Genomic DNA, 56,991 nt, shown 5'->3' on the forward strand with positions numbered 1-56,991 from the left:
CGCGCAGCCGGGCCCGGTCGGCGCCGGCGTGGTCCGAGGTGGGGACGAGGCTCTGCAGGCCGGGCCAGTAGCGGGCCATGACCTGGGTGGGCATCATCCGGCCGTTGCGCACGTCCCGGCTGCCGGCCGCCGCCGTGACCATGCCGACGACCTCGCCGGTCTCGGCCAGGGTGACGGCCGCCCCGCTGAAGCCGGGGGCCAGGGTCTGGCCTCCCTGGTACCAGGCCTCCAGCTGGAGCCACTCCCGTTTGATCAACTGCGGTGCGGTGACGCGGTACTCGGCGAGGGTGCCCTCGTCGAAGCCGACCGGGAAGCCGTAGACGACCAGCTTGCGGGGGCTCGTGCCGTGCGCGGCGTCGACGGGCGCCAGCGCGGCCGGGGCGATGGGCATCTCCCGGTCCAGTTCCAGCACGGCCAGGTCACCGAGGTCGGTGCCGGCGCCGGTCCAGCCGCCGTGCGCGACGACCCGGGCGGGCACGGCGGGGGAGCCGGGCAGCTCCGTGAAGGTCACCGTCAGGCCGTCGCCGTCCCGCACGACATGGGCGCAGGTCAGCACCGTGCTGGGGGTGACAAGAAAGCCCGCTCCGGCCACCTGGCCGCGTAATTCGATCCGGGCGTGCCACTCGGCGCTGTTCACCACACTGTTCATGAGGTGGCGCCGGCCTCCCGAGCGCCGGCCTCCCGAGCGCCGGCCTCCGGAGCGGACGGGGACCAGGACAGCTTCACCACCAGATGGCCCTCGGCGGTCCCCTTGGCGATGAACGCGCCCGCCTCGGCGGACAGTTTCACCCCGAACTCGATCTCCACACCGTCGGGCTTCAGCGAGCCGTCCCGGAAGACGCGCAGCGCGGACTCGGCGGCGGCGCGCACCCCGTCCAGGGCGCCCTCGAAGGTACGGGTCGCCTGGACCGCACCGTCGCCGCGGGAGACCAGGCGGGAGCCGGACGGCTCCTCCAGCCCCTCGACCGCGACCACGGCACCGTCACCGGTCCTGAATTCGACCAACCCGTCCACGGAACCCCCGTCGTCCCACTGCACTGAGCATTTCCATTGTTACGGAAGGTACTTGATGTCGCGTGGGGGCATCCACCGGACTCACGGACCCACCGCGCGCCTACGGACCCACCGTCCCCCGGATCACCCCCAGCTCCACCAGATCCTGCGGCCGGATGCGGAGCCGGTCCGCCGTCGGCTCCACCTCGCGCGGCGGCCGCTTGAGGATGGCCGCGGCCAGCTCCGGGGCGATCACCGAGAAGTAACTGTCAGGCGTGGCCCAGGTGTTGCCGGGCGCGGCCAGGGCCAGCGCACCGCCGGAGCCGCCCTCGCCGATCACCAGCGTCGTCACCGGCGTACGGGCGCCCGCCACCGCCACGAACAGGTCGGCGATCGCCGCGCCCGCGCCCTGCCGCTCCGCCTCCGCGTCGTTGGCGGCGCCCGGAGTGTCGACGAGGGTCAGCACCGGGATGCCGAGCCGGTCCGCGAGCCGGATCAGCCGGGCGGCGGTGCGATAGCCGGCGGGACGGGTCGCGGACCCGGTCTGCGCCGCGTACGCGACCGTACGGCCCTGGTGTTCACCGAACCCGCACAGCATGCCGTCCGGGTCGGTGCCGCCGCAGCGGTCGCCGCTGATCGCGACCCGGTGGGTGAAGTAGGCGTCCAGATAGGCGGCGGCGCGCGGGCGCCGCGGCGAGCGGGCCCGCCGTACGGCGTCCCAGCCGGTGCCGGGCAGGCCCGCGCTGTCGCCGAGCGGTTCCGGCGGCGGGGCGGGCGTGCCGGACGGGGACGTCAGCAGCGGCAGCCACCGCCCCAGCGCCTCGCGCAGTTCCTCCGGCCGTACGACCGCGTCCACCGCCCCCGCCGCGAACTGCGCCTCGGCCGTGTACGCCGCCGGGTCCGCGTCCGCCGGCCGCACCCGGGAGCCGGCGAAGCCGATCTGCGCCCCGGGCAGCGCGAGGACCACGTCCGCGCCCGCGCCGAGGGTGGCCCAGCCGCCCCCGGTCGTCGGGTCGCGCACCACGGCGACCTGGGCCAGCCCGGCCTCCCTGGTGAGCGCCGACTGGCGGGCCACCCGCTGGAGCTGGGTCAGCGCGAGCATGCCCTCCTGCATCCGGCTGCCGCCGGTCGCGACCAGCGGCACGACCGGGAGACGGTGCTCACGGGCGTACACGTACGCCGCCTCCAGCAGGTCGCCGGTGCGCTGCCCCAGGGAGCCGCCGAGGAAGCCGAACTCGAAGGCGATCAGCACGGCCCGGGCACCGCCGATCCGGGCGGTGCCGCAGACCACGGACTCCCGCTCGCCGGTGCGTTCGGCGGCACGGGCGCGCAAGGCGTCGTAGCCCGGCCACGCGAGCGGACCGTCGGGCCTGGGGTCCCTTATGGAGGCGGGGAGTTCGGCGAAGGTGGAGTCGTCGGCGACCAGGGCGACGATCTCGCGAGCCGAGTGCCGGTCACTCATGGGTCAGCGCCCGCTTCATGATCTTCCCCATGTCGTTGCGGGGCAGCGCGTTCAGGTGGTGGACGACCCGAGGGCGCTTGTGCGGTGCGAGACGCCGGGCCACGTGATCGGCCAACTCCGCCAGTGCGGGCGGTGACTGGGGATCCGCGGGCACGATCCACGCCACGATCCGCTCGCCCAGGTCGGGGTCCGGCTCCCCGGTCACCGCGGCCTCCCGCACCCCGGGGTGTTCGAGGAGCGCGTTCTCGATCTCGCCGGCCCCGATCTTGTAACCGCCGCTCTTGATCAGGTCGGTGGCCTTGCGGCCGACGATCCGCACATAGCCGTCGGGGTCGCGCACCGCCATGTCGCCGGTGCGGAACCAGCCGTCGGCGGTGAAGGCGGCGGCGGTGGCGTCGGGCCGGTTGAGGTACTCGGTGAACAGGTTCGGGCCGCGCACCTGGATCTCGCCGACGGTCTCCCCGTCGTACGCGCCGACCTCCGAGCCGTCCTCCTCGACCAGCCGCAGCTCCACGCCCGGCAGCGGCACGCCGACCGTGCCGGGGCGGGCCTCGCCGTCGGCGCGGACGCTGGTGTTCATCAGCGTCTCCGTCATGCCGTAGCGCTCGATCACCCGCCGCCCCGTCGCCGTCGCGATCCGCCCGTGGTCGTGCACGGGCAGCGCGGCCGAACCGGAGACCAGCAGCCGCGCCCCCGTCAGCGCCTTCACCAGATCCGGGTCACTGGTCACCGCCTCGGCGATCCGGTGGTACATCGTCGGCACGCCGAACAGCATGGTCGCGCCGCCGGCCAGCTCGCGGGCCACACCCTGGGTGCTGAACCGGCCCAGGTGCCGGACCGACCCGCCGCGCCGCAGCGGGCCGAGCGTGCCCAGGACCAGGCCGTGTACGTGGAACAGCGGCAGTCCGTGGACGAGGACGTCGTCGCCGCTCCACTGCCAGGCGTCGGCCAGCGCGTCCAGCGTCGAGGAGATCGCCCGGCGCGGGATGACGGCGCCCTTGGGCGGGCCGGTGGTGCCGGAGGTGTAGACGATCAGGGCCGGGGCGGTGTCGTCGGCGTGCTCCTCGGGGGCGGCGGGGCCGGTGCCGTGTGCGTCGACGTCGAGGCGGGGCAGATCCCGTACCGGGGAGGGGAGCTGGTCCTCGGGGGACGTGAGTACCAGGTCGGGGGCGCTGTCCGACAGGATGTGGCCGAGTTCCTTCTCGCCCGACTTGGGGTTGAGCGGTACGGCGGGGATGCCGGCCAGCAGGGCGGCGACGACGGCGACGGCGGTCTCCATCGTGGGCGTCGCCCAGACGGCGACCCGCCTGGCCTCGGCGATCCGTCCGGCGAGGGCGCCGGCCGCGGCGGCGAGTTCTCCGTACGTCAGCGAGCGCTCGCCGAACCGGAGAGCGGGCCGGTCGGCCGGGGCTTCGGTCAGGGCCGGGAAGAGAGGGGTCACGCGTCCGTCTCCTTAGGTGTTGTGCCTGGCTGTTCTGTGCGTTCTGCCTGTTCGACGGGGAATCGGCCGGTCATCCCCAGCCGGGGACGACCATCACCAGCCATGCCGCCGCCGGTACCACCGCAACCACGATTCCTCCGTACACCATCAGCTGCCGGAAGAAACGCTCGCGGTCGACGTCCGGCGCGGCGGCCAGGACCAGGGCGCCGTTCGTGGAGAACGGGCTGACGTCCACGACCGTCGCCGATACGGCCAGTGCGGCGACCATGCCGATCGCGCCGATCTCGCCCTGTTCCAGGAAGGGGACGGCCAGAGGGATCAGTGCGCCCATGATTCCCACGGAGGAGGCGAAGGCGGAGACCAGTGCGCCGATGTAGCAGAGCAGAAGGGCGGCGAGGAGGGGGATGCCGATGCCGCCCACGCCCTCGCCGGCCCAGGTGATGGTGCCCATCTCCTCGAGGACGCCTACGTAGGTGAGGACGCCGCAGATGAGGAGGACGGTGGGCCAGGCGATCTCGCCCACTGCCTTGCGGCTGTCTTCGGGCCACAGCGTGCTGAGGACCACGGCGAGGGTGATGGCCGTGAGGCCTGCGTCGAGGTCGAAGACGAGGACGGCGACGACCAGGGCGAGGAGGGAGGTGAGGGTGGCTGTGCGGGGTGGGGTGAGGGTGGTTTCTTCCGGGCTCAAGGTGGGAGTGGCTTCGGCGGGATCGCCGGATTCGTCCACCGCGCCCTGGGCCCACAGCTTGAGGCCCCCGCAGACGACGAACACCACACCGGCGATCACGAGGTTCGCCGTCAGGGAGGCCAGGAAGAGGACGAGTTCGTTGCCGGGGAGGTTCTCGCGTTCCACGAGGCCGTTGACGATCGAGCCGTAGATGCTGATCGGGGAGAAGCCGCCGGCCTGGGCGCCGTGTACGACCATCGCGCCCATCAGGAGCGGGCTGATCCCGTGGCGCGTGGCGAAGCTCAGGGCGATCGGGGCGACGATCGCGACCGCGGCCGGGCTGACCGCGCCGATCGCCGTGAGCGCGCCGGTCAGCGCGAACATCACCCAGGGGATGAGCGCCACCCGCCCCCGCACGAGCCGCACGGCGGCGTGCACCAGCCAGTCGGTGGTGCCGTTGGCGCGGGCGATCGCGAAGAGGTACGTGACGCCGACCAGGACGACGAACAGGTCACCGGGGAAGCCGGCGAAGATGCCGTCCGCGTCGAGGTCGGCGACGAGCCCGCCGACCCCGAAGGCCGCGGCGAAGGCGAGCGCGCCCATGTTGACGGAACGGGTGGTGGCGATGACGAACACCACGACGAGGACGAGGATCGAGATGAGTTCGGGGGACATACGGGCTCCCGTCGTTGGGCCCCGGAGCGGCTGGAAGCACCTGGGAGTGGCCGAGTGGCTGAGCCACTTGGGGTGCGTTGGCTGAAAGCGTGGGTGCGGCCCGGGCGCCCGTCAAGGGGTCGCGCGAGAATTGGTTCAGCCACTTGGCCACTGGGCGGGCGAATGGGACACGGCCCGGTGCTACGCTCCCGGCGAGAGGGGGACTCCGTGACCGACGCCCTGCGCCCCATGATGAAACAGCGCCTCTACGAGCAGGTGCTGGAGCGGCTGCGCCAGTACGTCGCCGAGGGCGGGCTGCGCGCCGGCGACCGGCTGCCGCCCGAGCGTGATCTCGCCCAGCGGCTCGGAGTCAGCCGGGCCTCGGTGAAGCAGGCGATCGTGGTGCTGGAGGTCCAGGGCCTGGTGGAAGCCCGGCACGGGGGCGGTACGTACCTCGTGCGGGACAGTCTCGACACCGAGCCCGTGGAGCGGATGGTCGAACGCCGCAGGCGCCTCCCGGATGTCCTGGAGGCCCGGGAGGCGCTGGAGACGAAGCTCGCCGAACTGGCCGCCGAGCGGCGCACGGAGGACGACCTGGCGGCGATGCGCTCGGCGCTCTCGCACATGACGGAGGAGATCGAGGCGGACGGTCACGGCGTGGAGGGCGACCGCCTGTTCCACGCGGCCGTGACGGCGGCGGCCCACAGCAGTCTGCTCGCCGAATTCATGCGCTCCATCGCCGAGCAGATCGCCGAGAGCCGCACCGAGTCGCTGCGCCAGCCCGGCCGCCCGTCCCGTTCCCTCTCCCAGCACCAGGCCATCCTCGACGCGATCGCCGACGGGGAACCCCGCCGGGCGGCCACGGCCATGCGCCGCCATGTCCGCACGGTGGCGAAGGTGCGGCTGCTGGACTGGGAGCCGGGAGAAGAGGAGTAGCAGCCCGGGGCCAGGTGGCCGGCCGCTCCACCACGTCCGCCACCACACAGCTGACGTTGTAGCCTGCGCCGGAATGGGTTTCGATCGTCCGTACGAAAATGGAGTCGCCGTGGCCGGCACCCCGCGCATCGCGCTCGTCACCTACGACCCCGGCGGCGAGGTGAGCAAGGACCAGGACCTGCCGGTGCTGGCGGCCGCGCTGCGGGAGGCCGGGGCCGAGCCCGCCGTCGTCTTCTGGGACGACCCCGACGTCGACTGGGCCGGGTTCGACCTCGTCGTCATACGGTCCACCTGGGACTACAGCTGGCGGGCCGAGGAGTTCACGGCGTGGGCCGAGCGGTGCGGGAAGGTGACGCGGCTCGCCAACCCGGTGGACATCGTGCGGTGGAACGCCGACAAGAGGTACCTGGGCATGCTCGCGGAGGCCGGGGTGCCCGCCGTGCCCACCCGCTACTTCGCGCCCGGCGACCCCGTCGACCTGCCCGACGACCACGAGTACGTCGTGAAGCCCACCTCCGGCGCCGGCGCCCGGTACGCCGCCCGCTACCCGGCCGGAGAGCGGGACGCCGCCCTGAGCCAGGTCGAGCGGATGCACGCCGAGGGCTTCACCGTCATGCTCCAGCCCTATCTGACCAGCATCGACACCCACGGCGAGCGGGCCCTGCAGTTCTACGGCGGCCGTCTGCTGCACGCCAGCCGCAAGGGCGCCGTCCTCGCGCCGGGCACCCCGTACGACGCCGACAAGATCGCCCACCCGGATCCTCGGCCCTGGGAGCCGACCCCCGCCGAACTGGCCGTCGCCGAGCGGGCCCTGGCCGCCGTGCCCGGTGATCAGGAGCTGCTGTACGCGCGCGTGGACCTCGTCACCGGGCCGGACGGGGAGCCGTGCGTGATGGAACTGGAGCTGATCGAGCCGAATCTGTTCCTGTTCCTGCACCCGGATTCCGTGCCGAGGGTGGTGGAGGCGGTTCTCGCCGCCGCCGGCTGACCGCAGCGCGTGGGGCATGCGTCCCTTTGTGAGGCTTTTGGTGTACCTGTAGGGCCATGCCCTCCGAGCGACGGTCCTGGGCACCGCTGCTGGCGGTGTGTGCCGGGTACTTCATGGTGATCCTGGACGTGACGGTCATCAACGTCGCCGTGCCGGTGATCGGGCGGGAGCTGTCGGCCTCGCTGACCGGCATCCAGTGGATCACCGACGGATACACCCTGGTCTTCGCCGGGTTCCTGCTGACCGGCGGTGCGCTGGGGGACCGGCTGGGCAACCGGCGGGTGTTCTGCACGGGCGTGGCGGTGTTCACCGTGTCCTCGGCCGCGTGCGCGCTGGCGCCGAGCGCCCCGTTCCTGGTGGTGGCCCGGCTGGTGGAGGGGCTCGGGGCGGCGCTGATCGTGCCCGGGTCTCTGGCCCTGCTCCAGCAGGCCTATCCGGAGAAGGCCGTACGCGCGCGGGCCTTCGGGCTGTGGGGTTCGATGGCGGGCATCGCGGCCTCCGCCGGGCCGCTGCTGGGCGGGCTGCTCGTCTCCACGGTGGGCTGGCGCTGGGTGTTCCTCATCAACCTGCCCGTCGGCGTGGCCTGCGTGGCGCTGACCCTGCGGCACGTCGGCCGCTCGCCCCGGCGCGCCGACCGGGCCCTGGACTGGCCGGCTCAGGTCGCGGTCGTGGCGGCGGTGGCGCTGCTGACGGCGGCCCTCAACGAGGCCGGACGGCGTGGCTGGTCCGACCCGGCCGTGCTCGCCGGGCTCGGCCTGGCCGTACTGGCCGCCGCGGCCTTCGCGCTGCGCGAGCGGCTGGCCCGCTCCCCGGTGCTGCCGCTGGGCCTGCTGCGCTCCCGCGCCATGAGCGGCGGGGCGGTCATCGGCCTGCTGTTCAACTTCGGCTTCTACGGCATGGTGTTCACCGCCAGCCTGGAGTTTCAGCACCAGCGCGGCTACAGCGCCCTCGGCACCGGTCTCGCGCTGTTCCCGGCGGTGGCGATGACCATGTTCGCCTCCGTCCTGTCGGGCCGGCTGTCCCGCCGCACCGGCGATCGTCCGCTGGTGGTCTCCGGGATGCTCCTGGCCGCACTCGGGCTGGCCGGCTGGGCCGCGGCGGGCGCCGACCCCGCCTACGCGCTGCTGGTGCTCCCGATGATGGCCGCCGGATTCGGTACGTCCTTCGCCCTCACCGGCTCGACCGCCACCGTGATGGGCGCCGCCCCCGAGGCGTACTCGGGGGCCGCCTCCGCCCTGTTCAACACCACCCGCCAGGTCGGCAGCGCCACCGGCGTGGCACTGGGCGGCAGCCTGCTCGCCTCGGCCGGCGACTACGGCACCGGGATCCGGACCAGCATGTTCATCGGCGCGCTGGCCTATCTGGCCGCGGCGGCCCTCGCGTGGCGGTGCGTGCCCGCGAAAGGTGCCTCCCCGTCCTCGACCGGCCCGGAGCCCCTCAGTCCTGACGGCCGGTGACGGCCACCCGCTGCAGCAGCCCCCAGGTGAACTCCGCGACGACCTCCCACCGCGCCCCCGCCCCGTCCGGGGCCGTGAACGCCAGCCCCCACCGGGTCGGTGCAGTGCCCTCCAGGGGACGGGCCGGGGCGAAGGCCCGGGCCGCCTCGTCCACCGTGCAGGACCAGGGGGCGAGATCGTCGAGGGTGCGCAGCCCGGGGCCCTCGGCGCCCGGGGCGCGGACCAGCCACTCGTTCCACACGGCGCCGTTCGGAGCGGTGAGGACCTCGAAGCGCAGGGCGGGCCAGAGCGGGACGGGCCACAGCCACGCCTCGCAGTCGAGGTCGCCGATGCGGCGGGGCGTACGGGACTCCGGGGCGCCGAGGACCGAGCGATAGCGGGACAGGGCCGGGCGCGGGGAGCGGATCATCGCCTGCCAGCGCTTGTTCGCCTCGCGCATGTCCGCGAGGGAGACTCCCAGCTCGTGCCGGGCGTCCTCCACCGGGCCGGGATTGTGGTCGGCCATGCGGCGCAGCAGCACCAGCTGGAAATCGAGCGGGGTGAAGGGGCTAGCGGGGCGCTTTCCGGAAGGCATGGGAACCATCGTCGCCCACCGGGGCCCGGCCGGGGCGCCGGCCGTCGGGCAGGAACAGCACCGAGTTGACGTAGCGCGGGCCCCTGAGCAGGGGGGAGGGCAGGACGCGGCGGAGCAGGCCGTGGGAGACGACGTAGGAGGCGTCGGCCTGATGGTCCTCCAGCGGGAACTCGGCCAGTGGCACCCAGGTGTCGCCCGGCAGCACCCAGCCGTCGTAGCCCAGCAGGGCCAGATAGGTCACCACCGGGGCGATCGGCTGGATGCGGGACTCCAGCTCCACGAACAGGGCCGGGCGGTCGCGGGCCAGCAGACCCGTCGCCCCGCGCAGGACCGCCGGCTCGTTGCCGTCCACGTCGATCTTGATGAAGCCGACGTCGCGCAGCCCCAGATCGTCCAGCGTGACGCAGGGGACGTCCAGCGCACGGCCGTGGATGTCACGGCGGACCAGCGAGGACACGCCCCGGTCGCCCGAGTCGTCCGACGGCAGCCACAGGCGGGCGAGGCCCGGGCGGTCCGAGGCCGCCGCCCGGACCACCCGGACGTTCGGCGGGACCGCGGCGGCCAGCAGCCGGGCCAGATGCGGCACCGGCTCGATCGTCACCACCTGCTCGGCGCGGCCGGACAGGCGGTGCGTCCAGGGGCCGTACCAGCCGCCGACGTCCACCGCCGTACCGCAGCCCGGCGGGCACAGCTCGGCGAGCCGGGCCAGCTCCGGTTCGAACCGGGGATACAGGGCCCGGGCCGTCGCGGCCACCAGTCGGGTGGGCAGAAGGGGAGCGACACGGGCGGCCAGGCTGGTCACGGCGACATCCTCTTCAGGAGTTCCTCGTGCTCGTCGTCCGGCACCTGCTCGCCCGAGGACGGCAGCAGTTGCGGAATGCCGTCGAGGATCGGATAGCGGCGGCGCAGCCGTGGGTTGTACAGGGCCTCCTCCTGCTCGGCCTCCTCGGCCAGCAGATGCAGCGGGCCCTTGTCGAGCGGGCACGCCAGGATCTTCAGCAGCGGGTCGTCGGGCTTCACGGTGATGCCAACTCCTTGGCTGGGGCGGGCTCCTGGGGAGCGGAGTCGTGTTTGGGCATGGTCAGCAGTACGGCGACGGCCAGGGTCGTGCCCGCCACCCGCAGCGCGAGCCGCAGCGGATCGTCCGGCAGCGCCTCGCCGAACGACAGCGTGCCGAGCACCGCGGTGAACAGGCAGGTCACGGTCGTGCACACCGGCACGATCAGCGAGGCCCGGCAGCGCTGCAGCGCGGCCTGCGACATCACCAGGCCGAACACGCCGGTGAACAGCAGCAGATACGGATACGGGGAGGCCAGCAGATCCAGGACGGCGCCGCCGATCCCGCTGGTCGTCAGCCGGCTCGACACCCCCTTGATGGCCAGCGAGCTGACGCCGTACAGCAGGCCGACGGCCACGCCGTACTCGACGCCGGTCGTCGGGCGCCGGTGCCGGTTGCGGGCGCGGCGCTCGGCGGAGCCGTACAGCCACACCCCGGCTGCCAGCGACGGCACGCAGACCAGCAGGATCAGCGGGTAGGGCGCGTCCTGGCTGACGGAGTCCGAGCCTTCGCGCAAAGACAGCACCACCATCAGCAGCGCGAGCAGGATCGCGCCCAGGGCGTACCGCTCCCGGCCGGTCGTCTCCTCGCCGAGCAGCCGGGCCGACAGCAGCACGAGCAGCACCAGGCCGGAGACGAAGATGCCCTGCGCGGCGGCGATCGGCAGCGTCCGGTACACGGCGAGCTGGGCGGCGAACCCGGCCGCGAGCGAGAGCGAACCGCCGATCCACAGCGGGCTGCCGAGCACCAGGCGCAGCAGCCGGGCGGGCTGCCGGATCGTCACTTCGGGCAGGGCGGCGAGCGCGCGTTTCTCCAGGACGAATCCGGTGCTGTACAGGACGTTCGCCAGCAGGGCCGCGGCCACTCCCCACCACATGGGCTACGTCCTCCTGGCGTGCAGCAGCAGGATCGACGCCAACTGCGGCCGGGCGCAGACGAGCCGGTCCAGCGGGCGCAGCGGGCGCGGTACGCCGTGGAAGGGAGCGCCTTCGAGCCCTACGACCGTGAATCCGGACGCGGCGACGAACTCCCTGAGCGCGCGGGCGGTGTAGAGGCGCAGGTGTCCCACGACCTCTTTACCCGGGCGGCCGTGGATGCCGCGCAGGCTGACCTCCGAGAAGACCGGCTGCACGCCGGCGAGCAGCAGGACGCGGTTGTACCAGGCCGCCAGGTTCGGGGTGGACAGCATGAGATGCCCGCCGGGCCGCAGGATCCTGCGGATCTCGTCGAGCGCGGCGTCCGGATCGACGAGGTGCTCGATCACCTCGCTGAACAGCACCGCGTCGGCCGACTCGGAGGCGAACGGCAGCCCGCCGCCGGTGAGTTCACCGCGCACCGCGTACGGGATGCGGGTGCGGGCGCGTCTGAGGGCGTCCTGGGACCAGTCGACGCCGATGACGCGGTGGCCGGGCAGGAGGGGCGCGGCGGTGGCGGCGGCGGTGCCGTCGCCGCAGCCGATGTCGAGGACCGTGCGGGGGCGGTCGGCGGCCGGTCCGACGGCCCGGGCCAGCATGCGGGCCTGGCGGAGGCTGCGGGGGGTGCCGGACGCCACCGGGACGGCGGGGTTCTCGTAGAAGTCGCGCAGGTCGCGGGGCGGGCGCCGCTGGTCGGCGGTCGTTGCCGGTCCTGTCATGGGGCGACCTCCGTGGTGTGCAGGTAGTGCTCGAAGAGGTCGCGGAGGTGGGCGCCGTCGCCGTGGCTGAGCAGCGCCCGGGACCAGCGCAGGGCGAGGTGGAGACGGCCGGCGGTGGAGGCGGTGGTGACGGTCAGGCCGCGCGGCATCCGGGCCGGGGCGGAGAACCAGACCGCGTGCGCGCGGCCCGCCTCCTCGCCGAAGTCCAGCGGGTACGGGATACGGCCGATGTTGCTGAGCAGGGTCGTCGACGTCCACGGCGCGGCGGCCCTGCGCAGACCGCGGGTGAGGGCGGCACGGGCGGCGACCGGGGCCCAGGGGGTGGTGAGGAGTGCGGCCCCGTGGCCCAGTTGGGGGCGGGACAGGGCTTTCAGCGCCCGGGTGCGCTCCGCGGTGCGGCGGAGCAGGGTGGGCATCTCGGTCTTCAACTCTGCTGGTGCGAACGGTACTTCGACCAGGCGGGTGCCGTTGCCGATGGGCATCGTCGCGTCACGGGGGCGGTCGTCCACGGGCATGGTGATGCGCAGGGGGCGGGGGCGGGCGCCGTGTTCCCTGTTCCAGTGGGCGATGGTCAGGGCCGTGGTCACCATGAGCTGGTCGTTGACGGTGTAGGGGGAGCCCTTGGGGCGGTGCGGGAGGGGGAGTTCGGTGACGAGCATGCCGTTGCCGGGGGAGGGGTCGGGCGTGCCTTGCGCCACCCGGGCGGGGGGTGACCAGGTGGTGGGGGTGTCCGGGGGCTCCTTTCCGGGTTCTGCGGGGCGGGTGGGAGGTGCGGCGGGGTTGTTGTCCCTGCCGCCGTAGAGCTCGGCCGCGGTGGCGAGTATGCGGAGACAGGCCGGGCCGTCGAGGGCGGTGTGGTTGATGGTGAGGAGGAGGACCGATCCCACGACCTCCAGCCGTATCGGCGGCGACATCGACAGGGGCGGTGCCTCGGCGAGCGCCCTCGTCCTGGCGTCCTGCAACGCCCTCGGGCCCGTGGGTGTGAAGGTCACCACCTCCGTGTCCGGCTCGCCCGTCAGCTCCCACTCGTAGCGGCGGCGGAACCACGGCCCCCCTGCCTCCCGCATCAGGATCCGGGGATGCCGGTGCAGGGCCTCCGTGAAGGCCTTGCGCAGGCGGGCGGGTTCCAGGGGGCCCGGGAGGTGGACCTCGATGTGGACCGTTTCCGGTTCCTCCTCCTGGAGGCAGTGCCGGGACACCTCGTCCACCACCGGGAACGGGATGCGGGTCGGAGGGGTCATGCGGGCTCGGTCCTCTCCGGGTCGGGCTCGCGCAGGCTCACCAGGCCCGCGAACAGGCCGACCAACGCCAGCAGTTGGGCCACATGGCCGAACGCACCCGTGCCCGCCCCCACCGGCTCCCCGGCCCCGATCGCGGCGACGACACCCGCTCCCGCCAGCGCGGTGAACGCGATCGGCACCAGCAGGGCGTGCCGCCGCGAGGCCAGCAGCGCCAGCGCCGGGACCAGCAGCGCGAACCAGCCCGCGATCACCACTCCGACCAGCGTCAGCGCCACCGTGCCGAGCCACAGCCCGGGCAGCGGCGGAACCGGCTGAGGCGCGTCGGGGTTGGGGGCGCGGCGGCGCCACAGGGCGAGGCCCAGCAGGACCGCGATACCGGCGCCGCTGCCGATCAGCCCGGCGTCGTACGTGGTGGCCGGTTCGTACGACAGCTTGACCGCGCCGCCCGCCCCGGCCGGGATCCGCCAGCCCTGCTGCCAGCCGTCCAGCCGTACCGGGGTCAGCTCCTTGCCGTCGAGGGTGGCCTTCCAGCCGTCGTTGAAGTTCTCGTACGTCGTGAGGTACGAGGCGGCGCCCGAGCCGGCCGTCACCTCGCGCCGGTCGCCCAGCCAGTCCCGGACCTTCAGCTCACGCCCGGCCGCCGCTGCCTCCGGGACCGTCCCGCGGGTCAGGGTCACGTCCGTGAGCGCGAGCGGGCCCGCGTCGCCGCCCTCCAGCCGGTGTTCGCCGGCGGGGAGCCGCACCTCCGAGTCGCCCCGGCCCTCCTGGCAGAGCGTCACCTCGACGCCCCGCCGCTCCACCAGGTCCCGCACCGTTCCCTTCACGCTTGTCCGGTACAGCTCGCTGTCCAGCGCCACGTCCGGGCCCTTGCCGCACGGCAGGGAGAACTTCCGGGTGCCGTCCGGCTGCGGGGTGCGGTACTGGTCGAGGGCCGGGACGTAGGCCTCCGTCAGGCCCACCGGGAGGCGCAGGTCCTCGTCGGCGACCGGGTTGTGCAGGGTCAGCGGGGCGGTCTCGGTGACCGTGATGTCGAGCCGGTCCGTGGTGATCGGCGGGAAGCGGACCCAGCCGTTCTCGTCGACTCCGGCGATCGTCGCGCCGTCGGGGGAGCTGATGTGCACCTGGGAGGCACGGGTGGACAGGCCGCCCGCGGGGGCCAGGACGACTTCGCCGACCGCCTGCTTGCCCTCCCAGCTCAGGTGGATCGTCGGCCGGTCGCCCGCGATCCACGCCGTCGTCAGGTCGCCGTCGGTGAGGTTGCGTGCCGTCAGGCCCGCGCCGAGGCTCGCCGTGGAGTCGGCGGTGGCGACGATCCGGGTCTGCTGCTCGGGCGCGACCTCGTAGAGCAGCCGGTCGAGTTCCTCGCCCGGCACCGGCACCGCGTTCGCCTTCACCTCGTAGGTTCCGGCGGCCGGTGTCGTGAAGCGGCGGTGCAGTCCGGCCTCCGTGCCGGTCGCGGACAGGCCCGTCGGGTCGGCGGCGCGGTGCAGGGAGACCAGGGTGGCGGGCGCGGTGGCGTTGTCCGCGTCGCTCGGCAGCTTCAGCAGCCGGGTCACCTGGATGTCCGGCAGGTCGATCTCGGAGAAGCCCGCGCCCGTCAGACCGGCCCGGCGCTCCACCGAGTCCACGATCGTCAGCTTCATCCACCGGCTCGTGCCCTCGGGCGCCTTGATCCGCTGTGTCTTTCCGTTCGGCTGGAGGAAGCTGGTCTTCGAGCCCTTCTCGGTCTCCACCCGTACCTTCGTGGCCGCCGCGCGCACGCTCTCCTGCGGCAACGGCGTGACCTTGAAGGAGGACGGCATGTCGTAGGGGCCGGTGAAGCCGACGCGCAACCACTGGCCGTCCGGGGTGTCCGGCGCGCCCTCCGCCCACGCGGTGTCCGGGTTGCCGTCGAAGGCGTTCACCGGGTCGTACTGCGGCAGGTGGAAGAGCCAGTTGCCGTACGAGGACGCCGTCACCGACTCGGCGCCGCGCAGTTCGGCCACGGTCTGGTGGTCGGTGCCCTCGGCGGGCAGGATCTGCCGCGGCTTTTCGCCCGGGTCCTGCTGGGCGTCGGGCGCGTTGCGCTCGTCCCGCGTGTACGTGTACGACGTACCGGCGTTGACCAGGCCGAACCGGGTGTCGGCGCGCCGCATCCCATCGCCCACGACCTGCACGGCGGGGGTGCCGAGCCCGGGATGGTTGTCGCCGGTCAGGACGGCCGCCCGCCCGCGCAGCCGGGACGCCAGCGGCAGCAGCGCCTCCGGGCCGCCGGACACCACGGCCGTGTCGGAGACCGGGGTGAGCCCGGCCTGCCCGGGCCGGAGCACGTCGTCCCCGGTCGGCCGGTAGATCTCGACCGCCCGCTGCCGCGCGTACAGGCCCTCGACCTGGAGCGGGGCGTCCTGCGCGATCCGCCCGCCGGTCATCACAGGACCGAGCCCCGTCACCCGCTCGTACCCGGACTGCTCCAGCGTCCGCTTGACCGTCGCGGTCGGCACCGCGCCGATCTGGTCGGGATCGAGATCGTTGCGTACGACGACGTAGTACAGCCCCGCCCGGCTCAAGTAGTCGGCGAGACCGGGGACTTCGCCTCCCGTCAGCAGCGCCTGCTCGACGGCGTCCATCGCGCGCCGGTTGCCGGGCGTGCCGAACGGGACGTAGTCGCGCTGTGCCCAGCGCGACTCGGCGAGCACGTCGAGCGGCTGGTCGATGGGGGAGCCCCAGGTGTACATGCCGTGCGCGGTCGCCGGGACGACCAGGGCACGGGAGTCCGGGGAGTACTTCTCCAGCCAGTCGGCCGTGGCCTGCCAGTAGGTGGGCAGCTTCTGGAAGGAACCCGGGTTGAGGATCGAGCCGTTGAGGTACGGCAGCAGCAGCCCCGGCAGGATCAGCACGGCCGCGACCAGCGGGGCGAGGCGCCGGCCGCGCACCTGGCGGGCCCCGCGCGGCTCGGCGGCCACACCCACCAGGTGGACCAGGCCCAGCACGAGCGCCAGCGCCAGCCCCGCCTGGAACTTGTAGATGTTCCGGAACGGCGACAGCCACCCGTCCAGCCAGCCCTGCACCACCCCGTGGAACGGCGCCCCGAACGCCCCGCCGTACCCGGCGAGCAGCACCAGCGCCGCCACCAGCACGGTCAGCACGAGCCACCGCCGCTCGGGCACATCCCGCCGGGCGAGTCCGGCGAGCCCCAGCCCGGCCGCCAGCGCCGAGCACACGATCACGACGACCGACGAGGCCACGGCCCACCCCGCGGGCAGCCACGCCTCACCGAAGTGCAGATAGGCGACCCAGTTCCCGGCGCCGCGCAGCGCCTCGGTCGCCGACATGGTGTCCGTGGTCGTCTGCGAAGTCTCTATGTAGGGGAGGAAGTTCTCGCCGTAGACCCCGAGCAGCAGCAGCGGCACCCACCACCAGGCCGTCACGACGATCACGGCCGGGGCCCACCAGGCGATCAGCTTGCGCTGCCGGGGGCCGGGCGGCCGGGACAGCAGATACAGCCCGACCGGCAGCAGCGAGGCCAGGGTCGCCGAGGCGTTCACCCCGCCCATGAACGGCACGAGCAGCGCCGAGCGCAGCGCGGCGACCCTTGCGGCGTACCGCTCGTTGGTCAGCGGCAGCAGCACCCACGGCAGGAAAGCGCCGGGCAGCGCGGCGGCCGACGTCGACCCGATGACCGTCGTGAACACCGGCCACAGCGCGTACGCCACGGCCCCCAGCAGCCGGGACGTCCCACTGCCCACCCGCAGCCGCTCGGCCAGCCGCAACGCACCCCAGAAGGCGACGGACACGACGACCGACAGCCACAGCCGCTCCGCCAGCCACACCGGCAGGTGGACGAGGTCGCACAGCCAGTAGAACGGCAGCATCGGCCACAGATAGCCGGCGTACTGGTCCTGGATCCCGCCGAACCCGGCCCGGTCGTGCCACAACTGGCCCAGGTCGGCGAGGAACTGCCCCGGATCGACGGTGACGCCCAGCTTGGTGTCGAAGGTCTGCCGCCCGGGTTGCACCACCAGGAACAACACGAACACCACGGCCCAGAAACCCAGCAGCCAGCGCCGCGACCGCGGGCCCTCGGGGGGACCCGCCGCGCTCGCGGTCGTGGGAACGGCCGCCGGTGGAGGAGCCTGGACCGTGGTTGTCATGAAGGGCACCGCCGCAGAATGAGGAGGAGGTTCCAGGTGGCGAACTCGCGGATCCCGGGCGCCTTGACGACGGTCTCCGCGAGGAAGGGCCAGTAGCGGGAGCGCGCCGAGACGACCGTGACGTCGTCGCGGGCACGCACCTGCCGCAGGGTGGAGCCGATGTGCACCGCGAACAGGTTCTCGCCGAGCGTGTGCTTGGCGGGCCGGCCGGTCCGCCGCAGATAGCGGGCCCGGGCCCGCTCGGCACCGAAGTAGTGCCACGGGGCCCACTCGTGCCCGCCCCACGGCGACAGCCAGTTGGTGAACGACACATAGATCAGCCCGCCCGGGCGCGTCACCCGGGCCAGCTCACTGAGGAAGGTCTCCGGATCGGCCACGTGCTCCAGCACGTTGGAGGAGAAGGTGACGTCGGCGATGCCGTCCCGCAGGGGCAGCAGGTATCCGTCGGCGACGACCGCCCCATCGGGCGGCTTCTCGCCCAACTCGGCCATGTCCGGCTCGAACAGATAGGCATGAGCACCACGCCGCCGGAACTCCTCGGTGAAGTACCCGCTGCCCCCACCGATGTCCAGGACGGTACGCCCGGCGATGGGCCCGTCGTAGGCCTCGACCTGATCGACGGCATCCCGGGCGAGCAATGAGTAGCAGTACTCGGGATCGTCCTGCTCATGAAGAAAGGCACGGAACAGCGCAACAGATCTTCGAAACGAGGGGTCGCTGCGATAGGGGCGCGGGGCTGTGACATGTGCGGCTCCGCCGCGTGGGCGCGGCCAGCCACGACGCACCGCAAGCCGCCTCACGGCCCCCAGCCCCTCACCGCCTCCGCGGCCACCACCCGAAACTGCCGCACAGTCCGATCCCACCGAAACTGCGCGGCCCGATCCCGAGCCGCCTTCCCCATCAACTCCCGCTCCCGCCCGGCCAGGGCAAGCGCACACCACGCCGCGGCGAACGACGACTCACCCCGCGCGAGCACCCCGGTCTCACCATCGACCACGGAGTCCTTGAGCCCGGGCACATCGAAAGCCACACTCGGCGTCTCCCGTGTCGCGGCCTCCGTCACGACCAGCCCCCATCCCTCCACGGCGGAGGGATGCAGCAACAACCAGGCCGCACACAGCAGCCGGTGCTTCTCGGCCTCGGAGACATACCCGGTGAACTCCACACCGGGCCCGGCCAGCCGCTCCAGCCGTTCGCGCTCCGGCCCGTCCCCGACGATCACCAACCGCCCGCCGGTCACCGGCCGCACCCGCTCCCACAACCGCAGCAGCAGATCGATCCGCTTGTACTCGACGAGCCGCCCGACGGCGACGAACAACGGTTCCGCCGAGCGCTCGGCTCGCGGCCCCGGCTCCTCGACCCCGTTGTGCACGACCCGGATCCGGTCCCGCTCGACCCCGATCGCCCGCAGCGCGTGGGCCGTCGAGGAGGACACGGCGACCATCAGGCTTCCCTGCCGCGCGCCGGTCAGCGCCCAGTGTTCGAGTCTTCGGCCGATCCGCGCCGCCGGGGCCAGCGGCCCGCCGAAGCGCATCTTCCACAGATCCGTATGGACGTGGTTGACCAGGCACAGCGTGGGACCGCGATGCCACAGCGGCGCCAGATACGGCATGCCGTTGCACACCTCGACCAGCAGATCGCAGTCGCCGATCTGGCGGGCGAAGGCGGAACGGGCGCGCAGATAGTGCCCGTAGGGGCCGCCCGCCGACACGACCCGGTAGTCACGGAAGGCCGCGGGGCCTCCGCACAGCAGGGTCACCTGGTGGCCCAGCCGGGTCAGCCCGTCGGCGAGTTTGTCGACCAGCAGCTCGGAGCCGCCGGCCGAGGGGTTGTCCAGATCACGATGGGCGAGGAAGACGATCCGGCGCGGATGTGGGGGGAGCGCCGGAAGGGGTCGCTGCGCGCCGTGGGACGCGCGCAGCGGGGACGGTACGTGCTGGGGCATGGGTGCTCCAACTCGTCTCGGGGTGCGGAACTCAACGTGGGAAAACGTGGGGGGTTCGTTCCGAACGGGAGTCTTGGAAGGGGAGTCGTGAAGGGGAAGGGGAGTCTTGAAGAGGTCTGCCTGTGGGGGGCCTGAGCTCTTCCTGGGAGGGGTGTGTGGACGGGATGTGCTCGGGTGGGGTTGGACAGTTTTCGCCCGGACGATCGCCACGGCTACTCACCGACGTGACAATTTCGGGCTTTGTTGGAGCTGACGTCACATCACATCGTGAGGGTGGGCTGGGGCGTACCGGGCTTTTCGGACGGAACGGGCTGCTCCGGCTCCTTCCGCCCACGCGCCACGAGAACACCACCCACCACCACGAGCACAAAACCGGTCACGGCCGCACCGATCGGCAACGTCACGCCCACGAGCCGCAGTTGGTCGCTGTCCCGCTTCGCCTGCCGCACCGCTTCCTTCTGCGTCGCGGTCGTGAAGGAGACCTTCCGGCTGTCCAGCAGCACCGCCGCGTCCTTCTTCCCGCCCGGCGCCCGCAGGGTCCGCTTCGGGCCGGTCTGCGCGTAGATCACGCGGCCGGTGGCCTGGTCGACGACCAGCTCGAACCCGTGGTTGGAGTACCACTCCTCGGCGAGCACCTGCGGCCGGCCCGGCTGGTCGACGATGCTGCCGGGCACCATGCGCGTGCCGGTCCTGGTCGGGGGCACCGAGCCGGTGAACTTGTAGCCCGTGTACCCCTGGACCTTCTCGGTGCCCCGGTAGTGCAGGACGACCGTGTCGCCGAGGGTGTTGTCCCACCACTGGTACGAGCGTTTCTGCACGTCGAAGGGGAACTTCAGATAGGCCTCGCCCTCGATGTACGGCTTCTCCCCGCAGCAGTGCACCGGCCGGTTGGTCTTACGGTCCATCACCCAGCGGTGCGGCTTGAAGTCCAGCGCGTCGTGCGGATCGGCGGCCGGCAGCGACTTGTCCGTGTCGACCGAGGTGATCACGTCCCAGACGGCCTTGCCGCTGCGTTCGCTGTCCTCGACATTGCCCCGGACGCGCTGCGTCACGGTGATCTTCCGGCCGGGAACCGTCTCGATCCGGTCAGTGTCGAAGACGCTGCCCCGGCCGGTGTAGACGGCGGTCGTGTCGATGTCGATCGGATTCACCGCGGCACGCGGCTGCACATACCAGGCGAGCAGGGGGGCCAGCACCAGCAGGAACGTGCCGAGACCCAGCAGGACCAGGGAAAACGGAGAGGTTGTACGGCGCATCCGGGCACTCCAGTGGCTTGGGACGGCTCGACGTACGAGAGGACCGGCACGGCGGAGGGATCGGCGCGTGCGGTTGGGCCGGGAACCGTAGGCGGCTCTTGACGGGGTGTCAATGCTTGTCGAGACTGGGCGTGACAGGCAGGGACGGGACGCCGGGGTGGGGAAACCTCCGGATGATCTCCGGACGAATCCGGACAGAGAGGCTGACCCTGCGATGTCGAGACTGCTCGCTGCCGCGCTGACCGTCGCGCTCGCCGCTGCCCTTGCCGTGGGCGCCGCGCTGGGCGTGGTCGCGCTGCTCCAGGCCACACCCGACCAGCCGAACACCCCCCTGATCACGTACGAGCAAGCGGACCAGGGGAGTTGACGGTGACAGCCGCCCGCACCGGAACCGTCACCGCGCGCTCGGCCTGGCACGACGTACCGCGCCTGCAGGTGCGCCGGTTCGCGGCGATCGCCATGGCCGAGGCGCCCGCGCTCGCCGAGGAGATCCTCTGCGAGATACAGCGCGAGTACCCGCATCTGCCCGTCGTCCTCGACGACTCGGGCGAGCCCATGGCCCTGGTCGGCATCCGCCGCGCCATCGAGGTCTTCGTGCAGCACCTGGAACACTCGGAGGGCCGGCCCACCGTCCCGCCCGGCGTCTTCCAGGACTTCGGCCGCGGCGAGGGCCTGAACGGCCGCTCGCTCGACTCCCTCCAGGCCATCTACCGCATGGGCGTCCGCCTGGCCTGGCGCCGCTTCGCCGACATCGGCCAGCGCGTGGAGATCCCGCCCCCGGCGATGTACGAACTCGTCGACGCGGGCTACGAGTACCTGGACGGCCTCGTCGACCAGTCCGTACGCGGCTACGCGGAAGCGGCGGCCCGCCAGGCGGGCGAACGACTGCGCCTGCAACGCCGCCTGATGGAGCTGCTCCTCGCCGAGCACCACCGCGGCGACCCCGCCGAGGCCCTCACCGAACGCGCCGCCCGCATCGGCTGGCCCTTACCGGCGAGGGTCGCGGTCGGTGTCCTGCTGCGCCCCGCCCGGGAGGCCATGGCCCCCGCGGTCGGCCAGGGCGTGCTGCTCGACATGGAGTACGAGCAGCCCCGCATGGTCGTGCCCGACCCGGGCGCGGCAGGCCGCCCCGAGCTGCTGCACCGGGCCCTGGCCGGCTGGTCCGGCGCGATCGGCCCGCCCGTACCGCTCGCCGACGCGGCGAAGTCGCTGCGCTGGGCCGAGGCCGCGGTACGCCTGATGGAACGCGAGCTGCTCCCCATGGGCGAGGTCCTCTACTGCACCGAGCACACCGAGGCGCTGGTCCTCCTCCAGCCGGAGGAACTCATCGACGACCTGGCCCTGCGATGCCTGGCCCCCCTGACCCACTGCGGCCCCACCCACGGCCGCCGCCTCGCGGAAACACTCCTCGCCTGGCTGGAGACCAGAGGCGGAGCCCCGGAGGTCGCGACCCGCCTCGGCGTCCACCCCCAGACGGTCCGCTACCGCCTGCGCCAGATCAGAGAACTCTGGGGCGACGAGATCGACAACCCCGACCGCCGCTTCGAACTGGAACTGGTCCTGCGGGCCCAGCGGCTGCGGGGGCAACTGGGGGCGATGCGCGGGCGACGGTGAGCCTCCGGCGGCCTACCCGGTGATCACTGGCGTGCCCGTGACGGGCTCGCCGGTTTCCGCCCGCTCTGCCTTTGCCCATTGCCCGGCCAAACCTCTATGGCTAGCCTGTGTTCGTCATGCCGATCGCCTGTTGAAATCTCGAACACAGGCGCCTGAGACACATAGGGAGGGGCCGGTCGTGGGACGACTCGTACCAGCCGTGACCCGGGCTCTCGACATTCTCGAGCTCTTCCTCGACGGGGACGGGACGCTGTCCGCCCCCGACATCGTGCGCAAGCTGCAGCTGCCGCGCACCACCGTGCACGAGCTGGTGACCACGCTCGCCGCCCGGAAGTACATCGTCCAGGTGCCCGGCCAGCCGGGACGCTACCGGCTCGGCGTACGGCCGTACCAGCTCGGCGCCCGTTACGCCGAGCAGCTCGACCTCGCCGCCGAGGGGCAGTTGGTCGCCCGGTCCGTCGCCGAGACCTGCGACGAGACGGTGCACGTGGCGATCCTCGAGGACACGGACGTCATCTACATCGCCAAGGTGGACTCCACGCACGCCGTGCGGATGGTGTCGGCGGCCGGCCGCCGGCTGCCCGCCCACTGCACCTCCGTCGGCAAGATGCTGCTGGCCTCCCTTCCCGAGCACGAGCTCGCCACGCGGATCCCCGACAACGCCGCGCTGGTCGCGATGACCCCCAACAGCATCACCGACCCGGCCGCCCTGCGCGAGGCCCTGACCGAGATCCGTGAGCGGGGCCTCGCCGTGGAGAACCGTGAGTCCAATCCGGACGTGAGCTGCGTGGCCGCGCCGGTCCGCGACCGCACCGGCCAGGTCGTCGCCGCCCTGTCGATCTCCGTGCCCATGATCCGCTGGAGCGAGGAGCGCCGCGCCGAGCTGGAGCAGTTCGCCGCGAAGGGCGCCGCCGACCTGTCGGAGCACCTCGGCCACCGGAGCCTGGCGTGACGGAGAAGCCGTACGAGGTCGCCGTCCGGGCCGAGGCCGAGCTCGGCGAGGGGCCGACCTGGGACGCGGCGGCCGGCCGGCTGCTCTGGATCGACATCCTCGGCTCCCGGGTGCACACCTACGACCCCGCCACCGGGCGCCGCACGGTCCGCCGCACCGAACAGCACGTGGGCGCGGTCAAGCCGCGCGCCGGGGGTGGACTGGTGCTGAACCTGCGCGACGGCATCGGCCTCCTGGACGGTGACGCCGAAGGCGGCGGGTTCCGCTGGCTGCACCACGAGCCGGTGCCCGGCCGCCGCGCCAACGACGCCGCCGTGGCACCCGACGGCACGCTCTGGGCCGGCACGATGCGCTACGACGAGGCCCCGGGCGGCGGCACGCTGTCCCGCGTCGCCGGTGACGGCACGGTCGGCGTCGTCCTGGACGACGTGGCCGTCAGCAACGGCACGGGGTGGAGCCCCGACGGGCGGCTTCTGTACTACATAGACTCCCCGACCCGGCGGGTCGACGTCTTCGACCACGCGGACGGGCGGGTGTCCGGCCGCCGGACCCTCGCCGTGATCGAGGACGGCGCGGGCTTTCCCGACGGGCTGACCGTGGATGCCGACGGGTGCGTGTGGGTCGCCCTCTGGCAGGGCTCGGCGGTACGGCGCTACACACCCGACGGTGAGCTGGACCGGGTGATCGAACTGCCGGTGCCGCTGGTGACGGCCTGCGCGTTCGGCGGGGCAGACCTGAGCGACCTGTACATCACGACGGCCCGGGTGGGACTGACGGAACCGCCCGCACTGGCCGGGTCGGTGTTCGTGGTGCCGGGCGCGGGCAAGGGCGTGGCCCAGCCCGCGTTCGCCGGCTAGTCCTGCTGGAGCCCTACGGCTCCAGCCCGGCCGCTTTTCGCTCCGCGGCCGTCAACGGCGGTCCGCTCAACGACGGCTTGAGCGGCCCCACCGCCGCCGCCAGCAGCACCGACGGAGTCAGCAGCACCCCCGCCCCCCGCTCCAGTGACGTCACGTCGGTCACCCGCCGCGCGATACGGCCGCTGCCCGTGGCCGTGTACATCAGCCGGTCCACGTACGCGGTCACCAGCCGGTCCCGGCGGGTGGGGCCCTGCTCCGTCGCGCCCGGGTAGAACACGTCCTGGCCGATCGCCAGGTCCCAGGCCGCGCCGACCGGGCGGGAGGCGGCCTTCTGGATCCGCCGGGACAGCCCGGGCGTGGCCCAGCCGTGCCGCCGTACCGTGTCCCGCAGCAGCAGGGCGCTCTGCGCGGCGACCGCCAGGCCGTGCCCGTAGACCGGGTTGAACGCGGCGAGGGCGTCGCCGAGGACGGCGAAGTTCTCGGGCCAGGCCGGCATCCGCTCGTAGAAGTGCCGGCGGTTGACGGTGGTGCGGGTGAAGGACACGTCCGACAGGGGCTCGGCCTGTTCGAGCAGGTCGCCGATCAGCGGGTGCCGCAGGTCCTCACGGGCGAAGCGGACGAAGTCGTCGTTCTCCCGGGACGGCCGGCCGCCGCGCGTGCCGCACAGGGTGACGATCCACCGGCCCTCCTCGATGGGCAGCAGGAACCCCGCCCGGCCGGGCCCGCCGTCCCGCCGGTCGGGCTGGACGTTGACGACCGGGAAGCCGTCGCGTGCCGCCGCGGGGGCCAGGTAGAGGCGGCTGGCGTAGGCCAGGCCCGCGTCGACCTCGCGGCACTCCGGCGCGGGCAGCCCGAGGGCGGTCAGCCAGTTCGCGGCCTGGGAGCCGCGGCCCGAGGCGTCGACGACCAGGTCCGCGTCGAGGACGACCTCGGGGCCGGCGTCCGGCCGGATCCGCACGCCCGTGACCGCCGCGTCCGTGCCGGTCAGGCCCACCGCCTCCGCGCGCTCGACGACCTCGATCCGCTCGTCGGCCAGGACCCGCGCGCGGACCGTCGCGTCCAGCAGGTCCCGGCCTGCCAGGATCACATGGTGGGACTCGGGCCAGCGCCGGAACCAGCCCCGGGTGCCCAGGGCGACGATGTCCGTCGTGACCGGCCGCCGGTTCGCCCCGGCCTCCCGGAGCGCCCCGGTGATCCCGGGCAGCAGTTCCTCCATGGCCCGCACCCCGCCCGACCAGAGCATGTGGGCGTGCCGTGCCTGCGGAAGTCCCTTGCGGGGTCCGGGAGCGGCGGGCAGCGCGTCGCGCTCCACGACGACGACCCGGTCGGCGACATCGGCCAGGGCGCGTGCCGCGAGCATGCCGGAGTGGGATCCCCCCAGGACGACGGCGGTTCTGGCGGGGGTGGAGCTGTCAGTCATGCGCGGGCGTTCTCTCTCCCGGGGGCGGCCGCGCGCGAGCGTACCGCCTCGATGTGGTCGCGGTGACGCAGGGCGCGGGACACGGCCTGGATCTCCCGCAGCAGATACGTGGTGTCGGGGCCGGAGGGCGAGGCGGCGCTGTCGCTCCGCGGGGCCTGTTCCCGGGCGGCGACGGCGTCCAGGATCGTGACGGCGGCGGCCAGCGCCTTCGCCCGGCCGGCCTCGAAGCCGAGCCCCAGGGCCGCGTCGTACGACCGTTCCCGCAGTTCCTCGTCGAGGTGCCGGGAGAGCTGGAGGAGCACGTCGCGGATGTACGTCTCGCGGCGGATCAGGCGCAGTTCACCGGTGGCGCGCGGGGCGAAGGGGGCGCCGCCGCCGTTGACGGTGCGCAGTAACCGGTAGAGGGGGCGCAGCTGCCAGTGGGCGAGCCGGATGCGCCACCGTTCGTGCAGGTACTGGCCGCCGTGCGGGATGATGAAGCCGATCGCGACCATGGTGGCCGAGAGGCACGCGGCCGAGGGGGCCAGGTAGGTGCTCAGCCAGTCCAGGTCGTTGCCGGTCAACCGGGCGATGACGGCGGTGAGTTTGGCCGCGTCGAAGAGCAGGTTCGTCGCGTAGCCGACACCGAGGAACCTCAGGCCCCAGCGCAGCCAGGCGTCCAGGCCGTCGGTGCGGACCCAGTTCCAGATCAGCCGGGCAGTGACCGAGCAGGCCACGGTGTGCGCCAGGAGGTAGAGCAGGATCTCCTCGCGCATGAAGGGCGTGTTGGCGTAGTACGTGTCCAGGTCCCGGCGGCGTTCCACGGGCACGTCCGCGAGCCAGAAGAGCACCCACAGGGCGACGACCACACCCGCGTAGGCGAAGACGACCCAGCGGGCGGCGCGGCGCGTCGAGGCCGAGCGGTCGGACAGGCCGTTGCGCCAGGCGACGATCAGCAGCAGCCAGGACGCGCACAGCGCGGTGAGCAGCGAGTACACCAGCGGCGCCGCGATGTTCGGCACGCCGGTGACGCGGTTGGTCCAGCCGATGACGGCCGGGGAGGCGAAGACGAACACGGCGCAGGCGAACAGCAGCAGCCCGCCGACCGCGCGCAGCATCGGGTCCCGCCACATCTTCACCAGGCTGGGCAGCTTGATGACCAGGGCGACGGTCAGCGCCCCGATCGGCAGCCAGAAGGAGACGGAGAAGCTGTCGAGGACGTCCCGGGCGTGGATCATCGCGCGCCGCCTCCGCGTCCCCGGTAGCCCATCGACCGCCGCACCGGATCGAGAGCGGCGTCCGCGGCGCGCGGGGCGCCCTCCGCGTAGGAGCGGAACGCCGCCGCCAGCCGGTGCCCGAACGCGTCGGCCTCGGCCTCGTCCCGCTCACGCGAGCCGTCGCGGGCGGCCACCGTCAGCACCACGGACTTCCAGCCGGGCTCCCGGTCCAGCGCCCGGACCGCCGCCGTACCGGCGACATGGTGATGTCCGTGCCCGGCGTGCAGATGCCACAACTCATGCCCGAGGATGACCAGTTGCTGCACGGCCTCGGCCCGCTCCTCGACGATGACGAGGTCGAAGTCCTGGAACTCGACCCACAGCCCGGTCACTTCGAACTCGTCGGGAAAGCGCTCGAAACGCAGCTCGACGGGACGCCCTCCGCGCCGCGCGCTCATCTCCTCGCACAGCGCCCGGCACAACGACCGTACGTCGGCGGGGGACTGCTCTCTCGCCCGGACCGCGTCGGCGAGCCCGGCGGCCAGGCCGCGCATGGCGGAACCACGTCGCGAGCGCCTGAACACGGCCGCGATGCCCATCGCTCCCCCTTCTCACCGCCGGCCGGCGGCTTGGCAGCGGGTCCGAGACTACGCGCCCGAATGTGTTCACGTCATGCGATCCGGCGCCCGTTGTTCAATGGAGAACGACCGTTCTTGAGCAGAAAGCGGTGTCCAGACTCCGGCCGCGCCATTGACGCGCCCGCGCTTCGAATTTACGGTCCTGTTCGAAGTAACGAGCATAATTCGAAATGCCGAACGCCGGCCGTCCTGGAGATCCGGCAGTCCTGGAGAAAGGCGACCATGCACACGGCCCGCTTCACCCTCGACCCCGCCTTCACCATCGGCGAGGTGAACCCCCGCCTCTTCGGCAGCTTCGTGGAACACCTCGGCCGCTGCGTCTACACCGGCATCTTCGAACCCGGCCACCCCACAGCCGACGAGGCCGGCCTCCGCCAGGACGTCCTGGACCTCGTCAAGGAACTCGGCGTCACCGCCATCCGCTACCCCGGCGGCAACTTCGTCTCGGGCTACAAGTGGGAAGACTCGGTCGGCCCCGCGGAGACCCGCCCCCGCCGCCTCGACCTCGCCTGGCACTCGACGGAGTCCAACCGTTTCGGCCTCTCCGAGTACATCGCCTTCCTCCGCAGGATCGGCCCCCAGGCCGAGCCCATGATGGCCATCAACCTCGGCACCCGCGGCGTCGCCGAAGCCCTGGAACTCCAGGAGTACGCCAACCACACCGAGGGCACCGCCCTGTCCGACCTCCGTGTCTCCCACGGCGACAAGGACCCCTTCGGCATCAGGCTCTGGTGCCTCGGCAACGAGATGGACGGCCCCTGGCAGACCGGCCACAAGACGGCCGAGGAGTACGGCCGGGTCGCCGCCGAGACGGCCCGTGCCATGCGCCAGATGGACCCGAAGGTCGAACTGGTCGCCTGCGGCTCCTCCAGCCAGTCCATGCCGACCTTCGCCGAGTGGGAGGCGACGGTCCTCAAGGAGACGTACGACCTCGTCGACTACATCTCGCTGCACGCCTACTACTGGCCCGAGAACGGCGACGTCGACTCCTTCCTCGCCTCCGCCGTCGACATGGAGTCCTTCATCGACAACGTCGTCGCGACCGCCGACCACGTGGGCGCGCGCCTGAAGTCGAAGAAGAAGATCAACCTCTCCTTCGACGAGTGGAACGTCTGGTACATCTCCGAGTGGCACGAGATCGAGAACTCCGGCGAACGGGCCTGGTCCGAGGCCCCCCGCCTCCTGGAGAACAACTACAGCGTCATGGACGCGGTCGTCTTCGGCTCGCTCCTCATCGCCCTGCTCCGGCACGCCGACCGCGTCACGGTCGCCTGCCTCGCCCAGCTCGTCAACGTCATCGCGCCGATCATGACCGAGCCGGGCGGCCCGGCCTGGCGGCAGACCACGTTCTTCCCGTTCGCGCAGGCGAGCCGGCACGGCCGCGGCCAGGTCCTCGACGTCCGCGTCGACTCGCCCACGTACGAGACGAAGAAGTACGGCGAGGCCGACCTGCTGCACGCCACCGCCGTACGCGCCGAGGACGGCACGGTCACCGTGTTCGCCGTCAACCGCAGCCGCACCGAGGCACTGCCGCTCGACGTCGCCCTGAGCGGGCTCGGCCTGACGTCGGTCGTCGAGCACAGCGCCCTCGCGGACGCCGACCCCGACGCCCGCAACACCCTCGACGACCCCGAGCGGGTCACCCCGCACACCGTCGACGGCACGGCTCTCCAGGACGGCACGCTGAGCACCGTCCTGGAGCCGCTGTCATGGAACGTGATCCGGCTGGCGTGACCACCGGACGGGCGGATCAGCGCTCGATGCGGAGCAGGGCGGACGAGGACGCGGAGGTGGACGTCGTGCCGACCGCCCAGTAGCCGCCCGCCGAACCCGGCACGGAGGCAAGGGCGTTCATGACGACGGGGGTCGTGGCCACCGGCCCCCGTTCGCTCACCCAGGCCGTGCCGTCCCAGCGCAGGTGGTGGGCCCGGGTCTGGTCCCAGAAGTCCCAGCCCGCGATGCGGTCGGGGCGGCCCTGCGCGTCGCCGACGATCCCGTTGAGCATCCCGACGCCGAACGGCCCCGTCACGCCCTGCCAGGTGCTGCCGTCGCCGTGCAGGAGCAGAACACCGGGGGGCTTGCCGATCGGGCCGCCCACCCCGTAGTCGTAGCCGACGAGCCACAGGTCGTCGTCGGCGACGGGCAGCAGCCCCGTGACGCTGGCGCGAATGCCCTGGTAGGCGGGCAGTTCGGTCCAGGCCGAGCCGTCCCAGCGGGCGACGATCCCGACGCCGTACAACCAGACGTCACCGGCCGGGGTCAGCTGGACGCCCGAAGGAGTGGCGGCGGTCGCGCTCGGCGGTGCGGGCAGCCAGGTCCAGGTGCCGCCGTCCCGGTGCAGGAGCAGCTCGCCGTCCGAGGTGCGCCCGGAGAACCAGGCTCCGCCGCCCGGGTCGACCGCGACACCGGTGAGGGAGGTGCCGGACCGGCCCCGGCCGGGGAAGTCGCTCTCCCGCCAGGTTCCGCCGTCCCAGGCGAGCAGGTGCGTGGCCCCGGCCGTGTCGGTGCCGATCGCCCACGCCGAGCGGGCGCAGGTACCGGCCACGGAGTGCAGGTAGCCGCGGAAGCCCAGATGGCCGAGGTCGGTCCGCGCCCAAGCGGTGCCGTCCCACGCCAGGGCCAGCGGCGAGCCCAGCGTGCCCCCGCTGCGGCCCTCCTCGCCCACGGCCCACGCGAGACCGGCTCCGGCGGCCGCGACGTCCCGCAACTGGGCGGCCGCTGTGCCCGCCGGTGTCGGCACGGCCTGCCACGCATGAGGTGCGCCGGTGTCCCGGGCGACCGCGGCCGGGGCGAGTCCGAGACCCACCCCGGCACCGACTAATCCGCTGATGAAACGCCGTCTTCGCACGAGGTTCCCTCCCCTGTCCGCGGCTTGCGGAGCAACACCGTGTCCCAGCCCGCCGGAGAAGGCAATGCGCGCGGACACCACGATCCGGTCACACCGGCTTGACCGGCACCCCTCCCGCCGCCGCGCCCAGCAGCGTCAGCCGTACGTCCTCCGGCCCGGACGGCGTGCTGCCGTCCGACAGCACCGCCAGCGCCAGTGTGTTGGCCCCCCGTGTGCGGAGGATCCCGTTCGGCAGCACGAAGGTGTGCTGCGGCCCCACGTCGTTGATGTACTGGCCCAGGTTCCAGCCGTTGAGGAAGATCTGCGCGCGGTAGGCCCGGCCCGGGTCGTCGTCGAGGACGAGCCCGACCGAGGCGTCGACGCCCGGGTCGAAGTCCAGCCGGAACTCCGTCCGGTACCAGGTGACGCCCTGCCGCCGGTCGGCCCGGGGCAGCTCCACGTCCTTCCAGTCCCCGCCGTCGCGATCGTCGTGCTCGGGCAGATGCCAGCCCTCGCGCTCCCCGTGCAGTCCGCCGTTGTTCATCGGCCCGCGCTCGGGGTCGGGCGTGGACGCGCCCTGGATACGCCACTTCACCTCGGGGGAGCCGCCCTCGAAGGTGACGGCGGTCAGGCCGCGCGCCGCCTTGTGCGTGTCGAGGGCCTTGCCGTCCATGTCGTGCGGCATCGGCCGGACGAGCACGGACAGCACATGCCGGTCGCGCTCTCCGTCCCGCGCCTCACGGAACCTCTCCCGCAGTTCCTCCGGCAGGGCGAAGCCGGCCTTCGCGGTCCACGTCCCCTGCCGGGCCCGGCTCTTGTCCGGTACGGGCATCCGGTGGGTACCCAACGGCTCGCCGTCCAGCCAGGCCATCAGCAGGCCCTGCGTGCCCGTGCTGTAGGCGAGGGAGACCGACTCGATGCCGTTCTCGTCGTTCCACTCACCCCGGTACCAGACGTCGCCGTAGTGGAAGCCGTAGTCGTCGGCGAACAGCACGGGCTGCCCGTCGGGCACGGGCGTCGTGCTGAAGGACGTCTCCTTGTCGGCCGCAGTCCAGCCGGAGTCGTCGAAACCGGGCTCGGCCTCCGGGTTCTCGGTCCGCCGCCGCCACCCGTCGAGCGCGGGCAGGGCGGGCCGGGTCACCCCGGGCAGCGGCCGCAGCGCGAGCAGGCTGCCGGAGGCGCTGATCCGCGTGGGCACCGCACGCCCGTTCCACGTCACATGAGTGATCCCGGGCGGCCCCCACACCTCCAGGCCGGTCGCGCCGACGGTGTCACCGGTGAGATGGACCGTGGAGCCGCGCAGGGTGGCGGACCGCAGCAGCGACGGGCCGTAGACGAGGAGCCGGCCGGAGGGCGTCTCGTACGGCCACAGCCGCAGGGCGGTCGCGTCGTCGGCGAACAGCACCAGCATCGGTGTGTCCACGCCGTCGCCCTCGACCCGCACCCGGCTCAGCCCGCCGGCGCCGAGCGGAGCCGTGATGTTCAGCTTGTTGAGGTTCCAGGACCACGCGGGCTCCGCGTCCAGCCGCATGGGGGTCGGCTCGTCGGCGCACTCCAGCACGACCTGCGCGAGGTCGCCGCGCCGCCCCGCGAACACGGCGATGTCCTGCCGCCCTGCGGTCAGGCTCAGCATCGGCTGCACGGTGGCGTGCACCAGCGTCCGCTTCCCGAGCTTCAGATCGGCGGCGATCAGCTTGGCGTCCCGCGCCGGGACCATGACCGGTACATCGATCCCGGCGTCCGGCAGCGTCACCGAGACCGCCTCGGCGGAGTCGTTGCGCAGGACGTAGAAGCGGGCGCCGGTGTCGGGGTTGGCCAGGGGGTAGACCTTGACCCGCTTGTCGGTGGCGCGTACGGCCTTCGCCCGGTCCAGCTTGGCGAGGTCGGGCAGATGGCGCACCGACTGCCCGATCTGGTGCATCGAGGCGAGCTTGGGGGTGGCGTTGCGGGCCTCGTCGATGGCCGCGCCGTAGTCGTACGACGTGTAGACGGCCGGTGCGGGCAGCCAGCCCCAGGAGGTGCCGCCGAACGTCATGTAGACGTTGTGCAGCGTGATGCCGTTGGCGAGGTTGGTCAGGTAGAAGCGCCGCTCGTACGCCGCGTCCCGGGTCCGGCGCGACTCGGCGTACCCCTTCCCGCCGAACCAGGACCCGCCCCACGGGTCGAACCAGCCCCCGCCGAACTCGGGCACGAACCCGGGCGTGCGCGGACTGGCCGTGGCCCCGCCCTTCGGGCCGCCGGGCCCGAAGTGCCCCCAGTCGGGCGGTACTTCGTCCGGCTCCGGATACCCGTCGAACCCGTACAGCCAGCGGCCCTTCTCGCCGCCGGTGCCGAACGACCCGGGTGCCCAGTGGCCGTTGCGGCCCTTGTCGTTGTGGAACAGCGGGACGTCGATGCCGTCGGAGCGGACCTTCTCGTACAGGTAGGACATGTAGGCGCGCCCGGCCGGCTCGTCGACGTGGGCGTCGTACTCGTTCTCGATCTGGTAGAGCAGGACCGTGCCCGTACCCCGCGTGAACAGCCGCTTGGCGACGACGGCGTTGACGGCGGTCAGCCACTCGTCGACGTACTTCAGATACGTCGGGTCGGAGGTCCGGGCCGTGCCCTCGGTGGCGGTCAGCCAGCCGGGGAAGCCGCCGGCGTCGACCTCGGCATTGATGTACGGGCCGGGCCGCAGGATGACGTACAGGCCGGTCTCGGCGGCCATGCGCAGGAACAGGTCCAGATCGCGCACCCCGGTGAAGTCGTACCGGCCGGGCGCCGCGGAATGGTAGTTCCAGGCGACGTACACGCTGACGGCGTTGTAGCCATGCGCGCGCATCTTCTGCAGCACGTCCCGCCACAGGGACGGGCTCGGCAGCCGGAAGGGGTGCATCTCGCCCGACCAGAGCACCAGGCGGCGGCCGTCGACCAGCAGCGAGTACCGGTCGAAGCCGATGCTGTGCCGCCTGCCGTCCGCGCTCGGCACCGGAGGCGGCGGGCCCGTGGGCGCGGTCCGTGCCGTATGGGCGGAGGTCGGCGACCCGCTGCCGGTCAGCGCGAAGCCGAGCGCCGCCGTGCCGGCGAGAGCGTGGAAGGTACGCCTGCTGAGCTCCAAGGGAGCGCCTCCTGTTGTGCTGCCGTGCCGTACGTGGTGCTGGTGCGTCATTGTCTACAGGCCGACCGCGACAATGGTCCTATGAGGATCTCGGCACGAGCGGACTATGCGGTACGAGCGGTCGTGGAGCTGGCCGTCCGGCAGGGGGAGGGCCCGGTCAAGGCGGAGGCCGTGGCCACCGCGCAGGACATCCCCCACAAGTTCCTCGAGGGCATTCTCGGCGATCTGCGGCGCGGCGGTGTCGTCGACAGCCGCCGGGGCGGGGGCGGTGGCTACCGGCTGGCCCGCGAGGCCACCGAGATCACGGTCGCGGACGTGATCCGGGCCGTGGACGGCCCGATCGTCTCGGTGCGCGGCGAGCGGCCGACCGGCCTCGCCTACAGCGGCACCGCCGAGCCGCTGCTGCCGCTGTGGATCGCCCTGCGGGCCAATGTGCGCAGGATCCTGGAGGGCGTGACGGTCGCCGACCTCGCGTCCGGCGCGCTGCCCGAGCAGGTGGAGCGGCTGGCGGCGGAACCGGCGGCCTGGGAGAACCCCTGACGGGCCGCGTCCGTGGCGGAGCCGGTGGGTGATCCTCATCGGGTCCTCGGGGTGTCCTGGGGGCTGGGGTATTGGTAACGCACCTTATGCGCCCACCGGCACCACACGTGAACCCGCCACTGTGAATGGCCGGAGACCGCTCTGTCCGCCTCTTCCCGCCCTGCGTACGATGCGACCGCCCCGGCCTTCACAGCTCCTTCATGGAACGGTCACAGGTGGGGGTGCATGCGCTGTCGTCTTGACATGCCCATGTTCACTTTCATGATCCACCCCCCACGAACGGATGGGAGAACCATGGCCGGTGGCCTGCTCCTGAGCGGCGCGGTAGCCGCGCTCCTCACCAGCGCACTCCCCGCAACATCCCCGTCCTCCGGGTTCGACGACCCGCCCCCGGACAAGATCATCATCCAGGTCGCCACGGTGAACGGCTCCGGCTGTCCGCAGGGCACGGCGGCGGTCGCCGTCTCCGAGGACAACACCGCCTTCACGGTGACCTACAGCGACTACCTCGCCCAGGCCGGCGGGAACTCCGACCCGACCGCGTTCCGCAGGAACTGCCAGCTCAACCTGAAGGTCCACGTCCCCGGCGGCTTCACCTACGCCATCGCGAGCGCGGACTACCGAGGCTTCGCCGCCCTCCAGCGCGGCGCGAGCGCCTCCCAGCGAGCCTCGTACTACTTCCAGGGCTCGCCCAGCACGGTGTACAAGAACCACCCCTTCAGCGGCCCCCTCAACGACAACTGGCAGGCCACCGACGAGACGGACTGGGCCCAACTGGTCTACGCACCCTGCGGAGTCCAGCGCAACTTCAACATCAACACCGAGATCCGAGTCAACGCCGGCACCCAGTCGGCCGACAAGGTCAGCTTCATGACCATGGACTCGACGGACGGGGACATCAGCACGGTGTACCACCTGGCGTGGAAGGAGTGCCCGTAGTCCTGACGGCGGCGCGGGAGCGTCAACCGCGGTGTCCGGGGCTGCCGGCCCCGGACACCGCGGTACCGACGAGAACGTACGCGACGAGGGCGGGGACCGGCATGTGCCCGCCCGCGCGGTCGATGTCGTCGATGTAATACCCGGAGAGCACCGCCCAGACCAGCCCGCCGACCAGCACGAGCACGGCGTTTCCGCTCTCGCCCATGATGCGCATGCCGGCCCACAGCAGGAGGGGCATCAGCGCCCAGGCAGCAGCTGTGGTGAACAGGAACTCGAAGGCGCCGGCCCACTCGTCCTCGCTCGCCGCCGAGCTCTCGCGTGCCCCAGCGAAGCCGGCGTACATGAGGGAGTGGCAGGCCGCGGTGGCGGCGACGACAGTGACGGCGCCTTTGACAGGTCGTATGTACCGCATGGCGGGAATCCTCGCTCTTCGCAGGCCGATGGGCCCCAACACGGGTGCGTTGGGGCCCACGGATGTGTGCAGGTGCTACAGGGAACGCTCCAGCGCGTTGGCGTAGAGCCGGGCGCCGGAGATCTTCGGGTGGAACGACTTCATCGACGGCTGGGGCGCGTCGTTGTCCGCCTCGGACCGGCCGGAGAATACGGCACCGTTGATGGTTTCGGGGTCACCGCAGATCGCCTTGCCCTTGAAGTCCGACGCGGGGTCGACGAACGTGGCCCCGGCCGACGTCGCGGCGGCCTTCATCTCCTGGCTGAGCTTCGGAGCGATCTCGTCGTTCAGCCAGGGCGCCTCCTCGGTTCCGATACCCGGGATGCACTGGCCGTTGCCTTCCAGCAGGGGCGGGTAACCCACGAGGTAGATCTTGGCCTGCGGCGCACGCTCCTTGATCTGGTTGAGTACCTTGACGATCCGCGGCTTGACCTGGTTGGTGATCCAGCCGGGCATGAAGTCCTTGAGCGGACCGGTCATCTCGCCCGTCTTGTCACCCGTGTCCGGGTTCCGCTTCTCGATCTCGGCGTTCTGGCAGAGACTCAGTCCGGCGTACAGGACGCATTCCTGGAACACGTCCGAGAACATGGAGTCGTTACCGCCGACGGCGAGGGTGACGATGTCCGTGTTCTGGTCGAGGTAACCGAGGTCCATCTGCGGCAGCGAGTTCTGCTGGTTCTTGCCACCCGTCCAGATGTTGTAGGTGCGGGCGCCCGAGCAGGCGATGAAGCTCAGGTCGACATTGCCGTAGTCGTCGGAGATCGTGCCTATGGACTGGGACCTGCCGGGCAGGGTCGCCTGCCGGATCCAGGCCTGCTTGGAGCGGTGGCACTTGTTGACGATCTCGCTGTCGCCGAGGTCCTCCTTGTAGTCCGTCTCCCGGAAGTAGTCCTTGCCGCCCTCGGTGTCGGCGCCTTCGCCGGAGGCGAAGGAGTCACCCATGCCGACCACGTGCGTGGGGTTGGCGTCGAGCTTCTGGAAGGCGACGGCGTCCCAGGCGATGTCGACGCCCGGTGCCTCGTCGGTGATGTTGGACAGGGCCACCGACGGGGTTCCGGTGAAGTTGAAGACGCCGAGCGAGCGCCACTCGTTGCTGCGGATGCGCTGCGGGGCGACACGCTGCGGAGACTTGGAGTCGGTGCCCGACACCGTGTACTTCGCCTGCTGCGACCGTGCGGCCACGTTGGGCATGTGGACCAGGACCCGGGTCCAGCCCTTGACGGTGCTGGGGCCGGTCCAGGTGCCGGTGGCCTTCAGCCGCTGGTCCGTTCCCGGGGAACTGGCCTTACGGGTGGTGGAGAACCAGGTGTGGTTGCCGTAGCCCACGCCGAGCTGATGGGTGTCCATCTTGGCCGAGGGCGTGGCGAAGTCGAACTTGAACGATCCCGACGTCTGCGCGGTGTCCGAGCAGCGTCTGAAGTCGGAGCCCGCGATCCGCTGACCGGAGTTCACGTTGTCGACGATGGTCGTACCGATCGGGAGTCCGGAGTTGCACCGGGGCGGGTGGGAGTTGCCGTCCGCCTCCTCCGGGTAGGTGTTGTTGAAGCGGAAGATCTCGTTGCCGCAGGCACCGGCTCCGCAGTTCTTCCACTCCACCTTCTTGTTCCACCAGCACTTGAAGTCACCACGCTGGCAGGGACCCGACGCGGGCGAGTCGTTCGACGCGCCTTCCTTGATCTTGGCCGGGTCGCACTCGTTGGAGCCGTCACAGAACAGGGTGACCGGCGGCTTGGCCATGGTGCGGAACATGGGCTCGGTCCACCAGGCCGGCCGGTAACCGTGGACGAGGGTGCCCGGCGCCTCCAGCCCCTCCAGCGGGCGCGCGGCCCAGCCGATGACCTTCTCCGGGTACGGCCAGAACTGCGGCCTGGCGGCGTGGGAGTAGTCGTTGCCGCCGCTCTCGCTCTCCAGGAACGGGGTCCGGTTCGGCTTGTAGGTGGGGTTGGCCGGGTTGTTGGCCCAGCCCACGCCCCACTTGCCCCCGTTCGCGCCCGCGTCCGCCTGCTCGTAGAACCCGGAGTTGTAGGCCCACAGGGCGAAGAACCAGTTCTCGATCCACTTGGGGTCACCGTTGTTCACGGTGAGGCCGGCCTTGCGGGTCTGGTTCCACTTCTCGGCGAGGATGTTCACGCCGGCCGCGACGTTCGCGGTGTAGTCCAGCGCGACGGCGTCCTGGTAGGCGCGCGGCTTGGACGGCCGGACCTCGCCGTCCTCGTACGGCTTGCCGGGCAGCCGCATGCCGTCGGTGACCTGCGTGATGCCGTAACCGCAGTCCGCGGCGGGCCAGTTGATGGCCCAGGGGTCGTCGACCTGGCCGTGCTCGTTGTGGACGAGGCCGTAGTAGTTGCCGATGAGGCTGTTGGCGGTGGTGCCCGGCGCGGCGAAGCGGGTGGCCTGCCACATGTTGGACTCCTGGGCGGTGATGCCGAGGAACACCTGGGCCGGCATGCGCCCGCCGCCCGTGAGCGGGGTGAGACCGCCTGCGAGGGACTGCGGCGAGTAGGCGCCCATGCCCATGTTCTTCCAGTTGGCGGCCCGCTTCACATGCTGGTCCATCGTGCCTTCGATGGCACGGTTGACCGCCCACTCGATCTGCCGCGGCTTCGGCTGGAAGGCCTGCTTCTGCGGGTTGCCCCGCTCCACGGCGCAGGTGCGCTCCGACTCCGGCTCGGCGATGTTCAGCAGCGCCGTCTTCTTGCCGCCCACGGTGCCGCCGCTCTTGGCGGGAGCGGTGCCGAGAGCCGGGGAGCGGTTCTCGCCCTCGGCCGGATCGGGACTGACCGGGGACGCGGCCGGGTTGGCCTCGAACACCGGCTTGCTGCCGGTGGGCAGGTGGTTCATCTCGATGCGGGCCGTGCGCGCCGTGTCGTACTCGGAGGGGCGGACACGGGTGTCCTTGCCGTCGGCCCACGCGGTGTCCACGACGGACCGGGCCCGGGTGGAGGCGGTGGCGTCCTTGTCGATCCCGCCCGGGTTGCGCACGTCCTTGGGCAGGGTGCCGACGTTCTTCGCCGCGCCGGTGACGATCGCGGTGCCGTCGGCGGCGCGGGTGAGGTCCATGCCGGTCAGGTTGCCCTCGGCGACCGTACGGGCCTTGACGTCCTTGCCGTCGAGCTGTCCGCCGGTCAGGTACTTGACCTCGGAGGTGGTGCCGGCGGACGCGGCCTCGGCGGGCTTGGCCTCGGCGGCCCGGGCCCGCAGATCCTTCGCGGCCCGGGCGCTGTAGGAGCGGTCCAGGAAGGCGAGGCCGCCGTCCTTGGTGACGGACAGGCTGTAGGGCGTGTTCTCCGTGCGCGTGACCAGCTCGGTCTTCCCGCTCGCGGTGACCCGGACGACCGCGTTGCCCTGTGCGGCGACGATGCCGTCGCGGGTCGGGACCGCGGAGGTGATCTGGCCCTTCACCGTGGTCTTCTTCTTCGTCTTGCCCGTACGGGCGTCGACGGTGATCAGACGGGTCTCGTTCCGGTCCGACGTCTTCTCGTCGGTGAACTGCGAGAGCACCGCCTGCTCGCCGTCGCCGCAACCGGGCGAGAAGTAGGCGAGGCTCGCCTGGAACGGGAGCTTCGTGACCTCGCCCGAGTTCAGGTCCACGGCGGCCGTGAAGGCGCCCCGGGCCATGAGGTTGGGCTTGTTGGTGAAGGTGCGCGGCGCGTAGGCGACCAGGGCGCGGTCACCGGAGGCGGTGACACAGGCGTTGCCGATCCAGGTGTCGGTGTCGCTGAACCCGGGTTCGACGAGGGTCGCGGCGGTCTTCCAGCGGTAGCCGTCGGCCTCGTCGGCGGTCATGAGGTGGAAGCCGGTGGCGTCACCGGTGGTGGTCCACGCGGTGTCGGAGGACTTGGCGTAGCCGCTGCCGAGCACCTTCTTGCGCTTCTTGGCCGGAACGCGGTCCTTGTCGCCGTTCTCGTCCGCCTTCACGCGCGGCGCGGCGGGGCCGGACCATCCTTCGGCGGCATTCGGGGGTGGCGTCGGTGCCTGCTGGGGAGCGGCCTGCGCCTGGACCGCGGTTCCGAACGCGATCGCGGTGGCGATGGCGCAACTGATCGGAACACGCGCGTATGTGTATCTGCCGGCCCGTCTCAAAGAACATCTCCATGAGTGAGAGGTGGGGGAATGCTCGTGCGCGGGCACAACGAGGCCTCGGCACACGGATGGTTGCGTCGACAGGGGGGGTGAAAGCGACCGCCACGGCAGAGGAGGACCGCACACCGTCGTGCGCCTCGGTCTGTCGTGTGTCAGCGGGAGTTGACGACCGTCGTAGTGCTCGGTCGGAGAATCAGCCGGGCCCTCCGCGGCTCAGCTGTGCTGTGCGCGGCGGGCTCGACGGGCGAAACGGCGCAGGCCGATACGGCGCGGGCCGAGATGGCGCGGGCCGAGATGGCGACCCTCGCAGCAGATGTCAGGCATTTCTGTTCCTCCCCCGTTTCGACGCGACGGGAGGACGTGGCCATACGGGTGCTGCGTCAACAGCACCGGCCCCCCCGAGCGGCACCCGGAGACCGGGTGATGAGACCAGGTCGCCTGAGTGCGAGGTCACTGTAGACGCACGGAACCGTCAGAAATAAGCACCGAGTAGGGACATGGCAAAAAGAAGGTCATGTCCGGGCGGCGTCCGGCAAGGAGCTGCCGCCTGCTGATCTGTGAACTTCCTGAGGAGACCGAACGGGATACCCAGGAGGGGGATTCGGGGCCTTGGCTGATTTCCGCCCCTCGGTCCGACCTGCCAAAACCCCTTGCCCGTTTGGATGTTCGATGCGCTACGGTCTGTGCGGCACGATCATCCGACTGTCACTTACTGGGGGAACTGTGAAGACTGGGATGCGTCTGGGCGGCGTCTGCGCCGTCCTGCTGGCCGCGACGGTGGTCGCTCCTGCCGCGTCGGCGGCCGAGCAGACCGTGGACATCAAGGGCGTCAAGGTCGCCAAGGAAGCGTCGGCCGAGACCAAGCAGATCATCGGGGCCAACGCAGCCGTTGCCGCGGCCGCGGCCAACGTGTGCGGGTCCGGCTACACCATCTCCACCGGGGCTGCCCGCTACGGCACCTACGGCACCACCTACACGTGGACCAACGGCAAGACCACGGGCGACCGGTACTACGACAAGCCGATCTGCGCCGTGTTCTTCAACGACACCGGCTCGGCCCACTACATGGGGGTCCGGCTGAAGGACAACTACACCGATACTCCTCACAAGGAGAACTTCGGCACCTTCAGCAGCTACGCCGGGCCCGTCTACCAGAACCGCGGCTACTGCGGCGAGGCCTACTCCTACATGAAGGTCGGCTCCAAGGTCGTCGTCGACAACATCCTCACCGTGGGATCCTGCAACTGACGTCACCTCGCGACGCGCTGCGCCCGCGTCATGCGGGCGCAGGTCGACCCACGCCGCTCCGGCCAGATGGCAGCGTCCGGGTGAGGAACTGGGAGAGGCGCACTGGGCCTATATGGACCGGTACGAGGCCGAGTTGACCGCCCGTGGACCGACCTTCGCGGGTGACGGTGAGACGCCCACCGGCAGCGTGCACATCGTCGACCTCCCCGACTCCGCCGCGGCCCGGGCCTTCGCCTTCGACGAGCCCAACTACCAGGCCGGCGCGTACCGGGACGTACTGCTGCGCCGCTGGCGCAACCTCCTGGGCCGCACCATGTGGGACTTCCCGGGCGGCCCGACGGCGGGCAACCGCTACCTCGTGATCGGCCTCGGCCCGGACCCGGCCACCGACCTCGAATCGCCGCCCTCGGCGGCCCGGGACGACCTCATCGCGTACGGGCCGCTGCTGTCGGACGACGGTGAGGTGTGGGTGGGTACGGCGGTGCTGGTGCGGGCCCCGGATGCGCGGGCCGCGCGTGGCGTCCTGACGGTGGGGCGGTACGCGGATGTCGAGGTACGGGCGTGGGAGTTCGGAGGGCGGCGCTGATCACTCGGTCGATCCAGCGCTCTTGCGCTGGTTGGCGTTGAAGCGCGCCTTCTTCTGACGATTCCCGCACGTGTTCATGTCACACCATTTGCGCGTGCGGCTCTGGCTGGTGTCGAAGAAGGCGGCTTGGCAGGTCGGTGAGGCGCACAAGGCCAGTTTTCCGTCTCGTTCGCCCGAGACGACACTGATCGCGTCGGCGGCGATCACGCTGAGGGCATCCTCCACGCGGGAAGCGGAGCCGAGCCGCCACTGCCGCTTCCCCTCGGGTGTCAGGAAGGCCGAGGCCCGACCCTGGGCGCTGCGGTCATTGATGACTTGGACGGCGGCCGCGGGGAGAGGGTCCTGGACCGCGGCCGCTGTCGCGGCGGCGTGAATCGACTCCCTCAGTTCCCGGGCGAGGTCGAGCTGGGCGGTGGTGCAGGAGTCCACGGCGAGGCCGTACACCGCCAGCCAGTCGACGAGTCGGTGCGGCGTGGGAATGCGCTCCACGGCGTCGCCGTGACGCTCCGACAGGGTCCCCGTGAAGCTGGTCGCCAGCACGTTGCCGAGGCGGAAGTCAGGGTGGCCAGTACGCATGGAACCACCTTAGCCGGTTGCGATGTGACTCGGAGGGCTGCTAGAACCGTCTTAGCCGGTTCCGCGATGGCCAGGAGGTCTCATGCCCCGTCCGACCAGCGACGTACAAACATTCGAAGCCCGTGCGACTGACGCCGACCTCGACGATCTGCGCGCGCGACTGGCCGCGGCGCGACTCCCGGAGGCCGAGACGGTCCATGGCGCCGCGCCCGGCTCTCGCCGATGGGAACAGGGCGTTCCGCTCGCCGACCTCATCGATCTCGTGGACTACTGGCGCACCGGCTACGACTGGCGCTCGTTCGAAGAGCGCCTCAACCGCCTCGGACAGTTCCGCACGACCATCGACGGTCTGGGAATCCACTTCCTGCACCGCCGATCCGCGCGCGCGGACGCCACTCCGCTGATCCTGACGCACGGCTGGCCGGGCAGTATCGCCGAGTTCACCGATGTGGTGGACGAACTGGCGGATCCGAAGGACGCGGACGCGCCGGCGTTCCACGTCGTGGTCCCCTCGCTGCCGGGCTTCGGGTACAGCGACAAGCCGGCCACCACCGGGTGGGGAACCGAAAGGATCGCGGCCGCATGGGTGGAACTGATGGGAAGGCTCGGCTACGACAGGTTCGCGGCCCACGGTGGTGACTGGGGAGGCAATATCACCACGGTCCTCGGCGGCAGGTTCCCGGCGCACGTTCTCGGCATCCACACCACGTTCGCGGAGGCGCCGCCCGGGCTGACGACGGACGGGCTGACGGCGGTCGAGCGCGAGTGGACCGAGGAGACCCGCGATTTCTGGCACCACCGCGCGGCGTACGCGAAGCAGCAGGCGACCCGGCCGCAGACCATCGGCTACTCGCTCGTCGACTCACCGGTCGGGCTTCTCGCCTGGATCCTCGACAAGTTCGCCGAGTGGTCGGACACGGAGGACAGCCCGTTCGAGACGATGTCCAGGGACCGCATCCTCGACGACGTCACCCTGTACTGGCTGACGCGGACCGGCGCGTCGTCGGCCCGCATCTACTACGAGAGCCACAACTCGCTCGATCCCGAACTCCGGGTCGACGTCCCGTCAGCGATCACCATGTATCCCCGGGACATCGAGAAGTGCCCGCGCGCCTGGTCGCAGGAGCGGTACCGGCGGATCGTCCGTTGGCGGTCGCCCGAGAACGGGGGACATTTCCCCTCGCTCGAAGTCCCCGAGTATTTCGTCAAGGACCTGCGAGAGGGCCTCGCGGCAGTGCTGGCCGCCAGTCGGTGAACGCGGCTCGGTGCGATGAGGGCCGCCCGCCGTGCGAGCGGCCCTGTGGTGCCTGGTGGATGTTGGGTGTCAGCCCTGCTCGACGCCCAATGTCAGCGCACCCGCGTACCCCGCCGACGTCGTACTGCCGAGGGGCGTGAGGGTGAGGAGGCCCGACGCCGCGCCGCCCTCGTCGTAGATGGAGTCCTGGGCCAGGGTGGTGCGGGGAACCGTGTTGACCTTGTACGCGGCGAGGGCCGCGACCCTGGTCGTGATCGTTTCGCTGAAGAAGAGCTGGCCGGTGTGGAGTTCCTCGCCGCCGGTGAAGGAGCCGTCGGGGGTCAGGGTCACGTCCGTGTGGACCTTGATGTGGATGTGCACGCAGCGGCCTCGGTACCAGCCGGGGTAGACCGAGGTGATCTTCGCGACGCCGTTGGAGTCGGTGAGGACGCCGCCGCGCAGGAACGTGCCGTTGTCCGGCTCGTCGTGGCCGTTGTTGCCCACGAAGCCGGAGTACTCGCCGAGCGCGTCCGAGTGCCAGATCTCGACCAGGGCGTTCTTGAGCGGGACGCAGGTGTCGTCGTCCACGACCGTGAGCGTCAGCTTCAGGGGGATGCCGGTCTTGTCCTCGCTGATGTCGGAGCGGACGTACTGTCCGTCGAGGTAGTAGGGGCCTTCGGTCATCTCCTTCGTGAGGGTGCAGACGGCTGCGGCGGCGACGGGCGCGGCGGAGGTCGGGGTGTTGGAGGCAGCTGCGCCTACGGCCAGGGCAGCTGCGGTGGCACCCGTGGCCAGAAGCACGGTGCGGCGGCCGATGGGGTTGGGTTCGTGTGTCTCGGGGGTGTCTGTCATGAACACGGCACCTTAGAGAGGTCAGCTGTCGAGGAGCTGTGGGTTCGGCAAAGTGACGATCCGTCAAGTCTCTTGTTGGACAGGGCGCTTTCAACGTACTGATCGGGCCGCCCGCTTCTCGGCAGTGTCGTGCCTCCGCGAGCCGAGTAAAGGGCGCGCGCTGCGCGTCGCCTTCGGCGATCGGCCTGCGGCCGACCCTTGACTCGGCTCGCTCCAGCACGGGGAAGAAGCGAGCGGGCGGCCGAGGGAGAGCGGGTGGCCAAGGGGCATCTCCCCTCCGGTCGGCTGCGTAGCTGACCGGCGAGAGGGGGCGCGCTCGCGCCTCGCCAGCACGCCGGGCGGGCTCAGCGGCGAACGGCGGGCGGTGGTGAGAGGTCGTGGGTGGTGTGCGTAGTTGGAGCGTTTGGGCCATCGCCCGGGGCTGTCCGCCCGGCCTTCGCCCCCCCACCTCTGTCCCAAGTGCTCCACTTCGCGCTTTGGGGTCCGCCCCATCCGCCGACAGCCGCTGAGCCGAGTCGGCGTGCTGGCGAGGCGCTAGCGCGCACTCCCTCATGCCGAGCGACCGGACAGCCGACCTCAGGGGCCGTCCGCCCTGGCCACCCGCCTTTCCGGGCCGCTCGCTCGCTTCTCTCCCGTGCTGGAACGGCCTGGGTCAAGGGTGGCCCGGAGGGTCATCGCCGAAGGCGACGCGCAGCGCCCTTGAGGCAGGCCGTGGAAGCACGACACTGGCTGAGAAGCGGGCGGCCCCGACAGTTGTTACTCGGCGGCGTGCGTGAGGAAGGCCGTCCAGGCGGTGGGGGAGAGGGTGAGCTGGGGGCCCTGCTTGTTCTTGGAGTCGCGGATGTGGATCGCCTCGGGGCAGGGGGCTATCTCGACGCAGTCGCCGGAGCCGCCGCTGCTGTAGCTGCTCTTGAACCAGGCCAGTTCGCTGGTGCTCATAAGTCCCCTCGCATCCGCTGCAACAGGCTCAGGGAGTCTTTGAGAGTGAGAGCCTGTGAGCGCATCCTGGCATACCGCATCTGGAGCATGCTGACCACCTTTCGGTCAGTGATGAACTGCCCGCTTTCCTGCCCTTCGCAGTATGCGAACCACTTGTTCTCCGGGGACTCCAGCAACTGCATGGGTCCGTCCAGTCCCGCGTGTGTGTCCTGCTCCGTCGGCATGATCTGGATCTCCACGTTGCGCACTTCGGCGATCGCCAGCACGTGGTCGATGAGCTCCCGCGCGACCTCCACACCGCCAGTGCGCCGCCGGAACAGGTGCTCCTCCAGGATGAAGCCAAATGCCGTGTTCGGCCGTTCACGCAGCAGCCGTTGCCGCTCCGCTCGCGCCACCCACTGTGCCTCGATCTGTTCATCGCTCAGTGGTGGGAGCTGGTTGGTGAACAGCGTCCGCGCGTACGCCTCGGTCTGCAGCAGGCCCGGAACCAAACGGCACTCGTACGTGTACAGGGTGATCGCCACTTGCTCAAGCAGAGCCCACCTGCGGAACCAGGCCGCCAATCCCGGCTGCCGTTCCAACCGTCCTGCGGCTTTCTGGAGGACACCGGTCATTCCCAATGCCTCTTCCGCCCGAGTCACGAACTCCGGATCCGGCATCCGCCTCCCCAGCTCCACGGACGCCACCGTGTGCTTGGAGAACCTCACCAGCTCCCCGAACTCCTCCCTGCTCAACCCGGCGTGCTCGCGTAACCCCTGGACCACCGCCCCGAACGTCCGCAGACTGTCCGACGACTCCGGCTCGCTGTCGACCACTGTCGGTCACCTCCCGGAGCATGGTTACGGGACGTCACCAGTACTGTCCAGTCCGTCACCGTGTACGCTGCCGCGGCGTACGCGGCGTACGCGGCGTCGGGCTGGAGAAGTCCTGCCCCCGCCCGCCACATTGGGCGCATGACAGCAAGGGCCACCCCCACGACTCCCCAACCGCCGGTCACCGTACGTGTGTTCAGTCAGCGCTTCAGTGCCACCCCGCGCGGCGCCCGACTCGCCCGGCGTCTGGCCGCTCACCAGCTCGACGGCTGGGGCGTCCCCCACGGCACCGACGCCTCCGAGACCATCGCCCTGATCGTCGCCGAGCTGGCTGCCAACGCGGTGACACACGGGCGTGTGCCAGGGCGGGACTTCGAGCTGCGGCTCAGCCTCGTCACGGGTGGCGTGCGAGTCGAAGTCAGTGACACGCGATCCGGGTCGGACCTGCCCGGGCCGCGAGGAGTGCGTCCCCCGCACCCTCTCGACGAGCGGGGCCGGGGTCTCCTGCTCGTCGACGCGCTCGCCGACCGGTGGGAAGTGCTGCGGCGCGAGCCCGGCAAGACCGTTCGCGCCGAAGTCGACCTGCCGGGCACCGCCCTGCGGCCGTAGCCGTTTCTAGCCCGCCGCCCCCATGCCCGCCGCGTTGGGCCAGGCCTGGGTGCCCGGCCAGCCCGTGGCCGGGGCGGGGGACAAGCCGTTGGTGCCCCTGACCTGCGCGGCGGTCAGCCCGCCCCGGGCGGGAACGCCGGGCGGCGTGGGCCCGGTCGCGGCCGGCGCGGGTGCCGGTGTGGGCAGGGGAGCCGGCGCCGGAGCAGGGACCGGCGCCGGGGTCGGGGTGGGGATCGGGGCCGGAGCAGGAGCCTGCGCCACCGGTGCCAGCGGCTGCTGGAGCGGTGCGGCCATGGGCTGGGGAGCGGGCTGCGGGACGGGCTGCGGCACGGCCTGCGGCATCTGCTGCTGACCCATCTGGCCCATCTGACCCATCTGCGGCATCTGGCCCACCTGGCCTATCTGCCCCATCGGGCCTGTCTGGCCCATCTGTGCCGCCGCCGGCATCGGCATCCCTCCGCCCGGGCCCGCCGGTGCGGCGGACGCGGTGGCGGGGAGCGGCATGCCGGTGCCGGCGGCGGCCGGGGCTGCGACGGGCCCCGGACCACCGAAACCGGTGGCCTGAGCGGCGAGCCCTCGCATGCCCGACCCGTTGGTCTCGCTCACCAGGCGGTCCACGGCCGCCGTACCCGAGCTGTAGCTGGTCCCGTTGCCCAGCTCCGGTACGGCGGCTCCCCTCCTGGACGTCCCGTAGAGCACCTGTTCCAGGCCGGACACCAGGCGACGCACGTCCACCTGGGGGCGCACCACGAGACGCAGGAAGCGGCTGGACGAGCCGATCTTGTTGCCGCACTCGCGGACCAGGATCCGGTGCTCGGTGAGCATCCTGTCCCGGACCACGGTGCCCTCGGCGCCCACGGGGAGGCGCACGAAGAGGAAGTTGCCCTGCGACGGGTAGACCGTAAGACCGGGCAGGGAGGAGAGCTGGCTGGCCATGTCGAGCCGGTCGCGGCGCACCTGCTGGAGGCTCTGCGCGTACTCGGCGCCGTGCTCCTTGAGCATGAACACCACATGCTCGGCGAAGGAGTTGAGGTTCCACTTCGGCAGCATCGACCGGACCCGGCCCGCGAGCGCCGGGTTGGCGACGAGGTAGCCGAAGCGGATGCCGTGCAGGCCGAAGTTCTTGCCGAGGCTGCGCAGCACGATGACGTTGGGCCGCAGCATGGCCTCCTGGACGACGGACGGCTCGGCCTCGGCGTCCGCGAACTCCAGGAAGGACTCGTCGATGACGACCAGGTCGAGGTCGGCCATGGCGTCCATGAACTGCACGATGGCGTGCTTGTGGAGGAAGCCGCCGTCGGGGTTGTTGGGGTTGCAGATGACGGCGACGCGCGTGCCCCGGGCGCGGATGAACTCGGCGTACTGCGCGAGGTCGAGGGCGAAGCCGCTGGACTCCTGGAGCGGGAACATGTCGACCCGCTTGCCGGTCTCCATGGGCTGGTCGGTCCAGCGGCCGAAGGTGGGGACGGGGACGGCGAGGGACTCGCGGACGAGGAGGTGGTCGATCCAGGTGATGAGCTCGGTGGAGCCGTTGCCCATGGCCACGCACTGCGGCGGCAGCTGGAGCAGGCTGCACAGCTCGGCCGTGATGGTGTCGGCGCCGCTCGGGTAGTACGTGATGATGTCGCGGAGTCTGGCCGACATGTCGTCGAACATGGCCGGGGTGGGGAAGTACGGGTTGCAGGGGATGCAGAAGTCCACCGGCCCGGCGCCTTCGCCGCCCTCACGTGTCAACGCCGCCATCGACGGGCTGTGCGCCGCGGTGCTGCGGAACAGCGACGTGACGTTGTCGGCCATGGAACCTCCGTATGAGGCGGGTCCGTTGGGGACGGCCGGACCCGACGTTTAAGGGCGGCCCGCGCGGGGGAGCGCGGGCCGCCCTTACATACGGAGACTGTGGTGACACTGTTCAACCGTTGGGAATCCGGCCAGAACTTGTGTCCAACCTGTGAAGGCTTGTCAGTGGTGCCAAGGACGGCACCCAGGACATCAGCAGTCGAACGTGTGGATCGTAGTCGTCCGGTACGTCTGCCCGGGCCGCAGCACGGTCGACGGGAACTTCGGCTTGTTCGGCGAGTCCGGGAAGTGCTGCGTCTCCAGGCAGAGCGCGTCGCCCTGCCGGTAGGTGCGGCCGGACGGGCCGGTCAGCGTGCCGTCGAGGAAGTTGCCGGAGTAGAACTGCAGGCCCGGCTCGTTCGTGGCGATTTTTAGGGTGCGGCCGGAGGCGGGGTCGCGCAGGGTGGCGACGTGCTCGGGCCGGGCGGTGCGGCCCTTGTCGAGGACCCAGTTGTGGTCGAAGCCCTTGGCGGTCACCAGCTGGGGGTGCGCGACCCGGATGTCCCGGCCGATCGGCTTGGCACGGCCGAAGTCGAAGGGCGTGCCCGCGACCTTGGCCAGCTCGCCCGTGGGGATCAGGCCCGCGTCGGTGGGCGTGTAGCGGGAGGCGGCGATCTGGAGCTCGTGGTCCTCGATCGTGCCGCTGCCCTCGCCGGCGAGGTTCCAGTAGACGTGGCTGGTGAGGTTGACGACGGTGGCCTTGTCGGTGGTGGCCTCGTAGTCGACGCGCCAGTCGCCGTGCCGGGTGAGCGTGTACGTCACCTTGGCCTTGAGCGTGCCCGGGTAGCCCATCTCGCCGTCGACGCTCGTGTAGTACAGGTGCAGACCGACGTCCGAGCCCTTGGTGAACGGCTCGACGTCCCACACGCGCTTGTCGAAGCCCTTGGCGCCGCCGTGCAGGCTCTGCTCACCGTCGTTGACGGAGAGCTGGTAGTCCTTGCCGTCGAGGGTGAACTTGCCCTTGCCGATGCGGTTGCCGTACCGGCCGATCAGGGCGCCGAAGTACGGGCTCTTGGCGACGTAGTCCTCGACGTTGTCGAAGCCGGCGGAGACGTTGGCGTAGCGGCCGCGGCGGTCGGGGATCTCCAGCGACTGGACGATGCCGCCGTAGGAGAGGACCTTCAGGCGGGTGCCGCCGTTCTCCAGGGCCCAGCTGTAGATCTTGGTGCCGTCGGCGAGCTTGCCGAAGAGCGTCTTCACCGGCTTCCTGCCTCCCGTGGCGTGCGCGGTGCCACCGACGGTGGCGGCGGTGACACCGGCGGCGGCCGCCCCGGCGATGACGGTACGTCTGCTCAGTTCCACGTGCGGCTCCTCGTGAATGAGGGGAGTTGCCTCCCCGTACTGTGCGGTGCGTAGTCGTGCGACAGATTTGTGTTTTGTTCCTGACAAAATCGGGTCCAGGGAGAGCCGGTGCCCCGCCGGTGGGCGGGGCACCGGTCGTGCTACGAACCGACCCTGCGCTTGTTCCACACGTCGAAGCCGACCGCCGCCAACAGGGCCAGACCCTTGATGACCTGCTGCCAGTCGCTGCCGACGCTGAGGAGGTTCATGCCGTTGTTCAGCACACCGAGGACGAGACCGCCGATGATCGCGCCGAGGACGGTGCCCACACCGCCGCTCATGGACGCGCCGCCGATGAACGCCGAGGCGATCGCCTCGAGTTCGTAGTTCAGGCCCGCCTTCGGTGAGGCCGCGTTCAGACGGGCGGCGATCGCCAGACCCGCCAGGGCCGCGAGCGCGCCCATGTTCAGGAAGACCAGGAAGGTGACCCTCTTGTCCCTGACGCCGGACAGCTTCGCCGCCGGCAGGTTGCCGCCGATGGCGTAGATGTGGCGGCCGAAGACCGCGTTGCGCATGACGTAGCCGTAGCCGACCACCAGCACGCCCAGGATCAGCAGGACGATCGGCGCGCCCTTGTAGCTGGCGAGCAGCATCGTCACGACGAGGATCGCGGCGACGATCGAGACCAGCTTGAGCAGGAAGAGGCTGCGCGGGACGACGTCGAGCGAGAACTCCTTCTGGCGCCTGCGGTCACGGACCTCCTGGAAGACCGCGAAGACGATCAGGGCCAGGCCCAGCAGCAGCGTCAGGTTGTGGTAGTTCGTCTCGGGGCCGGTCTCCGGCAGGAAGCCGTTGCCGATCTTCTGCAGTCCGTCCGGGAACGGGCCGAGGGTCTGCCCCTCCAGGAAGATCTCCGTCATACCGCGGAAGATCAGCATGCCGGCGAGGGTCACGATGAACGACGGTATGCCGAGATACGCGATGAAGAAGCCCTGCACCGAGCCGGCCACCGCGCCCACCAGCAGGCACAGCACCACGGCCACCGGCCACGCCACATCGTGCTGCACGGTCAGTACGGCCGCGAACGCGCCCACGAAGGCCGTCAGCGAACCGACCGACAGGTCGATGTGGCCAGCGATGATCACCAGCATCATGCCGATCGCGAGGATCAGCACGTAGCTGTTCTGCAGAACCAGGTTGGAGACGTTGCGCGGCAGCAGCAGGTCGCCGTCCGTCCACACGGCGAACAGGGCGACGATCAGGCCGAGCGCGATCAGCATGCCGTACTGGCGCATGTTGCGGCGCAGGCCGTCCAGGACGAGCTGCAGCAGGCCACCTCCGGCGACCCCACCCCCGCTCTTGCCCGGCGCCGGAGCCGGAGTCTTGGCGGTCACATCCGTGCTCATCGGGTTACCTCTTTGTCCTTAGTCATCTGGCGCATCAGTGATTCCTGCGAGGCCTCGGCCCGCGAGAACTCACCGGTGAGCCGCCCCGCGGCCATCGTGTAGATGCGGTCGCACATACCGAGCAGCTCAGGCAGCTCGGAGGAGATGAAGACGACCGCCTTGCCCTGGGCGGCCAGTTGGTCGATGACCGTGTAGATCTCGTACTTGGCGCCGACGTCGATCCCCCGCGTCGGCTCGTCCAGGATCAGCACCTCGGGACCCGCGAAGATCCACTTGCTGAGGACGACCTTCTGCTGGTTGCCGCCGGACAGCTTGCCCACCGGCTCGGAGACGGTGGGCGCCTTGATGTTCATGGACTTGCGGAAGCCCTCGGACACCCGCCGCTCCGCCTGCTCGTCGACGATCCCCCGCTTGGCCACCTTGCCCAGCGCGCTGAGCGAGATGTTGCGGTTGATGGTGTCGATGAGGTTGAGGCCGTAGTGCTTGCGGTCCTCGGTGACGTACGCGATGCCGTGCCTGACCGCCGCCGGGACGGTCTTCGTACGGATCTCCTTGCCGTCCTTGAAGACCTGGCCGCCCGCGTACCGGCCGTAGGTGCGGCCGAAGACGCTCATCGCGAGTTCGGTGCGGCCGGCGCCCATCAGGCCCGCGATACCGACGATCTCGCCGCGCTTGACCTCGATCGACACGTCGTCGACCACCTTGCGCTGCTGGTCGATCGGGTGGTGCACGGACCAGCCGCGGATCTCCAGAGCCGGGGCCGAGTCCACCTCCCCCTCGTACGCGGTGCGTTCGGGGAAGCGGTGGTCGAGGTCACGGCCCACCATGCCGGAGATGATCCGGTCCTCGGTGGTGTCCGACGCCTTCACGTCGAGCGTCTCGATCGTCTGCCCGTCCCGCAGGATGGTCACCGAGTCGGCGACCTTGCGGATCTCGTTCAGCTTGTGGGAGATGATGATCGAGGTGATGCCCTGCTGCTTCAACTCCAGGATGAGATCCAGGAGTTTGCCGCTGTCCTCGTCGTTCAGGGCTGCGGTCGGCTCGTCGAGGATGAGCAGCTTCACCTTCTTCGACAGCGCCTTCGCGATCTCCACCAACTGCTGCTTGCCCACGCCGATGTCGGCGACGCGGGCCTCCGGGTGGTCGGAGAGACCGACCCGGCGCAGCAGTTCACTGGCGTGCTTGAGCGTGTCGTTCCAGTTGATGAGCCCGCGGGTGGCGTGCTCGTTGCCGAGGAAGATGTTCTCCGCGAGGGAGAGGTAGGGCACCAGGGCCAGCTCCTGGTGGATGATCACGATGCCGCGCTGCTCACTGGCCCTGATGTCCTTGAACTCGCAGGTCTCTCCCTCGAAAAGGATCTCCCCCTCGTACGTGCCGTGCGGATGAACGCCCGAGAGGACCTTCATCAGGGTCGACTTGCCGGCCCCGTTCTCCCCGCAGATGGCATGGACCTCGCCCTGCTGGACGGTCAGTGTGACGTCCGACAGCGCCTTGACGCCGGGAAAGGTCTTGACGATCGAGCGCATTTCCAGGACGGGTCCCGCCATGGTCGTGCCTTCCAATCTGTTGCTGCAGTGGGCCCGTCGGTCAGTTGAGGTCGCCGGCCTGGTAGAAGCCGGAGTCGACGAGCTCCTTCTGCCAGTTGCCCTTGTCGACGCTCACGGGCTGCAGCAGGTACGCGGGCACGACCTTCGTCCCGTTGTCGTAGGTCTTCTCGTCGTTGACCTCGACCTTCTTCTTGTTCAGCACCGCGTCGACCATGTTCGTGGCGTTCTCGGCGAGCTTGCGGATGTCCTTGAAGACGGTCTGCGTCTGCTGGCCGGACTTGATCGACTTCACCGAGGCGACCTCGGCGTCCTGGCCGGTGATGACGGGCAGCGGCTTGCTCCCCGAGCCGTAGCCGTCCGACTTCAGCGCGGAGATGATGCCGATCGAGATGCCGTCGTACGGCGAGAGGACCGCGTCGACCCGGCCGCTCTTGTAGGTGCCGGTCAGGATGTCGTCCATGCGGCGCTGGGCGGTGGCGCCGTCCCAGCGCAGCGTGGTGACCTTGGTGAGCTCGGTCTGGCCCGACTTGACCACCAGCTGCTTCTTGTCGATGTACGGCTGGAGCACCTTCATCGCGCCGCCGAAGAAGTACTTGGTGTTGTTGTCGTCGTTGGAGCCGGCGAAGAGCTCGAGGTTGAAGGGGCCCTTCTTGGAGCCGTCCTTCAGGCCGAGCTTCTCGACGATGTAGCTGCCCTGGAGCTCGCCGACCTTCTCGTTGTCGAAGGACGCGTAGTAGTCGACGTTCTTTGTGCCGAGGATCAGGCGGTCGTAGGAGATCACCGGGATGTTGGCGTCCTTGGCCTGCTGGAGGACGTTGTTGAGCGACTTGTTGTCGATCGCCGCGATGATCAGGGCCTTGACGCCCTGCGTGATCATGTTCTCGATCTGTGAGACCTGCTGGTCGGGCTCGTCCTCGCCGTAGACCAGCTTGGTCTTGTAGCCCTTGGCCTGGAGGTCCTTGACGACGTTCTTGCCGTCGGCGATCCAGCGCTCGGAGGACTTGGTCGGCATCGAGATGCCGATGGTCGCGCCCTTGGCGCTGCCCTGCTTCTCCTCGCTGCCGCCCTCGCCGCTCTGCCCGCAGGCGGACAGGGTCAGGGCGAGGGACGCGGCTCCGGCTATGGCGGCGAGAGCGGCTCTGCGGTTACGCATATTGATCATCCTTGATCTGTGTGCAGGGCTCGGTCCGGGAGGCGCGAAGTCGCTCCGGGTGGTCGTGCCGGAAAGACCGAGAAGAGATGTGTCGGATTGTGGTCGGCTGTGTCTTCTTTTGTGAAGCCGAGTTTCCGGAACGTTATGCCGAGATCTCGAACCGTTGCAGTTCGCCCGGCAGTCGGGAGCCCAGCGGGGCCATGTCGCCGTCCGCCCCGTGGCGCGCGAGGAGGTCCAGGGCGAGCCGGCCGCGACGTACGCGTTCCTTGGCGGTGGCCAGGGTCAACTCCCGCATGTGGTGCCCGTAGGGGTAGATCCCGGGCGCCTTCGACAGGCCGAACTTCAGGTACAACGGGGCGCCGCGTCTGATGAGTTCGGCGACCTCGTACATCCGCACGTAGCCGCCGAGGTCGTCGGGGGCCTCGATGTACATGTCCATGGGAGCGCCCGACACCCGGCGGATCTCGGTGAGGTGATTGAGCGTCAGGTCGCTGGGCACGTTGACCGAGTCGGCGCCGAGACGCTCGTAGACCGCGTACGCCGCCGGGTTGACCGGGCCGATGAGCGCGGAGACCTTCAGTGTGGTGTCGGCCGGGATGATGCCGGCCGCGCGCGCCCGGTGCAGGGTCCACAGCACGCCCTCGTCGGCGACGAGCAGGCACTTGACGCCCAACTCCGTGGCCCGGACGGCGTCTTCGACACATCCGGCCACCGCGTCGTGGCCGCGGGCTCTGAGACCCGCGCCGCGTGAGTCGGTCCGGGTCGAGCCGCCGATGTCCCAGGTGCCGCGCGGGCCGGTGAACAGGCAGAGCTCGATGTCGCGTTCGCCGGTCGACTCGACCATCTCGGTGATCTCGGCGTCGGTCAGCATCCAGATGCCGCTGCCCTGGCTGATCCGGTGGATCGGCACGTCCAGCCGCGAGGCCTCCTTCAGGACCACCGCCAGCGCCTCGGGACCCTCGCAGGAGGGGATCTCGGTGCGCCAGCTGCCGCCGCCGGGGAAGGAGTGCGGCGAGGCGTCGGCGGGGTCGAGGGCGGGGGCCTTCAGGCCGAGATCGGCGAGCGCCTGCTCACCGGGCCTGCGGGCTGCCGTGGCGGGAGCGTCGGTCACAGGAAAGTCCTTCGGTTCGATATTTCGGACGAGGTTCGCGGCTCTGGGTACGACAGGCCCTGGGTGCGACAGACCCTGGGGCGAGGGGGGTACGCCGGTACGGGAGCCGTCAGGTTGCCCCCGTACCGGCGTACGTCTACGGGCGCAGCAACACCTTGCCCACCTTCGGATCGCCGGCCCCCACCAGCTCGATGGCCTGCGAGAACTCGGCGAGCGGCAGCTCGTGTGTCACCAGCGGCAGCGGGTCGAGCAGACCGGCGGCGAACACCCGCACCGTGTGCGCCCAGGCGTCCGGCGCGGCACCGAAGACGGTGTGCACCTCCAGCTGCTTCACGACGAGATCGGTCGGATCGAGGCCCTCGGCACCCGATGCCGGAATGCCCGTCAGGACCAGCCGGCCGCCCCGCCGGAGCAGGGCGGCGGAGATCCGGGCGGCGTCCGCGGACCCGGCCGTCTCGATCACCACGTCGATGTCGTCCGGGAGTTCCTGGTCCTTCGTCCGGAAGTCCGTCGCGCCGTACTGACGCGAGAGCGCCTCGCGGTCGCGGCGGGTGCCGACCACCAGCAGGTCGGCCGGTGAATTCGCCTTGAGGAACTGCACGGCGAACATGCCGAGCGTGCCCGTGCCGACCACGGCGACCCGCTCGCCGGGCTGCGTGTTCGCCTTCAGCGCGGCGGCCGCGATGCAGGCGGCGGGCTCCAGGAGGGCCGCTGCGGTGAGATCGCAGTCGTCGGGGAGGGTGTGGAGCAGACGGGCGGGGAGCGTCAGGGTCGTCGCCATGGCGCCCGGCTGGGTGAACCCCGTCTCCTCGTAACCGGCCGTGCACAGCGTCGTGTCGCCCGCGTGGCAGCGGTCGCAGACCTGGCAGTTGCGGAAGCCCTCGCCCACGACCTTGCGGCCGACGAGCGAGGCGGGGACGCCCGCGCCCACCGCCTCAACCGTCCCGGACCACTCGTGGCCCGGGGTGAGCGGGTAGCGGACGTAGCCCTCGGGGCGATTGCCCTGATAGACCTCGCGGTCGCTGCCGCAGATGCCGGACGCGTGGACCCGGACCAGCGCCTCGCCGGCCTCGGGCGGCCGGGGCTCGTGCGGGACGAGACGGTGCTCGCCCGGGGCGTCGATGACGACCGCGGTGCCGGCCGGCAGCCCTTCGGCGCTCACGGGCAGTCCTTCGGTACTCACTGGCCGCCCTTGGGCTTGCGCTGCTCCCAGCCCTCCGCCCAGAGGTCGAAACGGGCCTGCTGCTGGGGGAACTCGGCGGCGGCGTCCACGTCCAGCTCGACACCCAGTCCGGGGGCGTCGGAGAGGTGGAAGCAGCCGTCCTCCGGGTTCACCTGCGGGGCGCCCTTGACGACCTTCTTGATCTCCGCGTCCGCGAAGTCGTTGAAGTGCTCCAGGATCTTGAAGTTCGGGGAGGTGAAGCCGACCTGGAGGGAGGCGGCGGTCAGGACCGGGCCGCCCACGTTGTGCGGGGCCACCAGCATGTAGTGGGTCTCGGCCGTCGCCGCGAGCTTCCTGGTCTCCCAGATTCCACCGATATGGCCGACGTCCGGCTGGATGATGTCCACGGCCTGGCTCTCGAACAGCTCGCGGAACTCGATCCGGTCGTGGATGCGCTCACCGGTGGCGAGGGGCATGTCGACCTTGGCCGCGACCTTCTCCAGCGCCTTGAGGTTCTCCGGCGGGACCGGCTCCTCCAGCCACGCCGGGTTGAAGGGCGCCAGCTCCTTGGCCAGGCGTACGGCCGTGGCGGGGGAGAAGCGGCCGTGCATCTCCAGCATCAGCTCGGCCTCGGGGCCGATGGCGTCCCGGACGGCCTCGATCAGGGAGACGGCGTAGAGGCTCTGCTGGTGGTCCAGCTCGAAGTGGCCCGTGCCGAAGGGGTCGATCTTGAGGGCGCGGTAGCCGCGCTCCATCACGCCCTGGGCGGCCTTGTGGTACGCCTCGGGGGTCCGCTCCGTGGTGTACCAGCCGTTGGCGTACGCCTTGACCTTGTCGGTGACCTTGCCGCCCAGCAACTGCCAGACGGGGACGCCGAGGGCCTTGCCCTTGATGTCCCAGCAGGCCATCTCGATCACGGCGATACCGGACATCACGATCTCGCCCGCGCGGCCGTAGTCGCCGTACTTCATGCGCTTGACGAGGTCCTCGACGGCGAAGGGGTCGGAGCCGAGAATGTGGTTGGCCTCGGCCTCCCTCAGGTAGCCGAGCAGGGCGTCGGTGTGTCCCAGCATCCGGGTCTCGCCGACTCCGGTGATCCCCTCGTCGGTGTGCACCTGGACGTAGGTCAGGTTGCGCCACGGCGTCCCGACCACGTGTGTGCTGATTCCGGTGATGCGCACGGCGGTTGTCCCTCGCAGCTTCGTCGGCTCAGTTCCGTCAGTCATTCAGTCAGTTCGACGTGTTCGAGATTTCGGCACACGTTCGAAATGCTGGCGTGACAGTAAGGACGGGGTGGTGGGAGTGTCAATGGGTCGCGCGCATAACGGTTTCGACAGTTTCGAAACCAGGGGAGAGGTGTGTCCGTGCAGAACCTTCACAGCTGGATCTAGGAACGTGACCGGCGCGGAACTTAATCTTCCCGCGTCATGGACTACTGCGACCCGTGCCGACGGCACCTCAACGGCGCGCTGACGTGCCCGGGGTGCGGCACCTCGGCGGATGCGCTGCGTCGGCGTGAGCCGGAATACGGCCCCGAGCCCGAAGAGCGTGAGCACGGGGAACGTGACGACTCCGACGGTGGTGAGCCGCT

47 protein-coding genes, 1 tRNA gene and 2 pseudogenes (2 of these 50 only partly in view) are annotated in these 56,991 nt (G+C 71.0%); 16 read left to right on the plus strand and 34 right to left on the minus strand.

From position 1 onward, the window contains the following. The 5 genes from ACZ6I3_RS00990 to ACZ6I3_RS01010 form a co-directional block, all read right to left on the minus strand. Positions 1 to 649: the 5' portion of a VMAP-C domain-containing protein gene (locus ACZ6I3_RS00990; protein WP_469410735.1), read on the minus strand. Its footprint begins 1,052 nt before the window's first position; the window shows 649 of its 1,701 coding nt (coding positions 1-649); its start codon is at positions 647 to 649; the stop codon falls past the left edge of the window. After that, positions 646 to 1,014: a CU044_2847 family protein gene (locus ACZ6I3_RS00995; RefSeq protein WP_469410736.1), complete on the minus strand. Its 369-nt coding sequence runs from the start codon at positions 1,012 to 1,014 to the stop codon at positions 646 to 648. Before ACZ6I3_RS00995 ends, ACZ6I3_RS00990 begins: the two co-directional genes overlap by 4 nt. A 100-nt stretch (positions 1,015 to 1,114) precedes the next feature. After that, positions 1,115 to 2,455, minus strand: a complete 1,341-nt coding sequence (locus ACZ6I3_RS01000) for a carboxyl transferase domain-containing protein (RefSeq protein WP_469410737.1) — start codon at positions 2,453 to 2,455, stop codon at positions 1,115 to 1,117. After that, entirely contained in the window at positions 2,448 to 3,896 is a 1,449-nt protein-coding gene (locus tag ACZ6I3_RS01005; protein WP_469410738.1) for an acyl-CoA synthetase, read from the minus strand. The genes ACZ6I3_RS01000 and ACZ6I3_RS01005 overlap by 8 nt, the downstream gene beginning before the upstream one ends. A gap of 70 nt (positions 3,897 to 3,966) precedes the next feature. Further along, on the minus strand, positions 3,967 to 5,238 hold the full coding sequence (locus ACZ6I3_RS01010) for an SLC13 family permease (protein WP_469410739.1): 1,272 nt from the start codon (positions 5,236 to 5,238) through the stop codon (positions 3,967 to 3,969). Between the two features lie 207 nt (positions 5,239 to 5,445). On the opposite strand from ACZ6I3_RS01010, the gene ACZ6I3_RS01015 reads away from it, so the two are divergent. The 3 genes from ACZ6I3_RS01015 (at position 5,446) to ACZ6I3_RS01025 (ending at position 8,598) form a co-directional block, all read left to right on the plus strand. Continuing rightward, on the plus strand, positions 5,446 to 6,153 hold the full coding sequence (locus ACZ6I3_RS01015) for a FadR/GntR family transcriptional regulator (RefSeq protein WP_469410740.1): 708 nt from the start codon (positions 5,446 to 5,448) through the stop codon (positions 6,151 to 6,153). A gap of 73 nt (positions 6,154 to 6,226) precedes the next feature. Continuing rightward, a complete protein-coding gene (locus ACZ6I3_RS01020) occupies positions 6,227 to 7,141 on the plus strand; it encodes an ATP-grasp domain-containing protein (RefSeq protein ID WP_469410741.1) in 915 nt (304 codons plus the stop codon). A gap of 56 nt (positions 7,142 to 7,197) precedes the next feature. Beyond that, positions 7,198 to 8,598, plus strand: coding sequence for an MFS transporter (locus tag ACZ6I3_RS01025; protein WP_469410742.1), 1,401 nt, complete (start codon positions 7,198 to 7,200; stop codon positions 8,596 to 8,598). Here ACZ6I3_RS01025 and ACZ6I3_RS01030 read toward each other — a convergent pair. The 10 genes from ACZ6I3_RS01030 to pgfA all read right to left on the minus strand — a co-directional run bounded on the left by ACZ6I3_RS01030 (position 8,579) and on the right by pgfA (position 20,434). Continuing rightward, positions 8,579 to 9,181 (minus strand): hypothetical protein, encoded by a 603-nt coding sequence (locus ACZ6I3_RS01030; RefSeq protein WP_469410743.1) that lies wholly within the window; start codon positions 9,179 to 9,181, stop codon positions 8,579 to 8,581. The two genes, ACZ6I3_RS01025 and ACZ6I3_RS01030, sit on opposite strands and share 20 nt — an antisense overlap. Continuing rightward, entirely contained in the window at positions 9,147 to 9,974 is an 828-nt protein-coding gene (locus tag ACZ6I3_RS01035; RefSeq protein ID WP_469410744.1) for an FkbM family methyltransferase, read from the minus strand. Before ACZ6I3_RS01035 ends, ACZ6I3_RS01030 begins: the two co-directional genes overlap by 35 nt. Then, on the minus strand, positions 9,971 to 10,192 hold the full coding sequence (locus ACZ6I3_RS01040; protein ID WP_469410745.1) for a Trm112 family protein: 222 nt from the start codon (positions 10,190 to 10,192) through the stop codon (positions 9,971 to 9,973). Before ACZ6I3_RS01040 ends, ACZ6I3_RS01035 begins: the two co-directional genes overlap by 4 nt. Then, on the minus strand, positions 10,189 to 11,094 hold the full coding sequence (locus ACZ6I3_RS01045; RefSeq protein WP_469411656.1) for a hypothetical protein: 906 nt from the start codon (positions 11,092 to 11,094) through the stop codon (positions 10,189 to 10,191). The genes ACZ6I3_RS01040 and ACZ6I3_RS01045 overlap by 4 nt, the downstream gene beginning before the upstream one ends. Before the next feature lie 15 nt (positions 11,095 to 11,109). Then, positions 11,110 to 11,862 carry a class I SAM-dependent methyltransferase gene (locus tag ACZ6I3_RS01050; RefSeq protein WP_469410746.1) on the minus strand — a complete coding sequence of 251 codons (753 nt, stop codon included), beginning with the start codon at positions 11,860 to 11,862 and terminating at the stop codon, positions 11,110 to 11,112. After that, positions 11,859 to 13,103 (minus strand): condensation protein, encoded by a 1,245-nt coding sequence (locus ACZ6I3_RS01055; protein ID WP_469410747.1) that lies wholly within the window; start codon positions 13,101 to 13,103, stop codon positions 11,859 to 11,861. The genes ACZ6I3_RS01050 and ACZ6I3_RS01055 overlap by 4 nt, the downstream gene beginning before the upstream one ends. Beyond that, the gene (locus ACZ6I3_RS01060) at positions 13,100 to 17,233 is read right to left on the minus strand and encodes an alpha-(1->3)-arabinofuranosyltransferase domain-containing protein (protein WP_469410748.1); all 4,134 of its coding nucleotides are present in this window, start codon (positions 17,231 to 17,233) and stop codon (positions 13,100 to 13,102) included. Before ACZ6I3_RS01060 ends, ACZ6I3_RS01055 begins: the two co-directional genes overlap by 4 nt. Beyond that, on the minus strand, positions 17,230 to 18,018 hold the full coding sequence (locus ACZ6I3_RS01065; RefSeq protein ID WP_469410749.1) for a class I SAM-dependent methyltransferase: 789 nt from the start codon (positions 18,016 to 18,018) through the stop codon (positions 17,230 to 17,232). The genes ACZ6I3_RS01060 and ACZ6I3_RS01065 overlap by 4 nt, the downstream gene beginning before the upstream one ends. A gap of 11 nt (positions 18,019 to 18,029) precedes the next feature. After that, complete coding sequence (locus ACZ6I3_RS01070) at positions 18,030 to 19,178, minus strand: glycosyltransferase family 4 protein (RefSeq protein WP_469410750.1); 1,149 nt, start codon at positions 19,176 to 19,178, stop codon at positions 18,030 to 18,032. A 260-nt stretch (positions 19,179 to 19,438) separates the two neighbouring features. After that, positions 19,439 to 20,434: a cell envelope lipid trafficking protein PgfA gene (gene pgfA / locus ACZ6I3_RS01075; RefSeq protein WP_469410751.1), complete on the minus strand. Its 996-nt coding sequence runs from the start codon at positions 20,432 to 20,434 to the stop codon at positions 19,439 to 19,441. Positions 20,435 to 20,648: 214 nt separating this feature from the next. On the opposite strand from pgfA, the gene ACZ6I3_RS01080 reads away from it, so the two are divergent. The 4 genes from ACZ6I3_RS01080 to ACZ6I3_RS01095 all read left to right on the plus strand — a co-directional run bounded on the left by ACZ6I3_RS01080 (position 20,649) and on the right by ACZ6I3_RS01095 (position 23,857). Next, the gene (locus tag ACZ6I3_RS01080; RefSeq protein ID WP_184592273.1) at positions 20,649 to 20,801 is read left to right on the plus strand and encodes a hypothetical protein; all 153 of its coding nucleotides are present in this window, start codon (positions 20,649 to 20,651) and stop codon (positions 20,799 to 20,801) included. A gap of 2 nt (positions 20,802 to 20,803) precedes the next feature. Further along, the gene (locus ACZ6I3_RS01085) at positions 20,804 to 22,048 is read left to right on the plus strand and encodes a PucR family transcriptional regulator (protein WP_469410752.1); all 1,245 of its coding nucleotides are present in this window, start codon (positions 20,804 to 20,806) and stop codon (positions 22,046 to 22,048) included. Positions 22,049 to 22,226: 178 nt separating this feature from the next. After that, entirely contained in the window at positions 22,227 to 23,000 is a 774-nt protein-coding gene (locus ACZ6I3_RS01090; RefSeq protein WP_469410753.1) for an IclR family transcriptional regulator, read from the plus strand. Next, positions 22,997 to 23,857, plus strand: a complete 861-nt coding sequence (locus tag ACZ6I3_RS01095; RefSeq protein ID WP_469410754.1) for an SMP-30/gluconolactonase/LRE family protein — start codon at positions 22,997 to 22,999, stop codon at positions 23,855 to 23,857. Before ACZ6I3_RS01090 ends, ACZ6I3_RS01095 begins: the two co-directional genes overlap by 4 nt. A 13-nt stretch (positions 23,858 to 23,870) precedes the next feature. Here the strand turns inward: ACZ6I3_RS01095 and ACZ6I3_RS01100 are convergent, their stop codons facing one another. From ACZ6I3_RS01100 to ACZ6I3_RS01110, 3 genes are read right to left on the minus strand one after another with little or no spacing between them, the layout of a single operon-like run. Beyond that, complete coding sequence (locus ACZ6I3_RS01100) at positions 23,871 to 25,277, minus strand: NAD(P)/FAD-dependent oxidoreductase (protein WP_469410755.1); 1,407 nt, start codon at positions 25,275 to 25,277, stop codon at positions 23,871 to 23,873. Then, positions 25,274 to 26,494: an MAB_1171c family putative transporter gene (locus tag ACZ6I3_RS01105; RefSeq protein WP_469410756.1), complete on the minus strand. Its 1,221-nt coding sequence runs from the start codon at positions 26,492 to 26,494 to the stop codon at positions 25,274 to 25,276. The genes ACZ6I3_RS01100 and ACZ6I3_RS01105 overlap by 4 nt, the downstream gene beginning before the upstream one ends. Continuing rightward, positions 26,491 to 27,072, minus strand: a complete 582-nt coding sequence (locus tag ACZ6I3_RS01110) for a toxin-antitoxin system, toxin component family protein (RefSeq protein ID WP_469410757.1) — start codon at positions 27,070 to 27,072, stop codon at positions 26,491 to 26,493. The genes ACZ6I3_RS01105 and ACZ6I3_RS01110 overlap by 4 nt, the downstream gene beginning before the upstream one ends. Before the next feature lie 261 nt (positions 27,073 to 27,333). Here ACZ6I3_RS01110 and arfA point away from each other — a divergent pair, with 261 nt between their 5' ends. Then, positions 27,334 to 28,845: an arabinosylfuranosidase ArfA gene (gene arfA / locus ACZ6I3_RS01115; protein WP_469410758.1), complete on the plus strand. Its 1,512-nt coding sequence runs from the start codon at positions 27,334 to 27,336 to the stop codon at positions 28,843 to 28,845. 16 nt (positions 28,846 to 28,861) lie between these two features. Here the strand turns inward: arfA and ACZ6I3_RS01120 are convergent, their stop codons facing one another. After that, entirely contained in the window at positions 28,862 to 29,917 is a 1,056-nt protein-coding gene (locus ACZ6I3_RS01120; RefSeq protein WP_469410759.1) for a hypothetical protein, read from the minus strand. Positions 29,918 to 30,047: 130 nt separating this feature from the next. Then, on the minus strand, positions 30,048 to 33,035 hold the full coding sequence (locus ACZ6I3_RS01125) for a glycoside hydrolase family 35 protein (RefSeq protein WP_469410760.1): 2,988 nt from the start codon (positions 33,033 to 33,035) through the stop codon (positions 30,048 to 30,050). An 81-nt stretch (positions 33,036 to 33,116) separates the two neighbouring features. Here ACZ6I3_RS01125 and ACZ6I3_RS01130 point away from each other — a divergent pair, with 81 nt between their 5' ends. Both ACZ6I3_RS01130 and ACZ6I3_RS01135 read left to right on the plus strand, forming a co-directional pair. Beyond that, on the plus strand, positions 33,117 to 33,575 hold the full coding sequence (locus ACZ6I3_RS01130) for an RrF2 family transcriptional regulator (RefSeq protein ID WP_469410761.1): 459 nt from the start codon (positions 33,117 to 33,119) through the stop codon (positions 33,573 to 33,575). Positions 33,576 to 33,869: 294 nt separating this feature from the next. Further along, positions 33,870 to 34,514, plus strand: a complete 645-nt coding sequence (locus ACZ6I3_RS01135) for a DUF4360 domain-containing protein (RefSeq protein ID WP_382493085.1) — start codon at positions 33,870 to 33,872, stop codon at positions 34,512 to 34,514. A gap of 22 nt (positions 34,515 to 34,536) precedes the next feature. Here ACZ6I3_RS01135 and ACZ6I3_RS01140 read toward each other — a convergent pair whose 3' ends face one another. Then, complete coding sequence (locus tag ACZ6I3_RS01140) at positions 34,537 to 34,926, minus strand: hypothetical protein (protein ID WP_469410762.1); 390 nt, start codon at positions 34,924 to 34,926, stop codon at positions 34,537 to 34,539. Between the two features lie 75 nt (positions 34,927 to 35,001). Further along, complete coding sequence (locus ACZ6I3_RS01145) at positions 35,002 to 38,883, minus strand: GDSL-type esterase/lipase family protein (protein ID WP_469410763.1); 3,882 nt, start codon at positions 38,881 to 38,883, stop codon at positions 35,002 to 35,004. Between the two features lie 888 nt (positions 38,884 to 39,771). Here ACZ6I3_RS01145 and ACZ6I3_RS01150 point away from each other — a divergent pair. Both ACZ6I3_RS01150 and ACZ6I3_RS01155 read left to right on the plus strand, forming a co-directional pair. Next, positions 39,772 to 40,296, plus strand: coding sequence for a hypothetical protein (locus tag ACZ6I3_RS01150; RefSeq protein ID WP_469410764.1), 525 nt, complete (start codon positions 39,772 to 39,774; stop codon positions 40,294 to 40,296). Between the two features lie 82 nt (positions 40,297 to 40,378). Continuing rightward, positions 40,379 to 40,882: pseudogene (locus ACZ6I3_RS01155) on the plus strand (YciI family protein); the annotation flags it as partial. On the opposite strand, the gene ACZ6I3_RS01160 reads toward ACZ6I3_RS01155, so the two are convergent. Next, positions 40,883 to 41,458, minus strand: coding sequence for a CGNR zinc finger domain-containing protein (locus tag ACZ6I3_RS01160; protein WP_469410765.1), 576 nt, complete (start codon positions 41,456 to 41,458; stop codon positions 40,883 to 40,885). Between the two features lie 82 nt (positions 41,459 to 41,540). On the opposite strand from ACZ6I3_RS01160, the gene ACZ6I3_RS01165 reads away from it, so the two are divergent. After that, a complete protein-coding gene (locus tag ACZ6I3_RS01165; RefSeq protein WP_469410766.1) occupies positions 41,541 to 42,713 on the plus strand; it encodes an epoxide hydrolase family protein in 1,173 nt (390 codons plus the stop codon). A 69-nt stretch (positions 42,714 to 42,782) separates the two neighbouring features. Here the strand turns inward: ACZ6I3_RS01165 and ACZ6I3_RS01170 are convergent, their stop codons facing one another. From ACZ6I3_RS01170 to ACZ6I3_RS01180, 3 genes are all read right to left on the minus strand, one after another. After that, positions 42,783 to 43,544, minus strand: a complete 762-nt coding sequence (locus ACZ6I3_RS01170) for an intradiol ring-cleavage dioxygenase (protein ID WP_469410767.1) — start codon at positions 43,542 to 43,544, stop codon at positions 42,783 to 42,785. Positions 43,545 to 44,300: 756 nt separating this feature from the next. Then, complete coding sequence (locus tag ACZ6I3_RS01175) at positions 44,301 to 44,483, minus strand: DUF397 domain-containing protein (RefSeq protein WP_469410768.1); 183 nt, start codon at positions 44,481 to 44,483, stop codon at positions 44,301 to 44,303. Beyond that, positions 44,480 to 45,298, minus strand: a complete 819-nt coding sequence (locus ACZ6I3_RS01180; RefSeq protein ID WP_469410769.1) for a helix-turn-helix domain-containing protein — start codon at positions 45,296 to 45,298, stop codon at positions 44,480 to 44,482. The genes ACZ6I3_RS01175 and ACZ6I3_RS01180 overlap by 4 nt, the downstream gene beginning before the upstream one ends. A 138-nt stretch (positions 45,299 to 45,436) precedes the next feature. Here ACZ6I3_RS01180 and ACZ6I3_RS01185 point away from each other — a divergent pair, with 138 nt between their 5' ends. Continuing rightward, entirely contained in the window at positions 45,437 to 45,904 is a 468-nt protein-coding gene (locus tag ACZ6I3_RS01185; RefSeq protein WP_469410770.1) for an ATP-binding protein, read from the plus strand. 6 nt (positions 45,905 to 45,910) lie between these two features. On the opposite strand, the gene ACZ6I3_RS01190 is transcribed toward ACZ6I3_RS01185, so the two are convergent. From ACZ6I3_RS01190 to mmsA, 4 genes are all read right to left on the minus strand, one after another. Continuing rightward, positions 45,911 to 47,701 carry a pyridoxal phosphate-dependent aminotransferase gene (locus tag ACZ6I3_RS01190; protein WP_469410771.1) on the minus strand — a complete coding sequence of 597 codons (1,791 nt, stop codon included), beginning with the start codon at positions 47,699 to 47,701 and terminating at the stop codon, positions 45,911 to 45,913. A 192-nt stretch (positions 47,702 to 47,893) separates the two neighbouring features. Next, positions 47,894 to 49,042, minus strand: coding sequence for an aldose epimerase family protein (locus ACZ6I3_RS01195; RefSeq protein WP_469410772.1), 1,149 nt, complete (start codon positions 49,040 to 49,042; stop codon positions 47,894 to 47,896). A 140-nt stretch (positions 49,043 to 49,182) separates the two neighbouring features. Continuing rightward, complete coding sequence (gene mmsB / locus ACZ6I3_RS01200) at positions 49,183 to 50,427, minus strand: multiple monosaccharide ABC transporter permease (protein ID WP_469410773.1); 1,245 nt, start codon at positions 50,425 to 50,427, stop codon at positions 49,183 to 49,185. Next, a complete protein-coding gene (gene mmsA, locus ACZ6I3_RS01205) occupies positions 50,424 to 51,974 on the minus strand; it encodes a multiple monosaccharide ABC transporter ATP-binding protein (protein ID WP_469410774.1) in 1,551 nt (516 codons plus the stop codon). The genes mmsB and mmsA overlap by 4 nt, the downstream gene beginning before the upstream one ends. Positions 51,975 to 51,995: 21 nt before the next feature. On the opposite strand from mmsA, the gene ACZ6I3_RS01210 reads away from it, so the two are divergent. Continuing rightward, positions 51,996 to 52,100: transfer RNA gene (locus ACZ6I3_RS01210), tRNA-Thr, on the plus strand. Here ACZ6I3_RS01210 and chvE read toward each other — a convergent pair. The 4 genes and pseudogenes from chvE to ACZ6I3_RS01230 all read right to left on the minus strand — a co-directional run. Then, positions 52,081 to 53,136, minus strand: a pseudogene (chvE, locus tag ACZ6I3_RS01215) (multiple monosaccharide ABC transporter substrate-binding protein); the annotation flags it as partial. The gene ACZ6I3_RS01210 and the pseudogene chvE overlap by 20 nt on opposite strands. Before the next feature lie 133 nt (positions 53,137 to 53,269). Then, a complete protein-coding gene (locus ACZ6I3_RS01220) occupies positions 53,270 to 54,238 on the minus strand; it encodes a hypothetical protein (protein WP_469410775.1) in 969 nt (322 codons plus the stop codon). A gap of 136 nt (positions 54,239 to 54,374) precedes the next feature. Next, positions 54,375 to 55,400, minus strand: a complete 1,026-nt coding sequence (locus ACZ6I3_RS01225) for a zinc-dependent alcohol dehydrogenase (RefSeq protein WP_469410776.1) — start codon at positions 55,398 to 55,400, stop codon at positions 54,375 to 54,377. Positions 55,401 to 55,417: 17 nt separating this feature from the next. Beyond that, entirely contained in the window at positions 55,418 to 56,581 is a 1,164-nt protein-coding gene (locus ACZ6I3_RS01230; protein WP_469410777.1) for a mandelate racemase/muconate lactonizing enzyme family protein, read from the minus strand. 246 nt (positions 56,582 to 56,827) lie between these two features. Between ACZ6I3_RS01230 and ACZ6I3_RS01235 the strand changes: the two genes are divergently transcribed. Beyond that, positions 56,828 to 56,991: the 5' portion of an SCO2400 family protein gene (locus tag ACZ6I3_RS01235; protein ID WP_469410778.1), read on the plus strand. It continues 538 nt past the right edge of the window; the window shows 164 of its 702 coding nt (coding positions 1-164); it begins with the start codon at positions 56,828 to 56,830; the stop codon falls past the right edge of the window.

Source organism: Streptomyces sp. NPDC041940 (genome assembly GCF_055589465.1).

Excerpts from the sequence above, each read along its gene's own strand:
- ACZ6I3_RS01010 (WP_469410739.1), bottom strand. The coding sequence starts at position 5,238 with ATGTCCCCCGAACTCATCTCGATCCTCGTCCTCGTCGTGGTGTTCGTC.
- ACZ6I3_RS01055 (WP_469410747.1), bottom strand. The coding sequence starts at position 13,103 with ATGACCCCTCCGACCCGCATCCCGTTCCCGGTGGTGGACGAGGTGTCC.
- ACZ6I3_RS01160 (WP_469410765.1), bottom strand. The coding sequence starts at position 41,458 with ATGCGTACTGGCCACCCTGACTTCCGCCTCGGCAACGTGCTGGCGACC.
- ACZ6I3_RS01050 (WP_469410746.1), bottom strand. The coding sequence starts at position 11,862 with ATGACAGGACCGGCAACGACCGCCGACCAGCGGCGCCCGCCCCGCGAC.
- pgfA (WP_469410751.1), bottom strand. The coding sequence starts at position 20,434 with ATGCGCCGTACAACCTCTCCGTTTTCCCTGGTCCTGCTGGGTCTCGGC.
- ACZ6I3_RS01080 (WP_184592273.1), top strand. The coding sequence starts at position 20,649 with ATGTCGAGACTGCTCGCTGCCGCGCTGACCGTCGCGCTCGCCGCTGCC.
- ACZ6I3_RS01135 (WP_382493085.1), top strand. The coding sequence starts at position 33,870 with ATGGCCGGTGGCCTGCTCCTGAGCGGCGCGGTAGCCGCGCTCCTCACC.
- ACZ6I3_RS01140 (WP_469410762.1), bottom strand. The coding sequence starts at position 34,926 with ATGCGGTACATACGACCTGTCAAAGGCGCCGTCACTGTCGTCGCCGCC.
- ACZ6I3_RS01175 (WP_469410768.1), bottom strand. The coding sequence starts at position 44,483 with ATGAGCACCAGCGAACTGGCCTGGTTCAAGAGCAGCTACAGCAGCGGC.
- mmsB (WP_469410773.1), bottom strand. The coding sequence starts at position 50,427 with ATGAGCACGGATGTGACCGCCAAGACTCCGGCTCCGGCGCCGGGCAAG.
- ACZ6I3_RS01170 (WP_469410767.1), bottom strand. The coding sequence starts at position 43,544 with ATGACAGACACCCCCGAGACACACGAACCCAACCCCATCGGCCGCCGC.
- ACZ6I3_RS01030 (WP_469410743.1), bottom strand. The coding sequence starts at position 9,181 with ATGGTTCCCATGCCTTCCGGAAAGCGCCCCGCTAGCCCCTTCACCCCG.
- ACZ6I3_RS01185 (WP_469410770.1), top strand. The coding sequence starts at position 45,437 with ATGACAGCAAGGGCCACCCCCACGACTCCCCAACCGCCGGTCACCGTA.
- ACZ6I3_RS01130 (WP_469410761.1), top strand. The coding sequence starts at position 33,117 with ATGAGGATCTCGGCACGAGCGGACTATGCGGTACGAGCGGTCGTGGAG.
- ACZ6I3_RS01165 (WP_469410766.1), top strand. The coding sequence starts at position 41,541 with ATGCCCCGTCCGACCAGCGACGTACAAACATTCGAAGCCCGTGCGACT.
- ACZ6I3_RS01025 (WP_469410742.1), top strand. The coding sequence starts at position 7,198 with ATGCCCTCCGAGCGACGGTCCTGGGCACCGCTGCTGGCGGTGTGTGCC.
- arfA (WP_469410758.1), top strand. The coding sequence starts at position 27,334 with ATGCACACGGCCCGCTTCACCCTCGACCCCGCCTTCACCATCGGCGAG.
- ACZ6I3_RS01190 (WP_469410771.1), bottom strand. The coding sequence starts at position 47,701 with ATGGCCGACAACGTCACGTCGCTGTTCCGCAGCACCGCGGCGCACAGC.
- mmsA (WP_469410774.1), bottom strand. The coding sequence starts at position 51,974 with ATGGCGGGACCCGTCCTGGAAATGCGCTCGATCGTCAAGACCTTTCCC.
- ACZ6I3_RS01020 (WP_469410741.1), top strand. The coding sequence starts at position 6,227 with ATGGGTTTCGATCGTCCGTACGAAAATGGAGTCGCCGTGGCCGGCACC.
- ACZ6I3_RS01070 (WP_469410750.1), bottom strand. The coding sequence starts at position 19,178 with ATGCCCCAGCACGTACCGTCCCCGCTGCGCGCGTCCCACGGCGCGCAG.
- ACZ6I3_RS01100 (WP_469410755.1), bottom strand. The coding sequence starts at position 25,277 with ATGACTGACAGCTCCACCCCCGCCAGAACCGCCGTCGTCCTGGGGGGA.
- ACZ6I3_RS01110 (WP_469410757.1), bottom strand. The coding sequence starts at position 27,072 with ATGGGCATCGCGGCCGTGTTCAGGCGCTCGCGACGTGGTTCCGCCATG.
- ACZ6I3_RS01060 (WP_469410748.1), bottom strand. The coding sequence starts at position 17,233 with ATGACAACCACGGTCCAGGCTCCTCCACCGGCGGCCGTTCCCACGACC.
- ACZ6I3_RS01000 (WP_469410737.1), bottom strand. The coding sequence starts at position 2,455 with ATGAGTGACCGGCACTCGGCTCGCGAGATCGTCGCCCTGGTCGCCGAC.
- ACZ6I3_RS01105 (WP_469410756.1), bottom strand. The coding sequence starts at position 26,494 with ATGATCCACGCCCGGGACGTCCTCGACAGCTTCTCCGTCTCCTTCTGG.